Source organism: Brevibacterium aurantiacum (assembly GCF_900169065.1).
In the GTDB taxonomy this organism is placed as follows: domain Bacteria; phylum Actinomycetota; class Actinomycetes; order Actinomycetales; family Brevibacteriaceae; genus Brevibacterium; species Brevibacterium aurantiacum.
Genome location: NZ_FXZB01000024.1, coordinates 1 through 56209 on the forward strand (window position 1 = coordinate 1; position 56209 = coordinate 56209).

Here is a 56209-nt window from a genome sequence, read left to right on the forward strand (position 1 = left end):
GACACCAACAAAAAGTCTGACGACAAAGCAGACACATCCGCAGACACTTCAGGCTCCAAAGACACCAACAAAAAGTCTGACGACAAAGCAGACACATCCGCAGACACTTCAGGCTCCAAAGACACCAGCGATTCCGCGGGCACGACCGACGAGACTCCCGAGTCGAACACCCCGGAGGCAACCGCTCCGACCAACCCCGGCACCGATGAAGGTGAGAAGAAGGGCGCAGCCACCGCGACCCAGGCACTCATCATCGATCCGACCGAGATCAGCTCCGAGGACTTCCTCAACGAGGGCATCAAGCTCGGCATCACCGGCGCACAGCCGGGCGAGAAGATCACGATCACGGTCGAACACGCTCAGGGCAAGGTCGATCGCTACACCATGACGAAGGAAGCCGACTCCGAGGGCAAGGCGACCTTCGGCGTGCAGGCGAAGGTCAAGGCAGTGCTGGGCACGTACAACGTCACAGCTCAGGCTGACAGCTTCGACAAGCCACAGGGCGGCAGCTTCACCGTCGTCACTAACGGCACCTCCGTCGACGAAGGCGGAGAGAACAGCAGCGACAACGGCAGCGATCTGCCTCGCACAGGTGCAGAGATGACCGGGCTCGCGCTCGGCGTCGGCCTCCTCGTTGTAGGTGCCGCAGCCGTCGTCATCACCCGTCGGCGGATGACCGCCTCCGACGATCCTGCGGAGTTCTAAGATCCGTTGAACGATGAATTGTCCCTAGCGGGGCTGCACCTCGGCGGACACCAGATCGATCTCGGTCGTCTCCGAGCAGGGACAATACTCGGTCTCATGGGCAGCACGGACAGCACCACTGAGGTGGTGCTGTCCGTTGCTGCGCGCTCCGACGTCGCACCTCCACCGCAGTTCCCGACCGGAATCCGGTCGGGTCTCATGCGTGTGCGCAGGTGGGTCAAGTCATATCTTCGCGAAGCCAATGCCGGATCTGGGGAGGCGGCATTGGCACAAGCGTGTACGGAATTCGGGCTTCGACCCGATGTGCTGGCACGTCGGTTCGGCGAACTCGATGCCAACGAACAGGCAAAACTCCGCCTGGCGGCGGCGTGGTCGACCGGAGCGACGTGGTTGACCTTCATCGACCCCTTCGCATCCGTGCCGGGCCATGTGCGTGCAGGTCTGCGCGGTCGCCTGGCCGATCTGGCCGCCGCGCACGGCCGCGGGATCGTCTTCACCTCGAATACGCTGACCGACTTCACCGTCGCCGAGGCGGCCGTGGCCGATATCGAAAAAGGCGAGCTCGTCGCGTTCGGCACTTTGGAACAGGTCGTCACGGAGCCCAGGGGCTCCCTGCCCGCCGAGCTCAGCGGAGTCAACGTCTATTCCGGGCTGGCGCGCAAAGGGTGGCTGTCGATCGGCCACTCTGCAGTGAAGGCTCGGACCGAACTCGACGGGAAGGTCTTCGTCACCCTCGGGTGGCGCAGTGCCCTCCTGTCACTGGACGAGCACGACCCGGCGTTCACCTCGGCGACGGTGTTCGAGGCCATCGTCATCGGACTGCGCGATCGCGGATCCTGCCTGCAGGCGAAGCTGTCGCCGGTGGACACGGAGATGGGCCTCGCACTCGACGTGGACCTGGCCGACCTGGCCGGGGTTCGCCGCGCCGGAACCGCCGGCGCTGACACCGATGGCGATCAATCCGGAACGGTGGGCGGGTTCGGATTGCTTCACCCCAGCCTCGGTTCGTCGATCGCAGAGCTGCGTGCCAACGTCAAGGTCGGCACCCATGTCTTCGTCGAGGTCGACACCTCGGCGCTGCACGCCTACTCAGTGGAATGATGCCCGGCGGCGTACGTCTGGTCACTGCGACCCGCGTGTCCTCGCCGGTGATGGGGCTTCGCTGCGGCCGATTGGCATTAAACTGAAATTCCCTCATCCCCCACCGATTCAGGAGAGCAATGCGAACTTCGCGCAAGCTTCTGATTTCGGCGCTCCTGATCATCGTCCTCACCGTGGCCGCAGTTCCGCTCCTCAACCTCACCGTCTACACTCCTGCCCGAGCTGCAGAGGCCTATATTTCGGCGATCGAGGACGCCAATGCCGAGCAGGCGTTCTCCTACCTCTCCTCCCCCACTCCGTCCTCGACTCTGGCACTCAACCATGATGTGCTCTCAGCCGCACCCGACCTGCCGCGTGATCCCGAGGCGACGACGGTGTCGATGGACGGCGATCATGCGAAGGTCTCGCTGAGCTATGTCCTGTCCTCGCAGACACAGACCGTGGATCTGTCCATGGTCAAGCTTCCGGCGAGGGCCGGACTGTTCGATCGCTGGGCGATCGAGCAGAAGGAGTGGCCCACACTCGACCTGCAGGTCGAAGGTTCGTCAACGGCCACGGTCAACGGCTATGGAGTCTCCGCGGGAACTGTTCCCGTGCTGTTCCCGGCCACCTACCTCGTCGGCTTCGATGCGACCTACCTGAAGTCGAAGCCCGAACGCGCCGAGGTGATCGCTCCGACCGACACCGCCGAGATCGCGATGTCGCCCGAGCCCACTGCGAAGTTGGAGCAGGCTGTCGACGAGCAGATCACCGAGCATCTGCAGAAGTGTGTGAAGTCGAAGACCCTCTACCCTTCCGGATGCGTGTTCGGCTACGACACGGACAATGAGATCCTCGGCGACGTGAAATGGTCGCTGGCACGCGACCCCGAGGTCAGCCTGACCGCCTCGGGCAACGACCTCGAACTCACCCCGTCCACGGTCGAGGTGCGCATCCAGGGCCGCTACCGCGATATCGTCACGGCCGCCGAACACGACTTCGACGAGACGCTCTCCTTCGTCATGGGAGGATCCGTGGTCGTCAAGTCCTCAAAGGTCAGCTTCGATCCGCGCCGCCTCGGAGACATCTCCGTGAAGTAACGGCTTTGGGCGCGCCTGAGCGAGTCTTCAGGCGTGCTTGGCTGAGCCTTTGAGCGTGCTCGTTTGAGTCTTCAGGCGCCGCGGAGGTCGAGGGTGAGCTCGGCCGGGGCCGTGTCGACAAGGTCGACTGGGATGCCCCAGTCCTGCTGGTAGAGGTGGCACGCAGCGTGCAGCGGGATCTCCCCGCCGGGCTCTCCATCGCAGGCGGCCGCTCGCGCGGTCACGTGCAGGACCCCCGACTCGAGTTCGGGGTTGATGACGATGTCGCGCTTCAGCCCCTCTGCTCCCCCGCCGCCGGAGACGATGAGTTCCGGAGGCGTGGATGAGACCTGCAGGTATGTGGGGTCGCCCCACCGGTCGTCAAGCTTCTGACCTGCGGGGACCGTGAAGCTCACACTCACGCCCACGGGTCCCGAGGCAATCTCCGTCGACGGCCGCTTGCTGGTCAGCGCACCCTCGTCGACACGCTGGGCGTCCTTGGGCAGCTTCACTCTGGTCAGGGCGTGCGAGGCGGACTCGACGATGAGGAGTTCGGCATCGGCTGCCTCCGTGGCGGCGTCAGCGCTTCCGGCTGCTTCAAGGACGAAGATATCGGAGGGTTCGCGCAGCCCGCGAGCCAGCGTCGAGACCTCGTTCGTGGTGAAGTCATAGCGACGGATTGCGCCGTTGTAGGTGTCGGCGATTGCGATCGACCCATCGGGCAGGCTCCGCACGCCAAGGGGGTGCTGCAGCCTGGCCTCGGCGGCAGGTCCGTCACGGAAGCCGAAGTCGAAGAGCCCCTCGCCGATGAGAGTGGAGACTGCTCCGGTGCTCGGGTCGAGGCGACGGATCGCTGAAGTCTCCGAATCGGCGATGAACACATCGCCATCAGAGCTGAGATCGAGACCCGAAGTCTGTGCGAACCATGCGGCCTCGGCCTCACCGTCGGCCAGTCCTTCATTCATGGTGCCCGAGAGCAGGCGGATCGAGCCGGTTTCCGGGTCGAACGACCAGATGGTGTGGTTGCCTGCCATCGCCACAACCACCTCGGCGGTGGCGGGGATGTAGAGGACATCCCACGGTGAGGACAGCTTCACGTCGAGGGCGGGACCGTCGTAGCGGCCGAGCTCTCCGTGAGTCCCGACCACATTGTCGATCGCGCCGACCATGTGCTGTGATCCGGTGCCGGCGACCGTCGTCACGGTTTCGGTGTCGAGGTTGATGCCCCGCAGAGTGTGGTTGACGGTGTCGGCGACGACGAGGTGGTAGCCGGCCTTCGCGGCCACGTCATCGGGCAGGACGGTGATGCCGCCGGGTTCGCTGAAGCTCGCCGAGGTGAAGTCCCCGTCGTTCGCTCCGCGCTCTCCGGTGCCGATTCGTCGGATGATGTTCTGACCGGAAGCGTCGTATTCGACGAGGCTGTGGTGTCCTGAATCGGCGACGAGGAGGTTGCCCGAAGGCAGTTCGGTGACCTTGCCGGGGTAGAACAGTTCGGTCTCCGGTGCTGGTGGCGGCACGTAGGGGCCGTCTCCGGAGTGCAGCGTCCCCTTGGCTGAGTGCTCGTCGATGAGGCCTTCGATGATTTCGCCGAGGCCTGCTCCGTGGCCTTCGCCTGAGAGGGTGGCGACCAGGTAGCCCTCGGGGTCGATGACGGCCAGTGTGGGCCAGGCTCGGGCGGTGTATGCCTGCCAGGTGACGAGGTCTGGGTCGTCGAGGACGAGGTGCTCGACCTGGTAGCGTTCGACGGCCTGATCGACGGCCTCCACGGTGCGTTCGAACTCGAACTTCGGCGAGTGGACGCCGATGATGACGAGCTCCTTGTTGTACTTCTCCTCGAGCGGTCGCAGCTCATCGAGTACATGGAGGCAGTTGATGCAGCAGAAGGTCCAGAAGTCGAGCAGGATGACCTTGCCGCGCAGGTCGGCCAGGCTCAGGTCCTTGCCGCCGGAATTCATCCACCGGCGGCCGATGAGTTCAGGTGCACGCACCTTGACCTGGTGGGCGGATGCTGGGGATTCCTGCGGACTGGAGTTCATAGCTCCATCTTCACAGATTCACCGCCGCGACGGGAGACCCGGTGTCATCATGTGACCAACGCCCCAGCCCTCATCGTGCGGGCTGGCCCCGCGCCACGACTCCGGCGCAGTGCGGTGGGCGGTGGGAGGTTGGGCGGCGGCTCAGGAGTAGTCGCGAGCGCCGAATACGCTGGAGCCGACGCGGACCATGGTTGCGCCCTCGGCGATTGCGAGCTCGAAGTCGTTGCTCATCCCCATGGACAGCTCCGTGGCCTCCGCGGGCATGACACCGGATGCGATGAGCTTCTCCCTCAGTTCCCGCAGGTCGGAATAGCTGGGACGGATCTCTTCGGGTGTGCGTCCTGGCAGGCCGATCGTCATCAGCCCGCGCAGCTTCATGCGTGAGAGTCCGCGGAGCTCGGTGATGAGACCTTCGGCCTCTTCAGGGGCGATGCCGGACTTCGAATCCTCGCGTGAGGTGTTGACCTGCACGAAGATGTCCACCGTCGAATCGAGCACCTCGAGGCGGTTGTTGATCTTCGTTACCAGTTCGAGGTTGTCGACGGACTGGATGCAGTGCGCGTGGCGCAGAGTGTGGTTGACCTTGTTCTTCTGCAGCGGGCCGATGAGATGAGCCTCGTGATCGAGATCGGCCAGATCCTCGGCCTTGCCGACCAGCTCCTGGACCTTGTTCTCGCCGATAAGTGTGAACCCGTGCTCGAGTGCGACGCGGATCTTGTCGGCCGGCTGGGTTTTGGTCGCGAGCAGCACCTGTACGTCGGTGCTCGTCCGACCGCTGGCCTCGGCGGCGGCCGCTGCACGAGCAGCCACCTCGTCGAGGTTGTCCCTGATGGAGGCGATGGCCTCCGGGGACAGCGAATCGGGTGCGTTCTGTGGTTCGGGAGTGTCTGGGGAACTCATGCTTCCAGTCTTACACGTACCCGCTGAAGTTGCAGGTCGAGGGCACAGCGGCATGGGGCCCGGTTCTCTGCAAACGGTTGGTAAGTTCTCCTCGAAGCCCGTTCGGGGATCGAGGAGAACTTACCAACCGTTGGTGTTCGTCCTGCGGAACACAGACTGTCAGCGGCCGCATGCTTGGCGGCGGCGTTCGTCCCAGCCACTCGCCGTAACGGCGCTGCCCCTTGATCGGGCAGGCCCGCGCCTACTCGGGCAGCCCAGCCGCTATTCGGGCAGGCCCTTGGCCTTTGCATCGATGTTCTTGATCAGCGCCGAGGTGTCGAGGCCTTCGAGTCCGGCGTCGACGAGCTTCTGCAGCTGAGCGTGGACGAGCTGAGCCGCCGGCAGGTCGAGGCCCTGTGTCTCGGCGCCGGCGAGAGCCAGACCGACGTCCTTGCGCATGAGGGCTGTTGCGAACCCGGGCTTGAACGAGTTGTTCGACGCAGCTGTCTCTGTCACGCCGGGCACGGGGTACCAGGTGCGCAGCGGCCAGGAGTCTCCGGAGGAGACGGTGGCAATGTCGTAGAAGACCTTCGGGTCGAGTCCGAAGCGATCGGCGAGCACTGCACCTTCGACGACGCCTTGCAGGCTGATCGAGAGCATCATGTTGTTGACGATCTTGGCGGCCTGGCCAGCGGCCTCGCCACCGGCGTGGAACATGTTGCCGGCCATCGGTTCGATGAAGGTCTTCGCCTCGGCCACGTCCTCATCGCTGCCGCCGAGCATGAAGGTCAGCGTGCCTGCCTCGGCACCTGTGACGCCGCCGGAAACCGGTCCGTCGACGAAACGGAACCCAGCCTTGACCGCTTCGGAGTGGAGGGCGCGAGCCGAATCGAAGTCGATGGTCGAAGAGTCGACGAGCAGGGTCTTGGTGTCCGCATGAGCCAGGACGCCGTCGGCTTCGAGATAGACCGCTCGGGCGTGCTCACCCTTGGGCAGCATCGTGAAGACGATGTCGGCTCCGGCGACCGCCTCGGCGATGGACTTCACGGGGTTCACCCCGTGCTTGGCTGCCTCTTCGACGGCGATCTCCATGAGATCGAAGCCATTGACGGTGTGACCGGCTTTCACCAGGTTTGCAGTCATCGGACGACCCATGTTCCCCAGGCCGATCCATCCAATCGTCGACATAAAATGCCTCCTCGCATCATGTTCTTCTGCTGACTCAGTGTTGCCCCTCACATTACGCCAGTCGCTGCGGCAACACAGGTCGAGGAGAATCACATATTCCGCACCGGATATGTGCGCACACGCAGATAGGATGGGATGACTATGGCTTCATATGCACCTGGCGGTTCCGGTTCGCAGATCTCACCCGAAGATCTGCTGACGCTGCTTGCCGTGGCTCGGCTGGGCAAGTTCACGGCCGCCGCCCACAGCCTGGGGCTCAACCACACAACCGTGTCCCGACGCATCGCCGCCCTGGAGAAGGGATACGGCGAGCGGCTGCTCGTGGCCTCACCCGACGGGTGGGAGCTCAGTGCCGCCGGCCGTCATCTGCTGCCGGTGGCCGAGGACATCGAGGCCGCACTGGGACGCATCGACGCACACGCAAACTCGGCCCTGTCCGGCACGATTCGCCTGGCCTGCCCTCAGGCCTTCGCCCTCGAGTTCGCGGTACCGGCCCTGACCCGACTGCAGCACAGCCATCCCGGCCTGCAGTTCGAACTCATCGCGGCGACTCAACGGGCCCGACAGTACCGTTCGGGCGTGGACATCGAAGTTGTCGTCGGTCGACCGAACGCGCCGCGCAGCATCGCGCAGCACATTCGCGACTACCGGCTCCAGCTCTATGCCTCGCACGAATACCTGCGCAGCCACAGCACACCGACGACGATCGACGACCTCGCCGAGCATCGGCTCATCTACTACATTGAGAACTCGCTTCAGGTCGACGACCTCGACGAGGCCGGCAGCGCTCTTCCGCGAAGCAAGGGATTCTTCCGCTCCACCTCGGTGCATGCTCACGTGCTCGCGACCTCGAATGGGGTCGGCATCGGGATCCTGCCCGACTTCCTCGCCGCGAACAACAGCCGCCTGGTGCAGGTGCTGCCTGATGAGTTCTCGAAACCGGTCTCCTATTGGGCCTCGGTCCGCCACGAATCCCTGCGCAATGCAGGGGTCCGCAGCGTCCTCGAGGTCCTCTGAGCCGAGCTCACCCCGAGCAGGCAACACTCAGGCCGCGGACCAGCCGCCGTCGACGCTGTGTGCGCTGCCGTTGATGACCGCAGCCGCATCGCTGGCCAGGAACAGCGCGAGCGCAGCGATGTCACCGGGATCGGCCAGCTTCGGCACCGCCGAGTGGCCGAGGAATACCTGTTCGAGGACCTCGTCCTCGGTGATGCCGTTCGTCTTCGCCTGATCGGCGATCTGTCCCTTGACCATCGGTGTCATCACATAGCCGGGATTGATCGCATTGCAGGTCACACCCTGTGGTCCCGCCTCGAGCGCGGTCGTCTTCGTCAGTCCCATGAGCCCGTGCTTGGCCGCCACATACGCTGATTTGTTCGCCGAGGCGCGCAGCCCGTGGATCGAGGAGAGGTTGATGACCCGGCCCCATCCCTTCTCATACATCGACGGCAGCGCCGCCTTTGTGAGCACGAACGGTGCCTCGAGCATGAGCGTATTGATCAGCCGCCATTCCTCGAGGGGGAATTCGGTGATCGGGTGGATGCGTTGGATGCCGGCGTTGTTGACGAGGATGTCGACGTCGAGATCGACTCCATCCAGCGCCGAGGTGTCCGCGAGGTTGACTGTCCACGCTACTCCCCCGATGTCGCCGGCCACGGCTTCCGCCGATTCCGCATCGACGTCGGCGACGATGACGTGTGCTCCTGCTGCGGCGAAGGCTTCGCTCATTGCCTTGCCGAGGCCGGAGGCTCCCCCTGTGACGAGGGCGCGTTTGCTGCTGAGATCGATCATTTCGGTCCCTTCGATCGTAGTGTGCTTCGCCAGTGCAGTCAGCTGTGGTGGTGTCAGCTGTCGCGTTGTCGACTGCCATGGGTTCGGGCGGCACCGATGTTCATCGGCACCGCCCGAAGACCGAACTCACTGTCGTGTGTTCGAGTGTTGAGATATGCGAATCAGCGCTGTGCTGCGTGACGACGGTCTTTGTCCACCTGGTCCAGTGAACGCAGATCGATGCCCTTCGTCTCCTTCGTGTACAGGAGCGCGATCATCGAGATCGCGGCAGCCACCAGAACGTAGATCGCGATCGGCACTGAGGATTCGAATTTCTGCAGCAGCGCAACCGCGATGATCGGTGCGAACGACCCTGCCACGATCGCCGTGACCTGATAGCCGGTCGAGACACCCGAGTTGCGCATGCGGGTCGGGAACATCTCCGACATGATCGCCGGCTGGCCGGCATACATCAGTGCGTGGAAGATGAGCCCCAACAGCAGGGCGAGGAAGATCATCACGGCACTGGCTGTGTCATACATCGGGAAGGCGAAGAAGCCCCAGGTTGCTGTGAGAGCGATGCCGATTCCGTAGGGCAGCTTGCGCCCAACCTTGTCCGCCATGGCCCCGACGAAGGGCACGAGCACAGCGTGGATCGCATGGGCTCCGAGCAGGAGGCCCAGAATCTCACTTGACTCGATCTTCACCACCTGCGCCAGATAGGTGATCGAGAAGGTCACGACGATGTAGTAGTGGATATTCTCGACGAAGCGCAGGCCCATCGCGGCGAAGACCTCGCGGGGGTAGCGCTTGAAGACGGCCTTGATTCCGTAGTCCACACCTTCTTCGATCTCTTCAGACTGGACCTCGTCGAAGATCGGTGCGTCTGAGACACGGGTGCGGATGTAGTAGCCGATGAGCACGATGACGGCCGAGAGCCAGAAGGCCACACGCCAACCCCACGAGAGGAAGTGCTCTTCGGTCAGCGTTGCGGTGAGGACGAAGAGCACCCCGGTGGCGAGCAGGTTGCCCAATGGCACACCGGACTGCGGGAAGGATGACCAGAAGCCGCGTTCCTTGTTCGGTGCATGCTCGGCCACGAGAAGGACTGCTCCACCCCACTCGCCGCCCACGGCGAAGCCCTGCACGACGCGCAGCAGGACGAGGAGAATCGGGGCGAAGGGCCCGATCTGATCGAACGTCGGCAGACATCCCATGAGGAATGTGGCCACACCGACGAGGACGATCGACAGCTGCAAGAGCTTCTTGCGTCCGTACTTGTCACCGAAGTGCCCGAAGACGATACCACCGATGGGGCGGGCGATGAAGCCGACCGCGTAGGTGGCGAAGCCCGCCAGAATCGGTGTCAGAGGGTCATCCGACGGTGGGAACAGAATGTGGTTGAACACCAGGGTGGCGGCCGAACCGTAGAGGAAGAACTCGTACCACTCGACGACGGTTCCGGCCATCGAGGCGGCGACGACCTTGCGCAGCTGTGTGCGGACCGTCTTCCTCTCGGCATTGTTCGAAGAACTCATGACTCTCCTTGATTTCCACGATCCGCATCACCGTTGAATGCGCGGATCGACTCGCTGTGGCGTCTTGCCCGTGCGGAGGTGAACCCCGAAGCCCCTGCTATGCGGCTTCAGGTCCACGTCATCGGCGCGGATTGCGTGACGCTGTGGATAAATATGATCCATGCAACAGTCTGCGCCATCCGGCAGACGATTGGGTGCAGAAAGGGCTCGAATCCGGGAATTATCTCTGCACATTCCCGCAGACGAGGTGTGCAGTCATCTGCCTCGCGGGCCGGAGTTAGCGTCGCGCTGGGCCATGTTGGCGAGCATGTCGTTGTAGGCCCGAAGTTCCGCGTCGTCGGTGCGTGCCTCACGTCGGTCAAGGCGCTTGGCTTCGCGGTCTGAGGACTTCGACCATTGGAAGGCGACCATGATTGCGATGAAGAGGGTCGGGAACTCTCCGATGCCCCAGGCGATTCCGCCGCCCGTCTGTTGGTCTTCGATCGCCGAATAGCCCCAGTCGGCACCGATATTGCCGAACCAGTCACCCTCGATGAGGACTTCGGAGCTCATGATCGAGATGCCGAAGAACGCATGGAAGGCCATCGTGATGAGCAGCATGAGCAGACGCAGCGGGTAGGCGGGGCGCTCCACTCCGGGGTCGATGCCGATGAGTGCCTGCGCGAACAGGTAGCCGGCGCCGAGGAAGTGGATGATCATCAGCTCGTGGCCCAGGTGCCATTCGAGGGCGTACTTCATCACGCCCGAGTAGTAGAAGATGACGAGGGAACCGGCAAAGTTCACGCTCGCGAAGATCGGGTTCGCAAAGAACCTCATATACGGGGTGTGGACGAGCCAGAGCACCCATTCGCGGACACCACGCGAGCCGTCGGTGCGGGCCTTCGTACCGCGCATGAGCATCGTGATGGGTGCGCCGAGGACCATCGGCAGGGGCACCACCATGATCAGGAGCATGTGCTGGATCATGTGTCCGGAGAATTGGATCTCACCGTAGACTCGGGCACCGCCTGAGGTGACGTAGACGAGGAAGATCATGCCCAGCAGCCAGCAGATCAGGCGATGGATCGGCCAGGCATCACCTCGGCGCCGGAGATTGACGAATCCGGCGATATAGGCAGCGGCCAGGCCGACCGCCACGACGACCCACAACGGGTCGAGGGACCATTCGGTGAAGTAGCGGGCGAAACTCGGCGGCGGGGGAAGCGGCTCGCCGGTCAGGATCTCTGCCGGGGTCGGGTCGCCCACGGGTTCCTGTGACACCGGCGGCTGAGACCGCGACAGTGCGACTGCCAGGCCCATGGTGGCACCGAAGATGAGGAATTCCACGACGATGAGTCGCCAGAATTCCCTGGTCGCCGAGGCGGCGGAACCCAGACGTCGGATGACGAACTGCCGATGCCAGAAGCCGATGAGGCCGAGCAGAATCGTCGCGAACGCCTTCGCCACGATCACCTGCCCATACGGGGTCATGAGATCAGCGAAACTGTGGACGCGCAGCAGCGAGTTCACAACACCGGAGAAGGCGACGAGAGCAATGGCGATGAGAGCGATCGAGGAATAGCGTTCGATCGTCGAGCGAAGCAGGTTCGAGCGAGCCAGGTCTGAGCCGAGGAGGGCGATGACGAAGAGGCCGCCCAGCCAGATCGTCACACCCAGCAGATGCAGGCCGATGCTGTTGACGGCCTGGGTGTGCCCGGAGGCTTCGGCGGAGTGGCCCATGAGGGCCAGGGGGATCATCACACCGACGCCGAGGACACCCGCGACGGCAATGCCGAGGAAGCTGCGTGTGCCGAAGCACAGGGTCGAGGCGACGGCGATGAGGACGACGATGAGGGTCCAGAGCTGGCCGAAGGCGATCTGGGTCAAGAACACGCCGAGCTGATTGGAGAAGTCGAGGTAGGCCTGGGCACCGACGGTGTCGGCGAAGGTGAGGACGAGGACGGCCACGGCGGAGATCGTCCAGGCGATCGATGCCACCTCGGCGATCTTCAGGGTCTTCTCCCAGAGCGCGTTGAGCGGCTCCGCAACGGGGGTGGTCGACTTCGCGGTCGTGGGCTTCGCCTGTCTGCCTCTGCCCTTCGTCTGGGTGCGGGGCAGGATGAGGAGGGCGAACATCAGTGCGCCCAGTGTCAGTGACATCGCCACGTTGAAGACGAGTTTGGCGGCGGGAAGGCCGAAGCGCACGTAGGGGCCGGGGTCGTTGAGCAGTGTCGCTTCGGCTGCTCCGGTGAAGAGCATCGCGAGCGTGCCCACCGCGAGTCCGCCGATGACGACGAGGGGGACGGCGGCGCGAGACGTGAATCGAGTGATCGATTCGAAGACTTGAGTGCTCACTGGTGGCAGGCCGCCGCTTCATTCATGGTTCAAGGGTATCGCCGCAGTCTGAAACCGGGCGAACTGCGAGGCTCGGACGTGGCCGAGATCTCGGCCACGAGACAGGAAATGACCCGGACCAAATGGTCCGGGTCATTCCACGCTGATGCTCGAGGCTCAGTTAGGGCTGCCAGCGGCAGCTTTCAGCTTCGAACCAGCGGACAGCTTCACGGAGTAGCCGGCCTTGATCTGGATCTCTTCACCGGTCTGCGGGTTGCGGCCCTTGCGAGCGGCACGTTCGGTGCGCTCGACGGACAGCCATCCCGGGATGGTGAGCTTTTCGCCCTTGCCGACGACGTCGGAGAAGACATCGAAGACACCATCAAGAACGTCCGAGACCTGCTTCTGGGTCAGTCCGGAATTCTCTGCAACTTCTGCTACGAGCTCACTGCGGTTCTTAGCCATAAAAGTGTCCTCCTTAGGACAAGTCGGTCGGTTACCGGTCCGTTTTTCCGATAACGAACTTCCTCGAGATTACCAGCTTGACTTCGTGATGCCGGGCAACTCGCCGTTGTGTGCCATTTCGCGGAAGCGAACACGGGAGAGGCCGAACTTGCGGAGGTAGCCGCGCGGACGGCCATCAACCTGGTCACGATTGCGCACGCGCACTGGCGAGGCATCGCGAGGAAGCTTCTGCAGTCCGAGGCGTGCTTCTTCACGCTGCTCGTCGGTGCTGTCCGGGTGTGTCAGCTGACGCTTGAGCGTCGCACGACGCTCCGCGTAGCGCTCTACAATGACGCGACGCTGCTTGTCGCGTGCGATCTTTGACTTCTTAGCCATGTGCGCTCAGCGCTCCTCTCGGAAATCGACGTGCTTACGAACAACTGGATCGTACTTCTTGAGAACCATGCGATCCGGGTTGTTGCGGCGGTTCTTGCGGGTCACGTAGGTGTACCCGGAGCCAGCTGTCGACTTGAGCTTGACGATGGGACGAATGTCCTGTGCCTTAGCCATCAGAGCTTCACTCCCTTGGCAATGAGTTCGCCGACGACGGCGTCAATTCCGCGCACGTCAATCACCTTGATGCCCTTGGCGGACAGGTTAAGGGTGACGCTGCGACGCAGAGACGGAACGAAGTAGCGCTTTTTCTGAATATTCGGGTTGAAACGACGCTTGGTTGTTCGTTTCGAGTGGGACACGTTGTGTCCGAAACCAGGGACGGCCCCGGTTACTTGGCAGTTTGCTGCCATGACTCTCCTCCAGTTCACAAGTTACCGACTCTCGAAACAAGCTGATCTGCGTGGGTTCCACGCTCGCTTGCGCCGATGTCGGAAGACATCAACAAATTTTCGCGATTGCTGCTCGGCCGGACGGATGCCCGACCACTTGCCAAGCTGCTGCCCGGCATGCGGCGTTCGCAATGAAAATTGTGTACGCCAAAACAGGTTTGCCCGTTCGGGCGAGATGTCTCACCAGCGCTGAAGCCGTAGCCTGTGAGAGATTGGCCGAAGCTGGAGTGCAGCGGTGGGTGAGCACCATGTTGGCCTTAGCAGATCAATCGGTGATCGAACTGCTACGACACAACAGATAACAATCTTAGAGAGAAACAGGCCTTCAGAGCAAATTCACTGACTCGCTGTCTCCAGGCCCCCTCAGGTGTGTCGCAATTGAGGGTCGGAGAACACCCTGCGCCCGGATTCCAGGGGCGGACACCGGTCTCACCTCGCGCTCATCCGGCACGCAGGTTCGCACCCGCACTCCAGGACACAATGCGTCCTGCCCTCGTCCATGTTGAACACGTGCCGATGACGTGCCAAGGTAAGAAGATGATTGCCACCACATTTGGCACTCAGGAGGACCGATGAGCGACGTTCCACCGAGGCCGCGAATCCGTCCAGCGACCAGCGACGACTGGCAGAAAGACCAATCTGATCGTGCCAGTCTGACCTCGTCGCCGGGGCAGGAGTCCACCCAGAGTGCTGCTGATTTCGACAACTCGACCTATTACGAGTATCTCGAGAAGCACACCGGTGACGTACCCGTATCCAAAAACCGTTCTCGCAACGTCTTCGCCCCCGCGGGCGCTTCCCCGTTCCAGGGACAGGCTCCGAGCGCGTCAAGCGCACCGGCGGCCCGTCAGTGGCTGCCTGATGGTCATTCCACTCACTCACCCCAGGCGGAGCACGGCTCTGATGGCCCTGCATCCGGACAGATCCCACTCCAGCCCGCTCCCGCCCCGAAGAAGGGCAACGGGGCCAAGATCACCGTCGTCATCATTGCCATCGTCATGGTTCTCGCGCTGTTGGCATTCTTCGGTATCCGCTGGTTGGCCCCGTCGACGGGAACCGTGCCTGTCGACTTCGGCGCAGACGAGTCCGCATCGCCCTCCCCCTCACCGTCCGAGTCCAAGGTGGAGTCGACACCGAGCCCCCAGGAGGCCCTGTCGACCTACACGAAGGAAGGCACCGCAAAGGCGAATGACCTCGAAGGGCAGTGGGTGACTCAGGTGAGCGCGAAGGACGTCGGCCTGGAAGCCGACGGCAAGACATGGTCGGCACAGGACATCGTCAACGAGTTCGAGACCAACCGCGTCAAATACCCTGGCGCAATCCTCATCCACAGCGGTGACTGGGATTCCTATAAGGATGACAACTACTGGGTCACCGTCATCGACACTCCCTACAGCGATCCCGAGCCTGCACTCGATCAGTGCCGCTCCTGGGGGCTGGACCGCGACCACTGCCTGGCGAAGCGTCTGGTCAAGGACGGAAGCCCCACCGACAACAGCGCCTACCTCGACAAGTAGGGCTGCACCCCCTCGATCGCTTCCTGTGACAAGGGCCCGGCACTTGGTGTGCGACAGATACGCCGGCACTGCGCCGAAACATCTATGAAGCGCCTATACAGCCATGAGCATCAAACAGCGGTGGAGCGCCGAAGCACCTGTGTGTACACAGGCGTTTCGACGCTCCACCGCTGTATGGAGGATTGACCCGCTCCACCGGGCAGTAACGCTCAGAACTGCTACTGCTGCTTCAGGCTCTTAGGCCAGCAGCAATGTCGGGTCCTCGAGTCCACGACCGACATCGGCGAGGAACTTCGAGATGATCTCACCGTCGACGACGCGATGGTCAGCACTCACCGACAGTGTGGTGATGTCACGCGGGACGATCTCATCTCCCACGACCCACGGCTTCTTCCGGATCTGTCCGAAGGCCAGGATCGCGGCTTCCCCTGGGTTGATGATCGGGGTGCCCGCGTCGACGCCGAAGACGCCGACGTTGGTGATCGTGATGGTGCCGCCGGACTGATCGGCCGGAGGCGTCTTGCCCGAACGCGCCAGTGCAGTCAGATCCTGAATGCCCTGTGCCAAGTCGGTCAGGCCCATTGCGTGTGCGCCCTTGATGTTCGGAACGATCAGACCACGCGGCGTGGCTGCGGCGACGCCGAGGTTGACGTACTTCTTGACGACGATCTCATCGCCTTCGAGGCACGAGTTGATCCGCGGGTTGCGGGCGACGGCCCAGGCCACGGCCTTGGCAACGAGCAGCAGGGGTGAGACCTTGATGTCCTCGCCCAGGAACTTCGTGGACTTCAGCCTGCGCACGAAGGCCATCGTCTCGGTGACATCGACATCGAGGAACTCGGTGACGTGAGGCATCGTGAACGCGGATTCGACCATGGCCTTGGCCATCATCTTCGCCACGCCCTTGAACGGGATCCGTTCTTCGAGTTCGCCGGAGGAACCGGCCCCCGCCGAGGCGGCTGCTGATCCGGCACTCGGGACTGCGGCTGCGGTGGCTGCCGCTCCGGTGCCGCTGGCTGCGGCCTTGACGTCGTCGCGAGTGACCTCGCCACGCGAACCGGTCGGCGCGATGGCCGCCAGGTCGAGGCCGAGGTCCTTCGCGAGCTTGCGCACGGGAGGCTTGGCCAGAGGCTTGCCCGCCGAGGCTGTCGCTGGTGCCGTAGCTTCAGCCGGTGCCGCTGCAGCAGCGGCAGGGGCCGCGGCTGGTGCCGGAGCTTCCTGTGCGGCCGGAGCCTGGCTCGGGTTCGCCGGCGCCGCGACGCCTGCACCCTTGCGAGGTCGACGTTTCGACGAGGCGGCCTTGGCACCGTAGCCGACCAGGGTGGCACCGCCCTCGGCGTCGCCACCGCCTTCGGTCGCGGCCTGGGTTTCACCGGCTGCCGGCGCCGAGGCTCCAGCGTTGTCGGAGCCGCCATCTGAGTCGCCGAAGCGGATGATCGGTGTCCCGACCTCGATGGTCTGGCCCTCCTCGACGAGCAGGGCGCCGACCTCACCAGCCTGAGGACTGGGGAGTTCGACCAATGACTTGGCCGTTTCGATCTCGACGAGGATCTGGTTGACGGTGACGGTGTCACCGACGGCGACCTTCCATGACACGATGTCGGCCTCGGTCAGGCCCTCACCGACGTCAGGAAGAGGAAATTCAAAAGACATGTCAGCTCTCCTTGAGTCAGTAGGCCAGTGCCCGGTCGACACCGTCGAAGATGCGATCCAGGTCGGGCAGGTAGTGCTCTTCCATCCGCGAACCGGGGTACGGCGTGTGATAGCCGCCGACCCGGATGACCGGGGCTTCGAGGTTGAAGAAGCAGCGTTCTGACATTCGTGCCGCGATCTCGGAGCCGAGGCCCAGGAACGTCGGCGCCTCGTGGGCGACGACGAGACGACCGGTCTTCTTCACCGATTTCTCGATCGTCGCGAAGTCGATCGGGCTGAGGCTGCGCAGGTCGATGAGTTCGACGCTCTTGCCTTCATCAGCAGCAGCTGCGACAACGTCCTTGGCTGTCGGCACCAGTGGGCCATAGGCCACCAGGGTGACGTCGGTGCCTTCGGAGACGACGCTGGCGTCGTGCATTCCCAGCTCGCCGCGGTTCGCGGTGTCGACGTCGCCGCGCAGCCAGTAGCGGCGCTTGGGTTCGAAGAACATCACCGGGTCGTCGCTCTTGATCGCTTCCTGCACCATCCAGTAGGCGTCATGAGCATTCGACGGTGAGACCAGACGCAGTCCCGCGTGGTGGGCGAAGACGGTTTCCGGGCTCTCGGAGTGGTGTTCGGGTGATCCGATGCCGCCGCCGTAGGGCACGCGGATGACGAGCGGAACTCGTTCCTTGCCCAGGGTGCGGTTGTAGAGCTTGGACACCTGCGTCACGATCTGGTCGTAGGCAGGGAAGATGAAGGCGTCGAACTGGATCTCGATGACCGGGCGGTAGCCGCGGATGGCCATGCCGATCGAGGTGCCCACGATGCCGGATTCGGCCAGCGGCGCATCGATGACCCGCTGCGGACCGAAGTCCTTCTGCAGACCCTCGGTGACGCGGAAGACGCCGCCGAGCTTTCCGATGTCCTCACCGATGAGGACGACCTTCGGGTCGTCCTCCATGGCTTTGCGCATTCCGGCCGTGATGGCCTTTGACAGGGGAAGTTTCTCCATCAGGCCTCACCTGCATCGGCGAACGAGGCCTGGTATGCGAGGAATTCCGCACGTTCCTCGTCGACGAGGGGGTGAGGTTCGGAGGTGACATGGGCGAACATCTCGACGGGGTCGGGATCTTCCATGGTCATGCAGTTGTGGCGGATGCGGGCGGCGAGGGTATCGGCCTCGGCGTCGACCTCGGCGAAGAACTCCGCGCTGGTCTCGGTGTGGTTGTCGAGGTAGGCCTTGAGGCGCTTGAGCGGGTCGCGGTCCTCCCAGATCTCCTCTTCGGCTGCATCACGGTACTTCGTCGGATCATCTGCCGTGGTGTGAGCACCGCGACGGTAGGTGAAGGCCTCGATGAGCATCGGACCGTTGCCGGCGCGAACGGAATCCAGGCTGGCCCTGGCCACGGCGTACATGGCGATGATGTCGTTGCCGTCGACGCGCAGGCCGGGAACGCCGAAACCTTCGCCGCGCTTGCACAGTGGTGCTGCGGACTGGACGTGGGTGGGTTCAGAGATGGCCCACTGGTTGTTCTGGCAGAAGAACAGCACAGGTGCGTGGAAGGCTCCGGCGAAGGTCAGCGCCTCCGAGACATCGCCCTGCGAGGTGGCACCGTCGCCGAAGCAGGCGATGGCCGCAGTGTCGCGTTCCAGGTCACCGGTGCCGACGTCGCCGTCCATGGACACGCCCATCGCGTATCCGGTGGCGTGCAGGGTCTGCGAGCCGATGACGATCGTGTACGTGTGGAAACGGTGTTCCTGAGGGTCCCAACCGCCGTGGTCCTGGCCTCGGAACATGCCGAGGAGAGTTTCCGGTTCGACTCCGCGAGTGTAGGCGAGGCCGTGTTCGCGATAGGTGGGGAAGACGAAGTCCTGGGGGCGAGCCGCCCGTCCCATTCCGATCTGAGCTGCTTCTTGACCGAACATCGGCGCCCAGAGGCCGAGCTGTCCTTGGCGCTGCAGGGCCGCACCCTCAGCATCGATGCGACGCACCAGGACCATGTCCCGGTAGAAGCCGCGCAGATCCTCATCGGTGAGTTCTGCTGCGAAGGCGTCATATTCACCGGATTCGACGCGATTGCCGTCTTCGGTGAGCATCTGGATCATCCGAGGTTCCGAAGACTGACTGTGGGCAGTCCCGGTTCCCACTGAAATGTTGGAGGTCATTCCAGTTCTCCTTTGTTCAAGGTCCAAGCGCACCGGAGGTGACCAGTGGTGGACGGTGTCCTTCAGGCAAGGCCTCTGGTGTGAGATCTCGCCTTCGAGTGATGTGATTCACAGGTGATACCACGATACCGAATCCACCGACTGCATGCCACATCGGCAACGTGCGTCGAGCGCCAATTGTTATGGTCGGGTTCAGCCTAGGAGACGAACTCCGCGCGTGTGGTCCACATCCAAAGCCCTCCTTGCCGAATTGTCGATGGTCGCAGAGTTGCTCCAACGTCCGACAAACGCACGTCCGAGCACTTCAGAACCCTCCCTCGCCGAGGTTGTCTCGGCCCTTGGCAGTGTTCACGTTCGTCTGCGTTTGCCCTGGTAGTCCCGTGTCTCCTTGAGGTCACCGGAGAAGAATCCCGAATTCTTCGCGGTGAAACGGTTGAGACCGGCATGCCCGCCCGCGAGCATGAGCCCGATTGAGGCGCTGTAGGCGGCCGAGGAATGTGCGGCTCCGGCGGAGGAGAACAGCTCGTCGAGCTCGGCATCTGTCTTGCCTTTCAGGTTCGGGGCCTGGCGCAGCTGCTCGGGGTCGTAGTCGACGGTGATCGTCGACCAATGGTCGTCGGCCGGATTCTCATTGCCGTCGAGGTCGGGGACCAGATCCTGTTCGTGTTCGATCGAGAGGACATCGATGCCCTCATCGACCGGGAAGTCTGAGATCGGTGCGCCCACGGTGAAGAGCGCAGTGACGTTGACATCGTTAAGGAACGCCGGATCGGCGGCCAGCGAACCGGCGACGATCCCTCCCTGCGAATAGCCGACCAGCATCACCTCGCTGTCAGCTCCGATATTCGCATCGGCGATAGCCTGGCGGACCATCTCTGCCATGACGGTGTCGTTGCCGGCCATCGCCTGCACGTTCGTCGTCAGATCAGTGGTGTTCTCACCGGGCTCGGGCGACCAATCGCTCGTCGCCGGGATGTAGACGATATAGCGGGACGTGCCGTCAGCGTCGGTGATCTCCTCGATCCGGACCTGCCCGGAATCGACGCCGCGGTGACGGTCGGCCTCTCTGCGGTAGAGGTCTTCGATGTCGCGCGGCGGCTCGTCATCGGGCGCCGTGATCCCCTTTGCCTTCCAGACCTCAACGTCGGAGGGCAGCAACAGCCCGAACATGTTCGCACCTCCCAGGACCCAGGCCGTCATCGATGACGAGTCGTGCGGCCACAGCGCATGGTCGCCGTCGGTGGCCAGCACCGTCGGCGGCAACCCCATGAAGCCGACGACGATCCCCGGCAGCACATGCTCGATGACGGCCCCGGAGACATCCGAATTCTCGAACACGAGGGCCACGAAAGCCTCCTTAGCCGCGGCCTTCGTCTGCACCAGGTCGATGCCGAAGTGTTTGGCCACGACATCGTCGAGACCAGTGACGTCGAGGAGTTTCAGCCCCAGGTAGATCGGCGCTCCGACTGCAATGCCGATGGGAATGAGCGCGGGCAGGCTGATGGCGATGACTCGCCCGGTGACATATCCGAAGTAGTCGAGGAGCCCGCCGAAAGTGTCGCTGATTCCCTTCTCCGCCTGCCGGTAGGCGAGGGCAGCTGCTCTGACGGCGAGGACTGTGGCTTCGAGCTCGATGAGCACGAGCGCTGACTGGTAGTGATAGACGGTCCGGGCGGCATCGAGGTTGATCGCGGTGAGCGGTGAGGGAACCTGCGTCAGAAGCGTGGCCAGGTCGAAGTCGGCGCGCGTGCCTTCCACACTCAGGTCACCGATGTGGCCGCAGATTCGCTGCAGTTCGTCGCCGCTGGTGTCTGCTCGATCATCGATCTTCAGCTGCGGACCGCCGGTGGTGCGGGTGTCGATCATGGCTGGATCCCGGTCATCGGCGGTCGTGAGAACACCGCTGTCTGCAGTCGAGCCATGGTCGAGGCAAGGAGGAGCCGCACCGCGTTGCCGCCGAGCTTGTGTTCGGCTCCGACTGTGATCGCCTCGCCCTCACGCTCGAGCGTCGGGCGGGACCAGACTCCTTCCACTCGGTGGAGGAACTCCATGCCGGCGACCTTGGATTCGTCGAGGTAGGTCAGGGTGAGCACGCAGTCCTTCTCGATCAGCGAACACAGCTCCTCGGTGACCTGAGCGAGGTCCTGAGGCCGGAGGCGTCTGAGAAGTTGGAAGTCAGCGAACTCTTCGAAGCCTTCGCCGTGCAGCACCAGGATCGCCAGGCAGATGTCATCGCACAGGGACACCTCGAGGTGAGCGGTCTCAACCCCGGAGCTGATGACGATCGTGATCCGCGAGCGGGTGAGATTGAGCTCCGCGGTGAACCCGGCCAGCCACGCCGTGAGCACGTCGAGTCCGCGCCGCGATGATCCCTCGGCAGGCTCCCCCAGCATCACGGTCTCTCTGATCGCCGTCCCCCTGACCGCGGAGTCGCCCGACATCACACCCGAGGGGGCACTCGGGGCTGTCACGGCCGATCGGGTAATGCGGGCACCTGGCATCAGCTCGCGGGGCCAGAGCACCCTCAGGCGTTCGGGAAGCCTCATGATGCGTGCCGCATCGACGGCGAACCACTTGTCCCCCGGCCCGGCTCCCAGCTTCGTCCTGTCGCTCATATCTGGATCCGGCCTCCCACCGAGACGACCTGCAGATGCAGGTCATAGGCTTCGGCGAGCTTGTCGGCCCTCTCCGCCAGCGTGTTGATCGAGTCCGAACACGTCAGAAGACGGTCACTGAGCATCCGTCCCGCAGGAGAGTCCCACCCCTCGACCTGCCGACAGGTCTGCGCCAGACTCCGCAGCTCGTTCGCTCGTCGCCTCCATCCATCCCGGTTGAGTGCCAGCTCATCGGTGATCACTGTCATCCTCCTGTCCGATTCAGCCTTCACCGTACGAACCCGCGTCCGCCGCCGAAAGCACGCTCAAGCACCCTGTGGAAGCACCCTGACCATCCACAGGAATTCCACGCAGAAGTCAGGGCAGATCCCACCGCCGGACGATCACGAGTCCTCATCGGCGGCCAGCGCGGCCCTGACCACTTGGCGGGCGGTTCCACACCCGCGTGCGGCTCATGAGAAAATGAGGGCATGCCGACCGTTTCGCTTGCTGACATCACACCCGCCATCGCCCTCGGACCGCTTGATGGCCGTTATCGCAAAGACACCGCTGACCTCGTTGATCACCTCTCCGAAGCAGCCCTGAACCGCAACCGGATCACGGTGGAGGTCGAGTGGTTCATCCACCTGGCACAGAACTCCGTGATCGACGGAGTGCGTCGCCTCACCGACGATGAGGTCAGCGGACTGCGCGCCTTTGCCGAGAATTTCGATGCCGATACGATCGCTACGCTCGCCGCCCACGAGGCCGTCACGGTTCACGATGTCAAGGCCGTCGAGTACACAATCAAAGAAGCGCTAGTCGAACTCGGCGCCGACGATCTCAGTGAACTCGTCCACTTCTGCTGCACCTCCGAGGACATCAACAATCTGTCCTGGGCACTGGGCGTCAAGGGCGCCACCGTTGATGTGTGGCTGCCCCGCGCCAAGGCGCTCATCGACTCGCTGGCCGACACCGCCTCGGCGCTGGCAGAGGTCCCGATGCTCTCCCACACCCACGGTCAGCCGGCGACGCCGACGACGATGGGCAAGGAGCTCGCGGTGTTCATCCACCGACTGCGCCGCCAGTACGAACGTGTCGAGGCAAGCGAATTCCTCGGCAAGATCAACGGTGCCACCGGCACCTATTCGGCCCACCTGGCTGCCGTGCCCGGTGCCGACTGGCCCAAGTTGGCCAAGACCTTCGTCGAAGGCAGCCTGGGGCTGACATTCAACCCGCTGACGACGCAGATCGAATCCCACGACTGGGATGCTGAACTCTTCGCAGACATCGCCCGGTTCAACCGCATCGCCCACAACCTGGCGACGGACATGTGGACCTACATCTCGATGAACTACTTCAAGCAGATCCCCGTCGCCGGCGCGACCGGCTCCTCGACGATGCCGCACAAGGTCAATCCGATCCGCTTCGAGAACGCCGAGGCCAATCTCGAGCTCTCGTGCGCTCTGCTCGACTCGCTGGCCTCCACTCTGGTCACGTCCCGGATGCAGCGCGACCTCACCGACTCGACCTCACAGCGCAACATCGGCGTCGCCTACGGCCACTCCGTGCTGGCTCTGAACAACCTGGTCAAGGGACTCGAACGGCTCGCCATCAATGAAGAGGCCCTGAACGCCGACCTCAACTCCAACTGGGAGGTTCTCGGCGAAGCGATCCAGTCGGTCATGCGCGCCGCCGGGCTGCAGGGTGTACCCGGAATGGACAACCCCTACGAAACGCTCAAGGAGCTCACTCGCGGAAAACGCATCGATCAGGCCGATCTGCAGACCTTCGTCGCCGGACTCGGACTGCCCGAGGCCGAGACTCAGCTGCTGACCGCGCTGACTCCCGCCACCTACATCGGCGTTGCCGCACAGCTGGCCGAATCAGAGGTCGCCGACTGGAAGGCTCGCTCCCAGAGCTGAGCACGGCGCACGGAAGACACTGTTACTGAACAGTAGATAATTTGGTGGATCTTCATTAGCCTTGTGCTCATGACGAGCACAATGATGAGTTCCGTGCGCATTCCGGTCACCGGCGGCCCACACAGCGAAACCACCGGCAGCCGGGACCAGGCGGCAGGCGATACCGAGCGGCACAGTCACGTCGTCGGCACCGTGCTGATGCCGCCAGAAACCCCGACCGGATTCCTCACGGTCCATCCCGCCACGGCGACTCCGGCTCGCTTCTACACGAAGTTCGCCGAATACGCCGTCAATCAGGGGCTGGCGGTGCTCACCTACGATGTGCGCGGCGTTGCCGCTTCGGGACCGGCGAGCGAGCACGCCAGGCTGCGGATGCGTGACTGGATGCAAGAGGACGCGAATGCCGTCGCAGACTGGGCCAACCGGGAATACCCGGAGCTGCCGAAGCTGGCAATCGGGCACAGCCTCGGCGGCCATGCTCTGCTGTTGGGCAACGCCAACGCGGGCCTGCACGGCATCGTCACCGTGGGCACCGCACTGGCGGCACTGCAAGACATCAATCCCCGCAGCGAACGACTGCGCGTGGGCCTCATTCTCAGGGCGCTCGGCCCCCTGATCAGTCCGCTCGTCGGCTACGCTCCCGGCAAACGCCTCGGCCTCGGTGAGGACATCCCGACTGCCGCCATGCTCGAATGGGGTCGCTGGGTGCAGATGTCCGAGTACTTCTTCGACGATCCGAGCCTGGGCGCCACCGCGCGGATGGCCCGCTTGCGCACACCTGTGCTTGCGATCGGCGCCAGCGACGACAACTGGGCCTCAGCAACGCAGATCGACGCACTCGTCGATCATATTCGCCTCGCCGAGGTGCAGCGACGCACCATCACCCCTGAGGAACTCGAGGTTGACCGAATCGGGCATCATGGTCTGCTTCGGCGCTCGGTCGCCGAGAAGGCCTGGCCGGAGATCATCACCTGGCTACTGCGGCGACTCCCCCGACACTGACCTCAGGCCGGGACGAGATCCTTGTCGCGGTCCACTTCCGCCAGGGGCCTGCCCGCCATATTGCGAGCCAGGAACAGGGTCGGAACGCCGGCCACGACGACGATGACGGTCGCGTAGATCGCCGGGGCCAAGGTGAGGCCGGTCGAGCTCATCAGGGCTGTCGCAATCAGTGGTGAGAGTCCGCCGAAGAGGACCGTGGCCACGTTGTAGCCGATCGCCATTCCGGAGAAGCGGCTGGTGCCGGTGAACTGTTCGGGGACCATGGCCGCTGCCACAGCACTCCATCCCGCGGCCGGCACCGCGAGGAAGGCTACGCCGAAGATCGCGACTCCGGAGTTCCCATCGGCCAACAGCGCGTAGGCGGGAATGGTGGTGAGGATGAAGACGGCCATGAGCACCGCCAGCGTCTTCTTGCGGCCGAAACGATCGGAGGCGATGCCGAACAGCGGCGTGATGACGATCGCCACGACGGCTGCGATGGTGCCCAGCGCCAGTGACCCGGAGTTCTTCACCTGCGAGACCTCTTCGATATAGGTCGGCACATAGGTGATGTTGAGGAAGTAGCTGACCGATCCGATCGAAGAGATCAGGAACGCCACGAGGATCGCACGGGGCTGTTGGAGGAATGCGATGAGCAGCGGAGAGCGACCGCGTGAGACCACAGGCTTGTCGCTCTTGGCAGCCTGCGCCTCCTTCGTCTTCTCCGCGGCCTGCAACCGCTTGAAGGTGTCGGTCTCCTCCATCATGCGACGCAGCGGGATCATCAGCGCGGCAAGCACTGCACCGAGGATGAACAGGACGCGCCAGCCCCAAGTGCTCATCGCCTCGGCCGAGAGTGTGCTGGCCAAGAATGCCCCCGACCCGACTGCCAGGAGAGCTCCGACCTCACTGTTGGCCGCCGCCCAGCTGGCAGCGAGCCCCCGGCGCTTGCTGCCGGCCGATTCCATCAGGAAGACCATGATGCCGGTGTACTCGGCCCCGACGGAGAACCCGGAGAGGCAGCGGAAGAAGACCATGCCGACGCCGGCCCAGATGCCGATCGTGTCGTATCCGGGCATGATCGCGATTCCGAGCATCGCGACGGCCATGAGCACAGCGGAGACGACCAATGCGGACTTGCGTCCGACCCTGTCGCCGAGGTGGCCGAAGACCATGGCGCCCAGTGGCCGGAACAGGAACCCGGCGGCTCCGACGCCCAGGGTGAGCAGGAGCGAGTCGGGCCGATCGCCGAAGAATTCCTTGGTCAGGATGGTCGCGACGTAGAAGAAGATCGAGAAGTCATACCATTCGACGATGGTGCCGAAGGCCGCGACCATCATCGATCGACGGCGTCCCTTCTCCTTCTCCGGGCTGGTGGATGCTGCTGGGTCCGACTGGGCCTGCGGTTCGAAATCTGACATCGAGGAGTCCATTTCCTAGGGAATGCTGCGGCCATCTCTCCCAACGACCACGGACAAAGCTGCTCATCGCGACTTTCCTGACCACCTTACTGCTGGTGGGAACCTGTGCGCAGGTCAGCAGGGAACTCTCAGCCCGCACGCGAACCGAGTCCGAACTAACTGAGCCCCACCGACCTGAGCCCGAACAGGGAGTCGGTGAATCGGTTTCCGAACATCGCGTTCGGGTCCAGCTTCTGTCTCAGCGCACAGAAGTCCTCGAAGCGCGGATAGAGCTCGCGCAGATCGTCGGCGCCCAGAGTGTGGATCTTGCCCCAGTGCGGGCGGCCCCCGTGACGTCGGCAGATCTGTTCGACGACACGGAAGTACTCGGCGAAGTCGTCCTTCACGAACCGGTGCACGGCGATGTACATCGTCTCGCGGCCGAAGGCGGTCGAGAGCGGAACATCATCGGCGGCGGCAGATCTGACTTCGATCGGGAAGGAGATCGACCATCCTCTCGACTCGATCGTGCGCCGGATCTCACGGATCGCCTCGGCGCCGGCTTCGAAGGGAAGCGCGTACTCCATCTCGTTGAACCGCACCCGCCGCGGTGTCACGAAGACGTCGTGTCCCGGTGCTCGATAGGTTCTGTCCGAGACGGCGGATTGGGCGATCCGATTGATGCGCGGGACGAGGCTGGGCACCGCCGATCCGAGCTCGACGGCCAGGCGCAGGGCGCCGTTCTCGATGACTTCCTTGTCGAAGAGGTTGAGGAAACGGTTGCGCACCCCCGCCTCGGCGAGGTGGCCGGGGCCGATCTCACCGAGCCCGACACGGGTGTTCGTCTTGGTCAGCGCGGTGTCGGTGTGCGGGAACCAGTAGAACTCGAACTGGTCGGCCGCGCGCATCCGTGGTTCGAGGTCGGCCAGCAGCTCGTCGACATCACTGACGATCTCCTCGGCGATGAGGTCGAAGGCCGGCACGCACTGCAGCTCGATCTCCGTGACGATGCCCAGCACGCCGAGGCTGACGCGGGCCAGGTCGAAGATCTCCGGGTGGGTCGTGGGCGACAGGTCGGTCACGGTGCCGTCAGCAGCCATGAGCAAGAGACCGGTGACGGTTCCCGCGAACCCGGTGAACCCGAGCCCGGTCCCGTGGGTGCTCGTCGAGATCGCCCCGGCGAGCGCCTGCGGATTGACGTCGCCATGATTGGCCAGGGCCAGCCCGAAGGGCGCGAGCAGAGCCGGGATGTCGCGCAGCCGGGTGCCCGCGTGGAAGCGCACCCGCCCGGACTCCTCGTCGACGGCGATGATTCCGCTGAGGTGGTCGAGGCTGATCATGACGTCATCGCCCGCTGCCACGGGGGTGAACGAGTGCCCCGCACCAACGGGTCGGACCCGTTGGCCGGCGTCGGCCGCGGACCGTAGGATATCGCCCAGTTCCCCCGCCGAGGTGGGTCTGAGGAAGGTGTGCGGATGGGAGTGGACGTGGCCGGACCAGTTCCGGAAGAGCTGTCGCTGAGTCGGTCTGCCGCTGCGGGTCACAGCACCCACCCCTGTCCACGATAGGTCGACCACGAGTCGATGATCTGGGTTCCTGCGACGACGAGGAACTCATTGAAGTGCTCGGCGAGCTCACCGGCCTTGGCATGTCTGAACCAGACGAGGTCGCCGATGCGCAGGTCTTCGGTGCCGGGACCGGTCAGCGGGGTCTGGACTTCACCCGCGCCCTCGAGGCCCGCGTAGTCGAGTCCCGGGGGCCAGGCGATCGTCGGGACACGGTCGGCCCCGGGCACGCCGGAGGCGATGAAACCGCCTTTGAAGACCGTGACCCAGCCGGGCCCTGGTCGGCGCACCACGGGGGTGGCGAAGTAGGCGGCCGGCTCGTGTCGGAAGTGGGTGTAGCCGTCGAAGAGTCCCGGGGAGAAGAGTCCGGAGCCGGCGGCCAGTTCCGTCAGCGTGCCCTCGGCCACGCTGGATTCGAAGGATCCGGTGCCGCCGCCGTTGACGAATTCGAGGTCGGTGAGTTCACGCACCGCATCGACGACGCTTCTGCGCCGCACCTTCAGCTCGGCGATCGAACGCTTCTGCATGATACGCACCATGGCCTGTTTGGCCGTTGGACCGGCATCGGCCGTGCCGGCGACTTGGCCCTCATAGGACATCAGCCCGACGAGGTTGGTCTCCGGGCGGGCGATGACATGTTCGGCGAGGTCGACGGCGGAGGCCGAATCGCGGATCGGAGAGCGCCTGGCCCCGATGTGGATCCGACTGCTCAGCACCCCTGAGCCGAGGCGGTACGAGGCATCGATGTCTATGCACACGCGCACCGTCTGTGCCGTACCGCCGGCTGCCGCAGCATCGCGGCGGGCGCTGTCGATGATGTCGAGGTGGGTGGGGCAATCGATCATCAGGGTGATGTTCTCGGTGGCCCCCGCCTCGGCGAACATCTGGGTGAGACTGCCCCGGTCAACGGTGGGATAGCCGACGAGGATATCGCGGACCCCGCGGGCATGGAGGATCAGCGCCTCCGGCAGCGAGAAGGCGAAGACACCCGAGTAACCGGGGTGGGCGAGCGCACGCTCGATCGCAGCGGGAGTGCGCAGGGACTTCGTGGCGATGCGGATCGGCAGCCCTTGAGCGCGCTGGGCCAAGGCGGTGACGTTCGCGTCGAACGCCTCCAGATCGATCACCGCGACAGGAGCATCGACCCCACGCAGGGCGTGACGCAGTTCACGTGAGACCATGAAGATACTGTAGCGTAAGTTAGCGGTTCCATAGGCAGCAATCCACCCATTCACTGACGACACGGAGGCATGATGCACACGGACGTCACCAGCACCACCACCCCCTCGGACGAACTCACACATGTCACCGATCGGCTCCGCGAATTCCTCGACACCAACCCCTACGCCGAGGCTTCGGGCAGCGGTGATCGCATGGTCAGCCCCGACCCGTTCACCGGCCTCGAACTTCCCCGCTTCGCCAAGAACACCCCGGCCGACATCGAGAAGGCCTATGCCACCGCGCGCATCGCCGCCGACGCCTGGGCAGCCCGATCCCCCGAACACCGGGCTCGGGTGCTGCTGCGACTGCATTCTGCATTGCGCCGCCACGAAGATCTCCTCCTCGACATCATTCAGTACGAGACCGGCAAGGCCCGCATCCACGCCTATGACGAGATCCTCGACACCTACAACGTGTGCCGCCACTACGGCGTGACCGCTCCCGCCCGACTGCGCCCGGAACGCCGTCGCGGTGCCGTTCCCGTCCTGACTCGTACCGAGGTCACCCGCACACCGCTGGGCGTCGTCGGGTTCATCACCCCCTGGAACTATCCGCTGACCTTGGGCGCAACCGACCTGCTCGCGGCCCTGGTCGCCGGCAACGCCGTGGTGCACAAACCCGACAGCCAGACAACCCTGACCGCCATCATCATGCGCCGTCTGGCCATTGCCTGCGGCCTGCCCGCGGAAGTCTGGCAGCTGGTGCCCGGCCCCAGCAGCGAAGTCGGCCCGGCACTGATGTCCGGTGCCGATGGGATCTCCTTCACCGGCTCGACCGCTGCAGGTCGCTCCATTGCCGCCGAGGCTGCTTCGCGTCTGCTTCCCACCGCCCTTGAACTCGGCGGCAAGAACCCGATGCTCATCCTCTCCGATGCCGATCTTCCCTCGGCCGTGGACGGGGCCGTCCGCGGGTGCTTCTCCTCGGCCGGTCAGCTGTGCCTGTCCATCGAGCGCATCTATGTCCATGAGGATCTCTACCCCGAGTTCTGTGCCCATTTCGCCGAGGCGACCCGGAACCTCGAGCTCAGCCCCGACTACTCCTACGGCCCCGGAATGGGCTCCTTGGCCGGGCCGAAGCAGCTGGCCCGAGTCAGCGAACACGTCGAACAGGCCCGAGCCAGCGGAGCTCAGGTCATCGCGGGTGGCAGCCCGGTCCCGAAACTGGGCCCCTACTTCTACCTGCCGACCGTGCTCACCGATGTCACCGAGGAGGCCGAGCTGTTCGCCGAGGAGACCTTCGGCCCAGTCGTCGCCGTGTACCCGGTGGCCAGCGACGCCGAGGCGATCAAGCGGGCCAACGCCTCCGAATACGGTCTCAACGCCAGCGTCTACTCCCAGTCCCGCGGGCGCGAAACTGCCAGGCAGCTCGAGTCCGGGATGGTCAATGTCAATGAGGCCTACGTCGCCGCCTGGGGTTCGATCGACTCTCCGGCCGGCGGCGTCAAAGCCTCAGGCATGGGCCATCGGCATGGAGTTGAGGGTCTGTACCAGTTCATGCACACGCACAACATCGCCGAGCAGAATCTGGTTCCCATCGCTCCGTTCGGCCCGCTCGATCAGTCGCGGTTCGCCCGCACACTGACCACCGCGTTCGAGGTCATGCGCGCCCTGCGGATGAAGTGAGGTGCTCCCTCAGCACGGATGAGGTGAGGTTCTTCCTCAGTTGAGCGATTCGAAGAATTTCTTCGCCACCGGCACAGCCGCCTCGGCGCCGAATCCTCCGTCTTCGACGAGAACGGCCACGGCCACGTCGCCCTGATACCCGGCGAACCAGGAGTGGGTGCGCGGTGGGGTCTCGTCACCGTATTCGGCGGTGCCGGTCTTGCCGTGGACCGGTTCGCCGGGAACGTCCTGCAGCGCGCTGGCGGTGCCATCGGTCACGGCACGTCGCATCAGCTTCTGCATCGTCGTGACCGTGTCGGCGTCGATCGTGCTCTTGTCCTTACCCTTGTCGTCGTCCTTGCCCTTGTCCGAGGTCACGAGCAGGGGCTTGACCGTGTCGCCCTCGGCCACGGAGGCGGCCATCGCCGCGACCGCCAGCGGGCTGGAGACGACCTTGCCCTGACCGATCATCTGCGCCGCATGCGTCACCGCGTCATCATCACTGGGAACGGTCGCCATCTTCGCACCCAGCCCCAGATCGACGTCGTCCATGCCCAGGCTCGACGCCGCATCCGTGACCTCTGAGCCCGAAACCTTCTGCGCGGCATCGACGAAGGCGGTGTTGCAGGATTCGGCGAAGTTGTCTTCGAAGGCCACCTCGCCCAGGACGTGGTCTTCGGCGTTCTTGAAGCTCTTTCCATCGACCGTCGTGGTCTTCGGGCAGTCGAGAGTGGTCTTCGCAGTGACTCCGGCTTCCAGCAGAGCCAGGCCGGAGGCGACCTTGAACACCGATCCGGGTGCGTACTGGCCGGTCAACGCCCGGTCCCAGGCAGCACCCTCGGGGTCCTGGTTGGCCACCGCGAGGATGTGACCGTCGCGGGGCCGGATCGCCACCAGCGCTGTCGGCTTCTTGCCTGTTTCGGCCGCTTTGTCTGCGGCTTCCTGCACGTCGACGTTGAGTGTCGTGGTGATGTTCTTACCGTCATGGTCGGGGAATTCGTGGACGAGGACGGGATCGGCAGACTTGGCTTCGTCGCTGGCCTCAGCATCCTCGGCGTCGCTGATGTAGATCGCTTCGCTGCCTGGTCCGCTCAACTGCTTTTCATAGGCCTTCTGCAATCCGCTCTTTCCGACGACGGACTCGCCGGTGAGCTTTCCGTCAGAGGCTTCGACCTCCTCGGCGCTGGCGGCTCCGGCCGTTCCCAGGGTCGGACCGGCAAAGCCCTTCTTCCGACTCAGCGGCTGAGTGTGCCTGTTGAAGACGGTGCCCGGCAGGGAGTGGATCGAGTCCTTGACTTTTTTGTAGTCACTCTCACGCAGGGTGATGACGGGAACGAGCTGATCGGGCTCCGCTTTGTCGACACGCTCCTTCAACGATGTGAGATCGATGTCGAGTTCGTCCTTGAGCGTGCTCAGGGTGTCATCGCCGTCCCCTGCTTTCTCGAGTTTGGCCGGGTGGATGCCGATGTCGACGACGGGACCTTCGCCCATCAGTTCTTCGTCGTCCTCGCCGAGGATCGCACCTCTTTGCCCTGGGGTGGTCTGCGAGACGAGGACGCGACCGTCGTCCAATTTCGGATGCAGCACCGTGGGAGTCAGCTCGGCCGACCAGAGCAGACCTTTCTTGTGCAGGGGAAGCTCAGAGGTGTACTCCCAGGGTTCGCCTTCCTGGTTCGTCCAGGACCACTTCAGCGTCGCGACGACGTCATCACCGTGCTTCTCCGTGCCCTTGAGCTCCACCGAGCGATCCTTCATGCTCTGGTCGAGTGTCCCCAAAATCAGACCGTGCAGCTTCGTCGCCGTCGTCTGATCCGACCAGGCACTGGATTCGATGGTTCCGCTGTTCAGGTCGGCGGCGGCGTCTTCTGCAGCTGTCTCTGCCCTCAGCGGCAGTGTGAACAAGGCGAAGACACCGGCAGCGACCAGCAGCGCGACGACGAGGGCGATGGCCAACCACATTGTGGACTTCTTTGTCATAGAACAATTATCAATGGGCTCGGCCGGGAAGTCCACTTGCCGCATGCTTTTGGGCGGCTGGTTGAGCCCTGTGGGGATGCACCCGGTGCTGGTGGGGGCTGTCCAGTGCTGCCGGGCTCAGTGGGGATGGGGCCCGGGTATCGAGGGGGTGGTTCAGGCGTCGTCGGCGACGACGGTGTATTCGAGAACGGGCCTGCCTGCGGCTCCATATCGGGGTCGGCGGTTGAGCATGCCCGCATCGGCCATGGCTTCCAAGTACCGGCGTGCGGTCACTCGGGAGACACCGAGACCTTCGGCCACCTCGGCGGCGGACTGGCCGGGCTTGTCGCCGAGGACCGACTTCACCTCTGCCTGCACGGCGTCGGGGACGCCTTTAGCGGTCGCGGTCACTGTGTGGGTGCGCAGTGCGGCGATCGCTGTGTCGACGTCGGTCTGGGTGACCTCACCCTCGGTGCTGTCTCCGCCGAGGCTGTTGCGGTAGGAGGAGTAGGCCTCGAGCTTGGACTTGAAGACCGGGAAGGTGAACGGCTTGATGATGTACTGGGCGACGCCGTAGGACAGCGCCTCCTGGACGATCTGCATGTCGCGGGCGGCGGTGACGGCGATGATGTCGACATCGACGCGGTGGCCGCGGATGGCCCGGCAGACCTGCAGACCGTGTCCGTCGGGAAGGTTCATGTCGAGGAGGACGAGGTTGATGCAGTCCGCGTCGAGACCGTAGATCTTTCCGGTCAGAGCCGCCATCGCCTGAGTGGCGTTCTTCGCTACACCGGCAAGGTGATAGCCGTCGATGCGATCGATGTACTTCGCGTGGGCCCGGGCGGCGACCGCCTCGTCCTCAACCACGAGCACACCGATGCTCGACTCAGGCGTAGTTGTATCTGACATGCCGCCAGTCTAACCAACACCGTTGCGGGGTCGCGGTGGATCGTGTTACAGCCTGGGCACATCCGTGACACAGGACTGGAACGCGTCGTGAGCTGCCAGATGCACGATAGTCGGTGCCTCAGACACCGACTATCAGAGGTGCAGACCTCAGGCGCGTTCGAAGATCGCGGCGATGCCCTGGCCGCCGCCGATGCACATGGTCTCGAGTCCGTAGCGTGCGTCGCGGCGCTCCATCTCGCGCAGCATCGTCGCCAGGATCCGACCGCCGGTCGCGCCGACGGGGTGGCCCAGGGAGATTCCGGAGCCGTTGACGTTGAGACGGTCGAAGTCGTCCTTGCCGAAGCCCCATTCGCGGGTCACGGACAGTGCCTGGGCGGCGAAGGCCTCGTTGAGTTCGATGAGGTCGATGTCGGCCAAGCTCAGTCCGGCCTTCTCGAGGGCCTTTGCGGTGGCAGGCACGGGGCCGATGCCCATGGTCTTCGGTGGCACTCCGGCCACGGCCCAGCTGACCAGGCGGCCCAGCGGCTTGAGCCCCTGTGCCTCGGCGGCCGCACGGGTGGTGACGATGCTCGCGGCCGCTCCGTCGTTCTGTCCGGAGGCGTTTCCTGCGGTGACCGTCGCCTGGTCATCGTCCTTGCCCAGGATGGGGCGCAGCTTCGCGAGCTTCTCGATGCTGGTGTCTGGACGAATGTGCTCATCAGCGTCGATCTGATGTTCGGCGACCTTGCGGGTGGCGGGGATCGTCACGGGAACGATCTCCTCGGCGAAGCGTCCGTCCTTGGCCGCTGCGGCTGCCCGCTGATGTGAGTTGTAGGCGAGTTCGTCCTGCTCGTCGCGGCCGATCGAATATTCGCGGCGCAGGTTCTCTGCGGTCTCGAGCATGCCGCCGGGAACCGGGTAGTTCTTTCCGCCCGGAGTGGTGCGGCCACGGCCCAGGGAATCGGTGAATTCGGCATTGCCGCCGCGCACACCCCAGCGGATGGTGTCGTTGTAGAAGGGTGCGTGGGACATCGATTCGACGCCGCCGGCGATGACGAAGTCTCCGTTGCCGGAGCCGACGACCATGGAGGCGTCAATGACTGCCTGCAGTCCGGAACCGCAGCGGCGGTCGACCTGCTTGCCGGGCACGGTCACGGGCAGCCCCGCGTCGAGGGCGGTGACTCGGCCGATGCAGGGAGCTTCCGAGGTGGCGTAACCCTGACCCATGATCACGTCGGCGACGAGTTCTGGATTGAGCCCGGTCCTGGCGATGAGCTCGCGGACGACGGTGGCGGAGAGCTCGTGGGCGGGGATGTCGCGGAACTGTCCTCCGAATCCTCCGATCGCGGTGCGCAGCGGTTCACAAACGACGATGTCCTGGTCCATAGTTCCTCCACTCGATTTCGCGGCAGCCGATGGCACATGGCCATCGGCCCGGCATTCCTGCTCAGCCTAAGCCGAATCCATACGGTGACGCGGAAATGTTTCATTCATTGGGACCTCGCACAGCACAGGCGAGGCCCCGCTGAGCACCTCAGCTGCGGTCGTCGCGCACGATCTGGATCGGGCCCGTGGGCGGATTCCCGGACGGCGGCTGGCTCGATGACGAGGGCCCAGTCGAGGGATTCCCGGACGCCTGCCCGAGTTCCCCGGGGTCAACGTCGCTGGTGTCGGGCAGCCATACCGTGAGCACCGCGCCCTTGAACTCGTCGCAGTCCTCACCGCGGCCCTGGACGTCGACGGCCCCGCCGAGACGGCGGATGGCTTGGACGACCAAGGACAGCCCGACCCCGCGGGTGCCGGATTCCTGGCGGCCGAGTCCCTTGTCGATCTCGACGCCGTCATGCTTCGTCGACCAGCCGCGTTCGAAGATCGCGTCAACGTACTCTTCGTCGATGCCCGGACCATCGTCGCTGACCTCGATCGTGAACCCGCTGGCACCGCCTGCTCCGCTCAGGTGGACATGCACTCGCTTGTCCTCGGGCAGAACGTCCTGCCTGCGCAGAGCGTCGAAAGCGTTGTCGATGAGGTTGCCGAGGATGGTCGCGAGGTCACGGTCATCCCCGCCGAGGCGGCCCGAGAGTCCCGCTGTATCGACCGTCATATCGATGCCCACCTCGGCGGCCTGGGCGATCTTGGAGAGCAGGAGTGCAGAGAGCACAGGATGGTCGAAGCTCATCTGACCATCGCCGGTGACCCGGTTGAGATCGTCGAGGTCCTTGGCGGCGAATTCGATCGCCTCGTCGACGTGACCGGTCTCCAACAGGGAGACGACCATGTGGAGTCGGTTCGCATATTCGTGGGTCTGTGCACGCAGAGAATCGGAGAACGATCGCACAGAGACGAGTTCACCGGAGAGTTCGGCGAGTTCGGTGTGGTCGCGCATCGTCACAACCCAGGTGTCGCTGGCGGCGTCGGTGGGCTGCTGGTTGACGACGAGGACCCGATCGTCGGTGTAGTGGATCTCGTCGCGAGCCCACCGGCCAGATGAGAGGAGATCCCTGAGGGCATCGGGCAGGTTGAGGCTGCGCAGCGCGATGCCGCCGATCGGCGAGGTCGCCCGGACCGGATCGTCGGTGTCAGCGATCTTCTCACCCGCCTTCCCCTCGCCTGCTGCGGGCAGCCCCAGGAGCTCGCGGGCCTCGGCGTTGATGAGGACGATGCCCGTCGAACGGTCGAGGAGCAGCAGCCCCTCCGACACGGCTTTGAGCACCGAGGAGTAGAACTCGAGCATGCCGCGCAGCTCGTTGGCGCCGTAGTCGCCGGTGACGCGGCGCAGTCCACGGGAGGTCGCCCAGGAGGCGGCGATTCCCAGGATGAGAGTGGTGATGGCGATGCCGATGAGCCAATTGCTCTGAGCCAGGAAGCCTTCCCGCACGGAATCGGCCGAGTTGCCGACGACGACGGCCCCGACGACGGTGTTGGGTCCGGTGTCGTCGACGCCGAGGTGCTTTGCGAAGACTGGGCTGATGACATACATGGTGCCGCTGCCGGGCCCACCATCTTCGAGGAAGCGCACCACGGACTCCCCCTCGGAGACCTTCGAGCCGTCGACGGCCGCAGCGAGCTGATCGACGGAGTCATCGGGCACATCTCCCGATGCCGAGGACACGATGTTCGCCTCGATGCGCTCCTGTCGATTCGACGATCCCAACGACGGCGGGGTGACGAGGTAGTCGATGGGCACAACCGCGGCCACATCGAAATCGTACTGGCTCACCACATTCTCGAGCATCGTCTCGACGTCGTCCTGAGACCCCTCATCGATGAAGTCATCCGTGGTGGCCTCACCCGACCCGACCAGGCTCAGCGACATCGACATATTGTCGGCCGCAGAGCCCAGCAGATCCTGTTCGCGCTTCTGGTTCAGCTGGGAAAGCTGGATGTAGAGGAGGCTCGTCGTCAGCACCATGATGCCCACGAGCATGATCGAGTTCGCGAACATGATGCGCCCGGCAACGCCGAACTTCAGACGCCTGCTCACACGTGCCACTGGTCCAGTCAGTCCTCCTGACTTCACGGCACGCTGATCCTTGGGCATGGGTCCATTCTGCCACCCACTGCCCCAATCCCCGGGTCAGCCGGACTCGCGAGGATCAGGGTCGCGACGGTCACGTTCGCAACGACCAGAGCCCGGGGACTCAGATTCCGAGGCTGATGGGCCCGGAGGGCACGGCGGAGCACACGAGCACCTCATCGGCGGCGATCCGCGCCGCGGGTTCGACCGGGTAGATGACCGACCCGGCGGCCAAGGACACAGCACAGGTGCCGCAGGAACCGCCTCGGCAGGAGTTGTCTGCGCGCAGTCCGCGCGCCTCCAGTGCTTCGAGCAGTGTCCCCTGCTGGGGTTCCCAGAGGAAGCTGGTGCCCGAATTCTCCAGAGTCACCTCGGCGGGCGAGCATTGGGCGATGGCCTCGCTCATGCCGGTGTTCGGGGAGGCGAAGATCTCCTGGTGCACGGCCGGGACTCCGGCCTCGGCGCTGGCGTCGAGCACTGCACGGGTGAAGTCTGCGGGCCCGCAGACCATGACGTTGTCGCATCCGGCGAGCCAGTCGACGAGATCGGCATGACCGGGCCTGCCCTGGCTCGCGGTGTCGCGGTGGTGGGTCTCGACGGGAATCTGTCGCGAGTGGGCGCGCTTCTGCAGCCGATCCCAGAGGCAGGCCGTCCGGTGGTCGCGGTCGACGTGGAAGAGCTTGATCTTCTCGGTTCCCGACAGTTCGGCTCCGCGCATGAGGCCGAGGCTCGGGGTGATGCCGATGCCGGCGGTGACCAGCGCGGTCGTGCCTCCGAAGACACGGTTCGCGGTCATGGTGCCGTGCGGCCCGGAGGCGAGGACGGACTGCCCGGCCGCAAGCTCTGCGACCGCCCGGGAGCCCTTGCCCTGGGTGCGCACCGCGATCGACACGATGTCATCGGAGACATCCGTGATCGTATAGGTCCGCCAGAAGGGCTCGCCGAGGTCGAGGTGGACGCGCAGGTTGGTGCCGGGTTCGTCGAATTCGCGGATCCAGCCCTGGTCATCGCGCAGGGAGACTTCGACGATGTCGTTGCAGATCTGCTGGCTGCCCAGCACGGTCATGAAGCGCGGGGTCCGTGCGGTTTTGACGAGCTCTCGTGGGGCATCGCCTTCGATCTCGATCTCATCTCCGGTGCTGACCAGGCCGGATTCCAGGATCCGACCGTAGACGCCGCAGTGCAGGTGCCCACACGCCGAGGCCAGAACCCGGGGGACGTTGACGTCGACGGCTGTGGTGGTCGGGTTGACCGTGGTCGCTGGGCAGCGTTCGATCGCCTGGGTGATGGCCAGACGAACCCCGCCGAGGCGGACGATCTTGCCGATGAGTGCGAATTCCTCGAAGGGGGCGAGTCCGTCGACGAGGACGTTTCCGCGAAAGCGCAGCGGGTCGAGTTCGGTCTCGCCCGGCGCCAGTGCCGCCTGTCCGTCGGCGGTCTGGGAGATCGCGGCGACCGTGGCCGGGTTGATGATCGAGACACCTGCGGCCTGTGAGTCGAACATGCCCTGATCCGCGACGCTCAGTGCGCGCGGGAAGTCACCCTGAGGGGGTATGCGTGCAGAGAGGAAGTCCGCCGAGGTGGCCCGTGTGTCCCGGTCATCCGTGCGAAACGTCGTGGTCTCGTTCTGCGGAGACGTCAAGGTCACCGTCGCCGAGGGATCGGCCACGGCCGGCTGGGAGGAATCAGCCGCCTCGGCGAGGTCGAGTGCCACTTGCCACTTCTGCAGGTCGGTGTCGTTCTTGAGCACCGTGAACGCGGAGTATCGGTGCCAGCTGTCATCGGGGATGTCGAGACTGCCGTTGGTGAACGCGGCGACGCGGTCACCGCGGATGCCTCGGCCGGTGCGCACATCCGCCTCCGGGATCTCTTCGGCAGGGAACCCCTTGACGGGGAATCGGAACAGTCTGGCAACGCGCATGATTCGATTGTAGGAGCTTGACGACGCCCGGTACCCACGGTGAGACCAATTGCACAATTGACCTATACCCTAAGGGGGTATAGAGTATCGTCATGACTGAGCACCATGGATATACCCCGCAGAAGGACGCCCTTGCGAAGCGGATGAAACGGATCGAAGGTCAGGTCCGTGGGATCGGCAAGATGATCGATGACGACAAGTACTGCATCGACATCCTGACCCAGGTCTCCGCCGCAACGGCCGCGCTGCACGCGGTCTCCATCAACCTCTTAGAAGAGCACATCGCTCATTGCGTGGTCGACGCCGCATCCTCAGGGGATGACGACGCCGCCCGCAAGAAGATCGAAGAGGCTTCAGCCGCTATTGCCCGACTCATCAAGAGCTGAATGTCAGGAGACACATCATGACGACCACCACCATCAACGTCAACGGAATGACCTGCGGCCACTGCGAGGCAGCCGTCAAGGAAGAGCTCGGAGCACTGCCCGGAGTCACCGATGTCGCCGTTGAGCTCAATGCCGGCGGGGACTCCCCCGTGACCATCACCTCCGAGAAGGATCTCGACGAGGCCGCGATCAGCGCCGCCGTCGATGAGGCCGGCTACGAGGTGAAGTGATGTCGCGCGAGGTCGATCTCGACATCACGGGAATGACCTGCGCGTCCTGTTCGGCTCGTATCGAGAAGAAGCTCACCCGCCTCGACGGGGTCAGCGCCGAGGTCAACCTGCCGCTGAATTCCGCCCACGTCATCGTCGAATCCGAGCTGAGCGACGCCGACCTCACTGCCGCCGTCGAAAAGGCCGGCTATGGCGCCACCGTCAAGACCACCTCGGCGAGCGGACCGGAGATCGTCGACTACGATCCTCGCCATCTGCGGCCCCGCTTCATCGGTTCGCTGATTCTGGCGGTGCCGATCGTGGCCATCTCCATGGTCATGAGCTGGCACTTCCCCGGCTGGGAGTGGATCGTCGCGATTCTCGCCCTGCCGGTCGTGACCTGGGGCGCCTGGCCGTTCCACTCGGCCGCATTCAAGGCTGCCCGCGGACGGTCGACGACCATGGACACCCTGGTCAGCGTCGGGATCATCGTCGCCAGCGCCTATTCCTACATCACCTTGGGCCGGGCCGTCGCCGACGGCTACGGCTGGCAGATCCCCGCGACTTATCATGTCTGGTTCGAGGCCGCGGCCGCGATCACGGTGTTCCTGCTCATCGGCAAGCTCACCGAGGATCGGGCGAAGAGTCGGGCCACCGCAGCACTCAAGGCGCTGCTGGGCCTGGGTGCACGGTCGGCGAACGTGCTGCGTGAAGGCACGGGAGACACCCGAGCTGAGGTCCAGGTCCCGATCGACGAACTCGTCGTCGGCGATGTCTTCATCGTCCGTCCGGGCGAGAAGATTGCCACCGACGGCGAGGTGATCGCGGGGCATTCCGCGATCGACGAGGCCATGCTCACCGGCGAATCTGTGCCCGTGGAGGTCGACCTCGGCGACGCCGTCACCGGCGCCACCATCAACACCTCCGGCGTGCTCGAGGTCAGAGCCACCCGCGTCGGATCCGATACGACCCTGGCGGCCATGGCCGACCTGGTCAGCCGGGCACAGACGGGCAAACCCGCCGTGCAGCGCCTGGCCGATCGGATCTCTGCCGTGTTCGTGCCGATCGTCTTCGCGATCAGTGCTCTCACGCTTCTGGCCTGGGGGCTGATCACCGGCGACTGGGCGATGGGGCTGCACGCGGCCCTCACCGTCCTCATCATCGCCTGCCCCTGTGCACTGGGTCTGGCCACTCCGACGGCCCTGGCCGTCTCCTCCGGACGCGGTTCGCAGTTGGGCATCCTCGTCTCCGGGCCCGAGGCTCTCGAGTCGACGCGGTCGATCGACACCGTCGTGCTCGACAAGACCGGCACCCTGACCACCGGCGTCATGACCCTGTTGGACACGCAACTGAGCGACACCGACTTCGCGGTCCTGGCTCGCCTGGAATCACAGAGTGAGCACCCGGTGGCCCGCGCGATCGTCGAGGCCGCTGACACGAGGGCTGAGTCTCAGCCGGCTAAGCAGGCGAACGCCGGGCTGGGACGAACTGCCGCCTCGGCGGTGGAGGATTTCGAGAATATCCCCGGCGGCGGACTGCAGGCCACGATCGACGGTGCCGAGGTGCTCGCTGGTCGGCCCGATCTGCTCCGAGAGCGCGGAATCGACGTGACATACACCTCCGATTCTGTGCCCACCGGTGCCACGATCGTCGCTCTGGCCATCGACTCGCAGTTCCGCGGCCTGACCTTCGTCTCCGATGAGATCAAGACCGGAGCCGCCGAGGCGATCGCCGAACTGCACTCGCTTGGCATCGACACCGTCCTCCTGACCGGGGACAATGCCCAAGCCGCCGAGGTGGTCGCGGGCACGCTCGCCATCACCGAGATCCGCGCCGATGTCCGTCCCGAGGGCAAGATCGCCGTCATCAATGAGCTGCAGGCTCGCGGGCAGGCGGTGGCGATGGTCGGCGACGGCATCAACGATGCCGCAGCTCTGGCCGGTGCCGATCTGGGTATCGCGATGGGCTCGGGCACCGATGCGGCGATGGCCGCCTCGGACATCACCATGGTGCGCTCGGATCCCCGGCAGATCCCGCTGGCGATTCGCCTGTCGAGGAAGACGCTGGGCCTGATCAAAGGCAACTTGTTCTGGGCCTTCGCCTACAACACGGCTGCCGTTCCGATCGCCGCGTTCGGACTGCTCAGCCCGATGATCGCCGGAGCCGCGATGGCGTTCTCCTCGGTGTTCGTCGTCCTCAACAGCCTGCGATTGCTGCGGTTCAGGTAGGACGCGTCACCTGTCAGCCCTGGATGCGGGTCTGACGGTCGCCCCATTCCTGGTTGCGGAGTTCGAACTTCTGGATCTTGCCGGTCGAGGTCTTGGGCAGAGCCTCGACGATCTCGACCTCGCGTGGGGCCTTGTACTTCGCGATCTGCGTGCGCACATGGTCGATGACTTCGGCTTCGGTGACCGCTGAGCCTTCACGCACGATGATGAAGGCCTTCGGTCGTTCGCCCCATTTGTCGTCAGGGACACCGATGACGGCGACTTCGAGGACTGCCGGGTGTGAGGAGATCGCCTGTTCGATCTCGACGGTGGAGATGTTCTCGCCGCCGGAGACGATGATGTCCTTCGAGCGGTCGCGCAGTTCGATGTAGCCGTCCTCGTGCATCACGCCGAGATCACCGGAGTGGAACCAGCCGCCTTGGAAGGCCTTCGCGGTGGCGTCCTCGTCGCGGAAGTAGCCCTTCATCACGTTGTTGCCGCGCATGACGATCTCGCCGATCGTCTGTCCGTCGGCGGGCACGTCGATGAGTTCGTCACCCGATTCGAGAGCGACGATGCGGGCCTGATCGGCCTGGACCATGCCGACTCCCTGCCGCGCCCGCAGCCTGGCTCGGGACTTGTCATCAAGGGAATCCCACGAATCCTGCCACTCGCACACCGTGTAGGGACCGTAGGACTCGGTGAGTCCGTAGACGTGCACGATCTGGAAGTTCAGGGCCTCCATCTCCCAGATGAGGGTGGGACTGGGTGCGGCACCGGCCATCGTGGCGGTCACCGCCCGGTCGAGGGAATGCGCCTGCTCGGCGTTGATGACCGTGCTCATCACGGTCGGGGCACCGTTGAGGTGGGTGACTGCGTGTCGATCGATGAGGTCCCAGATCACGTCTCCGCGGACTTCGCGGAGGCACACCTGGGTGCCGCCGGCTGCGGCCAGGGCCCAGCCTGTGCACCACCCGTTGCAGTGGAACATGGGCAGGGTCCACAGGTACACGCTCTTCTCGTCGTGGTCGGAGTGGATGATCTCACCGAGTGCGTTGAGGTAGGCGCCTCGGTGTGAGTACATCACGCCCTTGGGTCGTCCTGTGGTGCCCGAGGTGTAGTTGATCGACAGCGTTGCCCGCTCGTCCTCGACGCTCCAGGTGAGCTCGTCGGTGTCAGCCTCGGCGCCGGCCAGGAACTCATCCAGGCTGGTCACAGACGGTGCTGCGAAATCCGGGCGGGCCACCTCGGCGGAGGCGGCGATCGTCGTATCCTCGACGTCGACGATGGCTTCGACCGTGTCGAGGCCATCGAGGACCGGGGCGACGCTGGGCCACAGCTGCGTGTCGATGACCAGCAGCTTCGCCTGGCTGTGGTTGCAGATGTAGCGGACCTCTTCGGGGGCGAGCCGGGTGTTGATCGGCACGAGGACGGCTCCGGCCAGCGGCACGGCGAATTGTGCCATGAGCGCCTCGGGGAGGTTGGGCATGAGGTAGGCGACCCGGTCACCGGGCTGGATGCCCGCCGCACGCAGAGCATGCGCCCGGGTCTCAACAGCGGCGGCGAATTCGCGGTAGCTCAGCTCCTGGTCGTTGTAGACCACGGCACGCTTGTCGGGAAAGACGTCGGCCGAGCGGCGCAGGAAGGACAACGGTGTCAGTTCTGTGTTCCAAGTCTCCATAGGAAGAGCCTACGACACCGCTCAACGGCCCCGCCGAGGTGGGTCTCAGCTTCCGGAGGACTCCGCCGTCGGGGCGGGGCTCAGCTTCCGGAGATCACGTGAGGGTCGATCAGCTCATTTGAGGATCGGGTAGGTCTGATCCTCATTCTGCGTGTCATTGCGCATCACCCAGTTGAGCAGGCAGGCCATGGCACTGACCAGGACGAATGCGGCACCGCCATAGATGAAGGCGAATCCGAATGCGGTCCCGTCCTGCCACGCACGGGTGACGATGATCGACAGGACCAGAACGACGACGCCGCAGACGAGCCCCACTTTGAGCGCATCCTTGTAGGACACGGTGCTGGTGGACTTCTTCTCAGACTTCGATGGTGCCATGCCCCCAGGATACCGGCCCCAGCTGAGAATCGGGCCACCGAGGTCCCCCCGGCACCGGATCGGCAGGAGACAGGGGCGTTCCTGAATCGCCGGAATCGTGGTGCGGGTGGACTACCTGGGCAGAACACGCAAAAATGTCTACGTGCCCATCCCCTTTCGCCGCCCCTCCGCTGAGGCCGCGCGCTCGTTGAACTTCACCCAGGTCACCCCTGGTCAGAAGTCGCGCCCGCGCACCGCAGTGAGGACAGTGATCGCAACAACCCTTGCAACGATCACGTTGGCTGGTGTGGCTGCATGCGGTCCGGACAAGGGTCTGCGGGTGGAACCCGAGGGTGAGACGTCTCCCACCCAGTTCGAACCGGGGAACTCGGATGCCGGCCCGCCCAACAAGCCGTTCTCCCTCACGGAGATCCGCAAGACCATCGTGGAGGCCTCGGGAATCGCAGTCACCGGAAGGGCGACGGAGTCCGCGCAGGTCATCGACGACTGCGAGGAATGCCTCACATTCGGGAAACCGTTCCTCAGCGGCGACAAGAAGTTCCAAGTCGTCACTGTGGCCAACCCGAAGCAGAAGAGCGAGGACATTGCTGGCGCCGTCATCAGTGAGAAGGACGGCAAACCACGCCTTGAACTCATCGCCACAGGTAACCAGATGAAACTCAACCCAGGTAAGAATGGGACACTGGTGGTGCAGGAGGCGATGTATGCCGACGGCGACGATGCCGGCTACCCTTCGGGTTGGTCGGTGCAGGTGTTCCGCCTGCATGAAGGTAGGTTTGAACCGGGTCAACGCTTCACGCGGCTTAATGGAGAAACGTAATGCATATTGTTCTGGTTGAGGATGACGAGGTCATCCGGGAAACGACCCAGATCGGCCTGGAACGGTTCGATTACACGGTGTCGGCATTTGCCGACGGACGTGAGGGATACGAGTTCGTCGCTGCACATGGTGCCGACGTTCTGCTTCTCGACCTCATGCTGCCCACCATGAACGGCGCATCGATCTGCCGGGCGGTGCGTGAGCGCTCCACCATTCCCATCATCATCATCTCCGCACGCTCGGATGCGATCGACATCGTCCAGGCGCTCGAGGCCGGAGCCGACGACTACCTCACCAAACCCTTCGACATGCAGGTGCTCAATGCCCGCATCCGCGCCGTCGTTCGCCGCTTCATCACCACCGGCACCGACAAACTCGGCTACTCCCCGACGACCGAGATGGGCGAGGAGCACGAAACCGTGATCGGCCCCGGCGGCATGATCACCGGAGACGGCATCCCCGAGGTGCTCGGAGCCAGCCCCGGCATGGACACTCGCGAACGACTCAAGGCTCAGCTCGAGTCCGACGACACGTACTTGGGTGCGGGCGGAAAATTCACCTCGGCGGATATGAACGCCGGTGGAGACGAGCAGATGATCGGCGGCGACGTCTCCGTTCCACCTCGCCCCGACGGCTCACCGGCCATGCAGTCCGGGTCGGGTCAGGGCGGCTACATGGGTGCGAGCCAGCCCCAATCCGGAGGCACCGACTCCGATGGTGAGCTCGGTCCGTTCCGCACTCGCCTGGGTTCGCTGGTCCTCGACACCGGTCGCCTGACCGTGGAGATCGACGGCGAAGAGGTTCACCTCACCCCCACCGAGCTGCGCGTCCTCCTGCTCCTGACCGAGCAGCCCGAACACGTCTATTCGCGTGAGAAGATCGCCTTCACCGTCTGGGGCTACGAATGGGCCGGCGACTCCCGTGTCGTCGACGTCCACATTCAGCGCCTGCGGAAGAAGATCGGCGCCAACATGATCGAGACCGTCCGCGGATTCGGATACCGCTTCGCGGGCTGATCGCATGTCACTGCGCTGGAAGATCTCCCTTCTCATCGTTGCCTCGGTCATCATCGCCGTGCTCTCCTGCTCGATCGTGCTGCGCCAATCCGCGGCCCGTGCCGAGGACGACCGGATGCGATCGACCGTGACCGAGCAGCTTGCGAACTCCGTCGCGATCTTCTCCGAGACCGGGGTGCTCACCCTCAACGCCCGCATCGATGACCCGGCACTGCCAAAGGATGCACGTGCCCAGGCGCTCAAGGGTCAGAGCGTGACGATGCGCTCCGAGGTCGATGGGGAGGAGATCGTGTGGGCGGCGGCTCCGATCGAGGTCGGCTCCTACACCGAGGTGATCTCCGTGCGTGCCTCGACCAAGGACAGTCAGGAGCTCATCGGCCGTATCGACCAGGCGCTGCTGGTGGGCATGATCGGCTCCGCGCTGGTCGTCGGCGGTGTCGGCTCCATTGTGGCCGGGCGCATCTCCCGCAGGCTGACTCTGGGTGCTCAGGCCGCACGGAAGATCGCGGCCGGGGACACGAGCATCAGAATCGCCGATGTCGTTGACGACACGGACCAGGAGGTCGCGGCCTTCGCCTCGGCGGTCGACACTGCTGTGACGCGCCTGACTGAACGCATCGACTCCGAACAGCGGTTCACCGCTGACCTGGCCCACGAGATGCGGACCCCGCTGACAGGGCTGGTCAACGCGGCCAACCTGCTCGAAGAGGATTCGCGTCCCGCCGAACTCGTCAAGGACCGAGTCAAGCGCATGCAGGTGCTCGTTGAGGACCTCCTCGAGGTCTCCCGCCTCGATGCGGGGCGGGCGAATCCCGAGTTCACCCGCGTCAACATCGACCAGGCGATCCGATCGCTGCTGGGCACGATGACGGCCTCCGGCGCCCTGGCCGGTCACGACATCGGCACACAGTTCGCGGCTCTGAACTCAACTCTGGTCACCGATGTCCGCCGCTTCGAACGCATCATCTCGAACCTGCTGGTCAACGCCATCAAACACGGTGCGGATCCGATCCGACTGGAGACGAGCACCCGCAGCATCACGATCACCGACTCCGGTTCCGGCTACCCGCCCGACATCGTCAACACCGGCCCGACCCGCTTCGTCTCCGCAGGTGGCGGCGGTATGGGTCTTGGCCTCGTGATCGCGCAGGGTCAGGCCCGTCTGCTGGGCATCCGACTCATCTTCAGCAACGACCCGATCACCGGCGGTGCTCGGACCGAGGCGATCTTCCCCGATCCCGAGGCTCAGGACCAGGCCCTCAAGCAGTACCTCGAAACCGCCTGAGCACCCAGCGGCAGTCGCAGTGCGCTGTCAGCTTCGCAGTGTGCCGTCAGCAGCGCTGTGTGCCGTCGTCAGCTGCGCAGTGCGCGAGCATATCGCCTGCGGTAGATGATCTGAGCGAGACGGACGAAGGGTTCGCCTAGGCGCCAGATCCCCATTCCCGCTCGTGAGACCGAACGCAGCACGAGGAACACGCGGTCATCGGGAGTGCGGATGAGGATGAAGGATTCCTCGCCCGTGATCGGATGCCCGGGCTTCGTCCCATAGGTGAAGCCACGACGAGTCTCGGACTCGAAGACGGTGATGACTCGAGCCGGCTCCGGCAGGCGAAACGGCCCCAGCCGCACGAAGATCGTCGGCTCCTGGCCGGCCTCGACCCGTGGGATGTCATGGCCAGTCTGTGCAAGCCCGATGTCGAAGCCGCTGCGGATCTTCACCTCCCAGTGCAGGAGCTCTTCGGCACAGCGGTCAAAGGTGTCACGCCCGTGGCCGATGAAGAAGGCCGACTCGAAGTCCCGGTAGCCTGCCGGCCGGTCGACCCAGCGAGGCGAGAGCGGCTGCGTCAGAGTGTCCATGCCACCAACCTAACCGAATCCCGGACACACCGGTGCCAAGTCTCCTGCGAACAAGTAAGGTGCCAAGTACCGACATCCGCTCAATCGAATGTCCGCTAAGAAAACGCTTGACACCCACCACGTACGACAGTCACGGATCAAAGGAGAACCAAGAATGCGCACACTCAATGGAATCGATGAGATCACTTCGCTCGTCGGCACCGAGCTGGGCTCGTCCGAGTGGACGACGATCGACCAGGACGCGATCAACACCTTCGCCGATGTCACCGACGATCACCAGTGGATCCACATCGACGAGGAGCGCGCGGCAGAAGGCCCCTACGGAGCGACGATCGTCCACGGCTTCTTCACCTTGTCTCTGATCCCGAAGTTCTCCAGCGAGATCTTCACCATCGAAGGTGTGTCCATCCGCGTCAACTACGGGCTGAACAAGGTCCGCTTCGCACAGCCCGTGCCGGTGGGTTCGCGCCTGCGCGGCACCGTCAGCGTCAACGAGGTCATCCCCGGGGACAAGGGCACCCAGGTCATCCTCAAACACGTCATCGAGATCGAAGGCCAGGAACGACCGGCATGCATCGCCGAGGTGGTCACCCTCCTCGTCGAGTGACCTGACCTCCACAGCACAATGGCGCCCACCGCCCCAGCTGACACTGACGCTCAGCTGGGGCGGAACTCGTCGAGCATCTGCGCGACGCGGATGTAGCCGAGGTGCGAATATGCCTGGGGATGGTTGCCCAGGTGCATCTCCGCGACCGGGTCGTACTCCTCGGCCAGCAGCCCGGTCGGCCCCAGCAGGTTGTCCACCTGCCGGAACAGGTCCCAGGCATCGTCGATGCGTCCGACCTTGATGAAGGCTTCGACGAGCCAGGTCGTGCAGATGTGGAATCCGCCCTCAAGGCCGGGCAACCCGTCGTCGTAGCGGTAGCGGAAGACCGTCGGTCCCACCCGCAGTTCACGTTCGATGGCGTCGACTGTCGAGATGAAGCGCGGATCATCGGCGGGCAGCAGACCCGAGAGTCCCACGAACAGGCACGCCGAGTCGAGATCGGTCTCGCCGTAGGCAACGGTGAAGGCCCCGACCTCCTCGTTGTACCCGTTCTCGAGCACATCGTGGGCGATCTCCTCGCGCAGCTGCCGCCAGGCCCCGGGGAGTTCACGACCGAAGCGTTCGGCGATCTGCAGCGCCCGATCGACCGTCACCCAGCACATCACACGCGTGTAGACGTTGTGCTTGGGCGGCCGCCTGGCCTCCCAGATGCCGTGATCGGCCTCGAACCACCGCTTGCTCACGGCCTCGACCATCTGGCAGGTCAGTCGCCAATAGGAATCCGGAAGATCGCCGAGGTGCTCGCTGAGCTCGTTGAGGAGCTCGGTGACCGGCCCGAAGACGTCGAGCTGAACCTGATGTTCGGCCGCGTTGCCCACTCGCACCGGCCGGGAACCCGCGTATCCAGGCAGATGGGCCAGCACCGCCTCGGTGGTCAGGGCGGAGCCGTCGACGGCGTAGAGCGGGTGGAGCTGTTCAGGAGACACAGTGCGGGCCAGGATTCCCGTGAGCCAGGACAGGAAACCTTCGGCCTCACCGGTCGATCCCAGCGCGAGCAGGGCGCGCACGGTCATCGAGCCGTCGCGCAGCCAGGTGTAGCGGTAGTCCCAGTTGCGCACGCCGCCGATGCCCTCCGGCAGGGAGGTCGTGGGTGCGGCGAGGACTCCCCCGGTCGGTTCGTGACAGAGGGCGCGCAGGGTGATGGCCGAGCGGATGACCTCTTCGCGGTGGTGGCCGGGGATGTTGAGCGTATCGACCCAGTTGGTCCAGAAGTTCAGGGCGCGTTCGCGCACATGGTGCTCTCCGCCGGTGGCCATGTACCTCGCGTCACCGGTTCCGGTGCCGCAGGCCAAGACCAGCACGACGGCTCCTCCGGGTTGCTGCGAAGGCACAACGACCGCCTCGGCGGTGTGAGACTGCCCGACATCGCTGATCTCGAAGTCGATGCCCGGTGCGATCAGGGAGATGGGCTCGGAGGTCCCCAGCACCTGCACTCCGTCGTCGGTGCGCACCATCTGCGTCGGCACGGTCGCATAGTCGAGGCGTGGGGCGAAGCGGATCCGGGCCGAGGTGTCGCCGGTGAGCACGCGCACGACGATGGTGTCATCACTGTTGGCATCGACCGGGGCGAGGTAGTCGAGGCAGCTGAGCCCCGGCCACCGGGTCTCCAGCAACGTCGAGTGGGTGATGTAGCGCTGCGTCAAGGGCGCGGTTCCGGCCTCTGTTTCGACAGCGAAGAACCCGGCCGCCTCAGCGCCGAGGATCTCGGAGAACATCGATGAGGAGTGCGGCAGCGGGTGCGGCATCCAGCAGATGCGGCCGCCCGGGTCCACGAGCGCCGTCGACTGCCCATTGCCCAGCAGGCTGTGCCGATGGATCGGGGTCGCGCGCCTGCCGAAGAGCCAGGATTTGCGCAGCTCGTAGATCGCAGCGAGGACGACAGAGACCTCGGCCGGTGAGCTGATCCGGTAGTCGGCGTGGGTATCGCCGGGTTCACGGCCGACCTTGAGCCCCAGATCCTGGTCCCCGAGTGTTTCGAGTGCGAATTCGTCTGCGGTGTCGTCGCCGATGAACACGACCACCTCGGCGCCGGTCTGCTGCCGCAGGCGCTGCAGAGCCTCGGCCTTGGACGAGGGGACGACCGAGAGGTCGATGACCTGCTTGCCCCGAGTCGGGAAGATCACGTGGGCCTCGACCAAGTCGTTGACCGCGTCTTCGACCTCCTGACGTTCGGACTCGTCGAGTCCGCGCAGGTGCACGGCGGCACCGGTGGTCTTGTGTTCGATGATCGTGGTCGGCAGGGTCTGGAAGACGTCTCGCCGGAGTCCGTCTAAGGCGGTGCGCTGCTCCTCGTCGAGGGTGTCGATGGCGACCGTGTCCGTCTCTCCACCATGGGAGCCGAAGAGGTGGACCTCCCGCGGCAGCCGTGACATGGCCGCGAGGTCGCGCAGGCTGCGCCCGGAGATCACCCCCGCCGAGGTGGTCGGAAGCAGAGCGAGCGCGCGCAGTGAGTCGACCGAGGAGTCCAGCGGGAACGCCTGACCTGGCAGGTCGACGATCGGTGCGATGGTGCCGTCGTAGTCTGTGGCGATGAGAAGCGAGGAGGAACGAGAGACCTCGAAGAGGCGGCGGAAGAGTTCCGGGGAGAGTTCGCGGCTGGCCTCGGCCAGGTCACCCAGGAGGCCGGATGAGCTGACGGAGGCGGCTATCGGAGTCAGCGGAGAAAGATTCTCGTAGTCATGCTCGACGGTACTCATCTCACCTCGGTCTTCTCGAGTTCGGCTGTGGTCCTCATGTGATGGACCGTGCTGGCAATGCAGGGCGTGGCGAGCATGCAGGCTGCTCCGAGTCCACGGCCCGGGTCAGTTCTTGGTCTCGGGCCGGTTCTGATCGTCTGGATCCTCGGGAGCTTTGAGATCCTCGGTCGTGTTCAGTTCATCGAAAGAGTCTGAGGTTACGTAGTCGGCGTCGGCTGCCCCTACCTGACCGGCCGCAACCTGCTTGGCCTTGCTGATGCGCGAGTAGCCGCCGATGATGAAGATGACTCCGGCGATGAGCGTGGCCACGCCGGTGAACCCGAGGATCCACAGTGCACCGAAGCCGTCGCCGAACATGAGGATCACGCCGAGCAGCACGTGGCAGGCCGCGGCGATGAGGAAGTCCGATGCCATGGGGTGAGACTTGAGCTGGCGGTAGTTCCACAGTTCGAGGAGACCGTGCAGCAGTGCCCAGATGCTCATGGCTGCGCGCAGTTCCGCCGGCTGCTCGGCGAGGAACAGGAACACGATCGCGGGGACCGTGATGATCGCCTGGCCGTAGACCGCGGTGCGCACGTTCAGCGGCGAACGCAGTCCCTGGTAGACGAGCACCAGCGCGAACAGCACCAGGTAGCTGATGGAGAGGATGTCGACGATGTCGACGCCCATCGACAGGTGCTTGGGGCTGGCGGCATCGCGTGGCCAGAAGACCGTCGCGAAGCCGAAGGCGACGCCGAGGATTCCGCGGACGACCATCGGAGCACCGAGTGCCTTCGACTCGGAGATGGCCTGAGGCAATGCCTCGGGTCGCGGTTGCGTGGACTCGGTGCGCGGTTCGTCGGTACTCATCACGACACCAGTTTAGGTCTCTCACCTGAGTCTGTCTGGTGTTGGCCTGGACACAACCTCCTCATGTATTTACGTAATTACGTACTTTGTGTATTCTGGGCTTATGAGTTCGTCGTCGAAGGGTCAATCCGCACGCACGGTCGAGGAGCGCGTGGCCGAGCTCGAGCGCAAGATCGCCGAGCTGGAGAATGCCGTTCCCACGACTGCACCGGCCGCCGAGGCTGAGTCCGATCGGGCGCCGAATGGCACGAAGAGCACGAACCCGACCGCTGATGACGACACCTTCTGGGCGCTGAACGGCCTCATCGATCGAGCGGGAGACGAGGGTGGAGTCGTCTACACCGGACATACCACTCCCCCGGGTGGGGAATCTCCGGTGTCCTGGCAGATGGGGCTGCCGTCGGCAGCGATCAATGACCTCAATTTCGCCGAGGCTGCCCCCGCCCTGGCAGCACTGGGCCACCCGGTCCGCCTCGAACTCCTGCAGGCCATCTATGAGGGGACGACTACCGTCGCCCAGCTCGGCGAGGACGAGCGATTCGGCACGACCGGCCAGATCTACCACCACATCCACGCCCTGGCCGGGGCAGGCTGGCTCGAGAACTCGCGCCGAGGCCACTGGCGCGTACCTGGCCAGAAGATCGTTCCCCTCCTCACCCTCATCCTCATCGGCACTCACTGACACTCACTGACACTCACTCAGGAGCCCCCATGAACACCGCTTCCGCCGCCGCGAACTCCAACAATCCTCGTCCACGCTCGGCCTCAGAAGAGCCGCGGGCTCAGCGGACATGGATCGCGGTGCTCGCTGCCGCGATCGCGGGTGTCCTGCTTCTGCTCATCACTCCGTTTCCACGTGGGTTCCAGGGCGAGACCACTGGCGATGCCGCACTGGTCAGTCAGGTCGAGAACGCCCTCGATAGCGGGCACTGGCACCATGTGGCAGCCGCGAAGATTCATGGCGATGACGTCACCTGGGGAGGAGTCGGTGCCGACGACGATTCGGAGTTCGAAATCGGATCGATCACGAAGACCATCACCGCGGCGCTCTTCGCCGATGCGATCGAACGCGGAAAGATCGACGAGGAGACCAACCTCGGCGAGGTCTGGCCCGAACTCGACGGTGAGGTCGCCGAGGTGACTCTGGCATCGATCGCCACGCAGCGCTCAGGACTGCCCGCTCAGGAACCGTCATTGAGTTTCGGTGATGGCCTGGCGACATTCCTATCGAGCTATATCCACACCGACCCTTATCGCGGGACTGCGACGGACCTCGTCGACTCGCTCAAGGACGTCGACGTGGGTGAGCAGGAGCCGGAGTACTCGAACTTCGCATTCGGGATCCTCGGACAAGCACTCGCGACGGTCACGGACTCCAGCTACGGCGATCTCGTCAGGGACCGGATTACGGAGCCCTTGGGAATGACGGACACCTACGTGCCCGGATCGGCGGAGGGACTCTCGCATGGCTACACGGCGTCCGGATTGCCTGCAGCGCCATTGACGCTGGGCGGGACTGCGCCCTCGGGTGCCATCAGATCAACTGCCCACGACATGAGCATCTGGCTGCGTGCGACGATGGACGGATCGGCCCCCGGCGCGACGTCAATCCAACCGCGTGAGGATTACAACGAATCGGATCGAATCGGCTGGGCGTGGCTCACCACGAAGGATCGCAGTCCCAATCTCACCTGGCATAACGGCGGTACCGGCGGGTACCGCTCGTTCCTTGGTTTCGATCCGAAGACTTCGCAGGGGATCATCGTCCTCGCCGAGTCGGCAATCTCCGTTGACGATGCCGCGGACGTGATCTCAACAAGTGAAGCCTCGGTGGCGACCCGGCACTCTGCGCAGGTGCACGGCGATCAGGCAGGAGCGCACTCATGAATCCAGTACTCTTCTCTCAGATCGCGTGTGCGATCGTCATCGCCTGGGGTGCCTTCTCTGCGATCAAAGCATCTCGAGCTCCCACCAGGACCGTGCTGCTGAGCAATCTCCTCGTTGCTCTCGCCATGCTTCTGCTTGTCCGATTGATTGCAGACTACGGTGGTTGGACATCTTGGTTCATCTACGTCTGGATGCTCTGCCTCGGCGGGTACGTCTTCGGCGTGTATCTGGCAGCGAGGGCTTGGTCGCAACTTCCCTGGGTCGCCGATGGTGCAGCGGCCAAACGGTCAGAGGTGACCAGCCTCGGAGTATCGAGCGTGATGACGGCGGCTGCTGCGGGTGCGCTGGTGATTCCCGGGTTCATGCTGGGTTAAGACTGCCGATGGCACGCGACGGTCGCATTTCACCTGAGCTTCATGTGTCGGCGACCTACGGGAGCTGGCATCGAACTAGTTTCGTTGTATGAGCCCATTGCCTAAAGAAGGTCGTCGTCTCCCGCGATTGTGGATATACGCCGCCATCGGCGCCGTCATCGGTGTTATCGCGGGACTGACCACAGAGCCTGGGTTGGTGATCCCGTTCGCCATCTTCGGCTTCGCCATGGGGATGGGGATCTATTGGATCCTGCGTGGCGACGGTCCGGCCGAGCCACGGACCACCGACACCACTCGCGGAAGCAACGGCGAGGGCGAGGGCGAGGGCGAGGGCGAGGACAACGCAAACCGAGACGGCAACGGCAACGGCAACGAATAGAACCTGAGTTGCTTCACTTTAGTGCCCCGGCCCGGGCCCGAAACTTTCGACGCTGCTAATTAGCTCGGCAACGTTTGGCGGGACTTCGGGTGGGAACACGAGCTCGTGCCCATCGATCTCACCCACGAACTCCCTCAACGGCCGCAACGTGGTGATGACCTTCTTCAACGACAACCCTGTGGCCTCTTGCATGAACCGCGCGAGAGCCAACGCCGTGAACACGACCGTCAAGTGCGCCTCAATCGCATCCCGTGTGCGATGAAAGATCGGACGGGCTCGAAGGTCGGTCTTCGACATCCGAAAAGACTGCTCGACATGCCATAGATCATGATAAGAACCCACGACCTCCCGCGCCGTCATGACCTTGGCCTCGATGTTCGTGACGTACCCCTTCCACCCGGCCAAACCCACCGCCTTGTCATAGCTGGACTCGTCGAAGACCTTCGTCGACCCCTTCGTCTTCACGAACCGTGCGGCCTTCGGCTTCGACTCCCCATCAATGATCCGCATCGCCCGATTACGCTGCAGATTCAGTGTTTCCCTGTCCCGCACAGCGCGTTTGCGCCGGTATTGCCACACTGCCCGCCACGCCTTCGGATGCTCAACCGGTGACCACACGGGCTCAGCACGAGTCAGCGTCCGGTTCTTATCCAACCCGACTGTGGCCCTTGGGGTCAGCGTATCGACGAGCTGCCCATCATCAGTGTTGGTGCCGTTCCAGGTGAAGAACGTCGCCAGATCATTCGGTGCTTTCGTCTGCCGCGAACCGACGATGAACCGTAGCCCGGCATCATCGAGTTCCTTGAGGTTCGCGGCTGAGAGCATCCCGGCATCAGCAACGATGACCATGTCCGTGACGCCGTGGCGGTTTTGGAAACCCTTGACGATCGGAATCATCGTGAACGTTTCTGCCTTGTTGCCTTCGAAGCACCCGATCTCTAACGGAAATCCGGTCCGATCGACGAGGAGGCCGACCACGATCTGTGGATCGACGCGGCGTTCCTTGGAGTACCCGACCTTGCGGAGCCTGTCTTCCTTCTCTGCTTCAAAATATAAGGTGGTCACGTCATAAAGGATCAGCGAGATCCCGGTCGTCGCGACAGAGTAGTCGAAGCACTTGCCTGCAATGGTCTCTCGATAGGCGTCAGAATTGATCCGTTGCAGACACCGGGTGAAAGTGCTGCGGTGTTTGGCATCAGCACCAAGTTCGTCGAGGACACGGATGCTGTCAGTCTTCGACGTGGGTTCGACAAGCCTTGCGAGGACGAGCTGGAAGAATGCTTCGTCATCGACCACGTCGAAGCCGAGTCTGTCGTAGGCGGTGCGGATCGTGTCAATGAGCAGCCGTGATGCTGATCCCTTCACTCGCCGACGCGACGTTGTCGAGACGTTGCCGCCGGTGTCGAGGTCGAGGGCTAGTTGTCCGGTGGACTCGTTGATCTTTTCCCGGCCGGCTTCTTCGAGTGCTGCGAGTTGGGCTGGGGTGTGAGCGGAGCCGAGGTGTTCGATGACGGTGAGTTTGCCGTGGCGTTTCGTCACGATCTGGACCGCGGTTGCCCCAGATGCGGTCGGGACTTTCCTCAGTCGCAGGCTCATGCCTTCATTCTACGGACCCGATTAGTGTCCCAAATTCCCTACATACAGTCCGGTCACCAGGAGGTATGCCGTCGAATCATTCACAATCGGCCAAAGTGAAGCAAGTCAGGCGAGGGCGAGGACAACGCAAACCGAGACGGCAACGGCAACGAATAGAACCGTCAATCGAGGGCATGCTCAAGTACAGCCTGCCGGTCGACTATTTTCCGGCTCTTCACTATAGATCTTGTGGACTAGTTAGTCTGACTTCTCGAAGGACGTGGCGGTCTCTACCAAACGGATCGATGATGGTCTTGTGGTCGGGTCTGACTCATGGCTCTTCTGACACCCCGCTGTCTGGGGTTGTCCTGTTTACGACGTGTCGACTGGCTCGGCTCACTGTAATAAGTGCAGCCCAGCAGGCCGTCATGTCCTGATAGGAGTCTGGCGTGTCCCCGATAGTGAACTGACTGACGCCGGCTGAGCTGCGCACCCGAGAACTCGAAAAGAAGGGGCGCAGTTCC

Annotated in this window: 49 protein-coding genes; 19 read left to right on the forward strand and 30 right to left on the reverse strand. The window is 64.1% G+C overall.

Going from position 1 to position 56209, the window contains the following annotated elements; genetic code table 11:
• The 3 genes from BAUR9175_RS15460 to BAUR9175_RS15470 all read left to right on the forward strand — a co-directional run.
• A partial coding sequence (locus tag BAUR9175_RS15460) for an LPXTG cell wall anchor domain-containing protein (protein ID WP_146000921.1) occupies positions 1 to 705 on the forward strand: 705 nt, incomplete at its 5' end.
• Positions 706 to 801: 96 nt separating this feature from the next.
• Positions 802 to 1806 carry an ATP-binding cassette domain-containing protein gene (locus BAUR9175_RS15465; protein ID WP_257944346.1) on the forward strand — a complete coding sequence of 335 codons (1005 nt, stop codon included), beginning with the start codon at positions 802 to 804 and terminating at the stop codon, positions 1804 to 1806.
• 119 nt (positions 1807 to 1925) lie between these two features.
• A complete protein-coding gene (locus BAUR9175_RS15470) occupies positions 1926 to 2885 on the forward strand; it encodes a hypothetical protein (RefSeq protein ID WP_009882252.1) in 960 nt (319 codons plus the stop codon).
• 71 nt (positions 2886 to 2956) lie between these two features.
• Here BAUR9175_RS15470 and BAUR9175_RS15475 read toward each other — a convergent pair whose 3' ends face one another.
• The 3 genes from BAUR9175_RS15475 to mmsB form a co-directional block, all read right to left on the reverse strand.
• Positions 2957 to 4900, reverse strand: a complete 1944-nt coding sequence (locus tag BAUR9175_RS15475; protein WP_009882251.1) for an NHL domain-containing thioredoxin family protein — start codon at positions 4898 to 4900, stop codon at positions 2957 to 2959.
• Positions 4901 to 5041: 141 nt separating this feature from the next.
• A complete protein-coding gene (locus BAUR9175_RS15480; RefSeq protein ID WP_083248887.1) occupies positions 5042 to 5800 on the reverse strand; it encodes a YggS family pyridoxal phosphate-dependent enzyme in 759 nt (252 codons plus the stop codon).
• 261 nt (positions 5801 to 6061) lie between these two features.
• Complete coding sequence (gene mmsB / locus BAUR9175_RS15485) at positions 6062 to 7018, reverse strand: 3-hydroxyisobutyrate dehydrogenase (RefSeq protein WP_257944347.1); 957 nt, start codon at positions 7016 to 7018, stop codon at positions 6062 to 6064.
• Between the two features lie 90 nt (positions 7019 to 7108).
• Between mmsB and BAUR9175_RS15490 the strand changes: the two genes are divergently transcribed.
• On the forward strand, positions 7109 to 7984 hold the full coding sequence (locus BAUR9175_RS15490; RefSeq protein ID WP_009882247.1) for a LysR family transcriptional regulator: 876 nt from the start codon (positions 7109 to 7111) through the stop codon (positions 7982 to 7984).
• Positions 7985 to 8011: 27 nt separating this feature from the next.
• Here the strand turns inward: BAUR9175_RS15490 and BAUR9175_RS15495 are convergent, their stop codons facing one another.
• The 7 genes from BAUR9175_RS15495 to rpmB all read right to left on the reverse strand — a co-directional run bounded on the left by BAUR9175_RS15495 (position 8012) and on the right by rpmB (position 13838).
• Positions 8012 to 8758 carry a 3-hydroxybutyrate dehydrogenase gene (locus BAUR9175_RS15495; protein WP_069601081.1) on the reverse strand — a complete coding sequence of 249 codons (747 nt, stop codon included), beginning with the start codon at positions 8756 to 8758 and terminating at the stop codon, positions 8012 to 8014.
• Positions 8759 to 8919: 161 nt separating this feature from the next.
• Complete coding sequence (locus BAUR9175_RS15500) at positions 8920 to 10275, reverse strand: MFS transporter (RefSeq protein ID WP_101584369.1); 1356 nt, start codon at positions 10273 to 10275, stop codon at positions 8920 to 8922.
• Positions 10276 to 10530: 255 nt separating this feature from the next.
• Positions 10531 to 12609 (reverse strand): bifunctional copper resistance protein CopD/cytochrome c oxidase assembly protein, encoded by a 2079-nt coding sequence (locus BAUR9175_RS15505; protein ID WP_009882244.1) that lies wholly within the window; start codon positions 12607 to 12609, stop codon positions 10531 to 10533.
• A gap of 156 nt (positions 12610 to 12765) precedes the next feature.
• Complete coding sequence (locus tag BAUR9175_RS15510) at positions 12766 to 13053, reverse strand: HU family DNA-binding protein (RefSeq protein ID WP_009882243.1); 288 nt, start codon at positions 13051 to 13053, stop codon at positions 12766 to 12768.
• A 69-nt stretch (positions 13054 to 13122) separates the two neighbouring features.
• Entirely contained in the window at positions 13123 to 13428 is a 306-nt protein-coding gene (rpsN, locus tag BAUR9175_RS15515; protein WP_009882241.1) for a 30S ribosomal protein S14, read from the reverse strand.
• Between the two features lie 6 nt (positions 13429 to 13434).
• Positions 13435 to 13602, reverse strand: a complete 168-nt coding sequence (rpmG, locus tag BAUR9175_RS15520) for a 50S ribosomal protein L33 (RefSeq protein ID WP_009882240.1) — start codon at positions 13600 to 13602, stop codon at positions 13435 to 13437.
• Positions 13602 to 13838, reverse strand: coding sequence for a 50S ribosomal protein L28 (rpmB, locus tag BAUR9175_RS15525; protein WP_009882238.1), 237 nt, complete (start codon positions 13836 to 13838; stop codon positions 13602 to 13604). The genes rpmG and rpmB overlap by 1 nt, the downstream gene beginning before the upstream one ends.
• A 611-nt stretch (positions 13839 to 14449) precedes the next feature.
• On the opposite strand from rpmB, the gene BAUR9175_RS15530 reads away from it, so the two are divergent.
• A complete protein-coding gene (locus BAUR9175_RS15530; RefSeq protein ID WP_009882237.1) occupies positions 14450 to 15394 on the forward strand; it encodes a hypothetical protein in 945 nt (314 codons plus the stop codon).
• A gap of 237 nt (positions 15395 to 15631) precedes the next feature.
• On the opposite strand, the gene BAUR9175_RS15535 is transcribed toward BAUR9175_RS15530, so the two are convergent.
• From BAUR9175_RS15535 to BAUR9175_RS15560, 6 genes are all read right to left on the reverse strand, one after another.
• Positions 15632 to 17047 carry a dihydrolipoamide acetyltransferase family protein gene (locus BAUR9175_RS15535; RefSeq protein WP_101584372.1) on the reverse strand — a complete coding sequence of 472 codons (1416 nt, stop codon included), beginning with the start codon at positions 17045 to 17047 and terminating at the stop codon, positions 15632 to 15634.
• Between the two features lie 16 nt (positions 17048 to 17063).
• A complete protein-coding gene (locus BAUR9175_RS15540; RefSeq protein ID WP_096157744.1) occupies positions 17064 to 18041 on the reverse strand; it encodes an alpha-ketoacid dehydrogenase subunit beta in 978 nt (325 codons plus the stop codon).
• Positions 18041 to 19195: a pyruvate dehydrogenase (acetyl-transferring) E1 component subunit alpha gene (gene pdhA, locus BAUR9175_RS15545; RefSeq protein ID WP_069601087.1), complete on the reverse strand. Its 1155-nt coding sequence runs from the start codon at positions 19193 to 19195 to the stop codon at positions 18041 to 18043. Before pdhA ends, BAUR9175_RS15540 begins: the two co-directional genes overlap by 1 nt.
• A gap of 348 nt (positions 19196 to 19543) precedes the next feature.
• A complete protein-coding gene (locus tag BAUR9175_RS15550) occupies positions 19544 to 21061 on the reverse strand; it encodes a hypothetical protein (protein WP_096146087.1) in 1518 nt (505 codons plus the stop codon).
• Positions 21058 to 21810, reverse strand: a complete 753-nt coding sequence (locus BAUR9175_RS15555) for a hypothetical protein (protein ID WP_101584374.1) — start codon at positions 21808 to 21810, stop codon at positions 21058 to 21060. Before BAUR9175_RS15555 ends, BAUR9175_RS15550 begins: the two co-directional genes overlap by 4 nt.
• Positions 21807 to 22052 carry a hypothetical protein gene (locus tag BAUR9175_RS15560; protein ID WP_069601474.1) on the reverse strand — a complete coding sequence of 82 codons (246 nt, stop codon included), beginning with the start codon at positions 22050 to 22052 and terminating at the stop codon, positions 21807 to 21809. The genes BAUR9175_RS15555 and BAUR9175_RS15560 overlap by 4 nt, the downstream gene beginning before the upstream one ends.
• Positions 22053 to 22280: 228 nt before the next feature.
• Between BAUR9175_RS15560 and purB the strand changes: the two genes are divergently transcribed.
• Together purB and BAUR9175_RS15570 are read left to right on the forward strand one after the other, a co-directional pair.
• A complete protein-coding gene (gene purB / locus BAUR9175_RS15565) occupies positions 22281 to 23714 on the forward strand; it encodes an adenylosuccinate lyase (protein ID WP_009882229.1) in 1434 nt (477 codons plus the stop codon).
• A 69-nt stretch (positions 23715 to 23783) separates the two neighbouring features.
• Complete coding sequence (locus tag BAUR9175_RS15570; RefSeq protein ID WP_241242588.1) at positions 23784 to 24716, forward strand: alpha/beta hydrolase family protein; 933 nt, start codon at positions 23784 to 23786, stop codon at positions 24714 to 24716.
• Positions 24717 to 24718: 2 nt separating this feature from the next.
• Here BAUR9175_RS15570 and BAUR9175_RS15575 read toward each other — a convergent pair whose 3' ends face one another.
• From BAUR9175_RS15575 to BAUR9175_RS15585, 3 genes are all read right to left on the reverse strand, one after another.
• Positions 24719 to 26116 carry an MFS transporter gene (locus BAUR9175_RS15575; RefSeq protein ID WP_069601476.1) on the reverse strand — a complete coding sequence of 466 codons (1398 nt, stop codon included), beginning with the start codon at positions 26114 to 26116 and terminating at the stop codon, positions 24719 to 24721.
• Positions 26117 to 26271: 155 nt separating this feature from the next.
• Positions 26272 to 27672, reverse strand: coding sequence for a D-arabinono-1,4-lactone oxidase (locus tag BAUR9175_RS15580; RefSeq protein ID WP_257944348.1), 1401 nt, complete (start codon positions 27670 to 27672; stop codon positions 26272 to 26274).
• Positions 27636 to 28841: an amino acid deaminase/aldolase gene (locus BAUR9175_RS15585; protein ID WP_101584378.1), complete on the reverse strand. Its 1206-nt coding sequence runs from the start codon at positions 28839 to 28841 to the stop codon at positions 27636 to 27638. Before BAUR9175_RS15585 ends, BAUR9175_RS15580 begins: the two co-directional genes overlap by 37 nt.
• A 69-nt stretch (positions 28842 to 28910) precedes the next feature.
• Between BAUR9175_RS15585 and BAUR9175_RS15590 the strand changes: the two genes are divergently transcribed.
• The gene (locus BAUR9175_RS15590; RefSeq protein ID WP_180957469.1) at positions 28911 to 30503 is read left to right on the forward strand and encodes a succinic semialdehyde dehydrogenase; all 1593 of its coding nucleotides are present in this window, start codon (positions 28911 to 28913) and stop codon (positions 30501 to 30503) included.
• Between the two features lie 36 nt (positions 30504 to 30539).
• On the opposite strand, the gene BAUR9175_RS15595 is transcribed toward BAUR9175_RS15590, so the two are convergent.
• The 5 genes from BAUR9175_RS15595 to BAUR9175_RS15615 form a co-directional block, all read right to left on the reverse strand.
• Positions 30540 to 32459 (reverse strand): penicillin-binding transpeptidase domain-containing protein, encoded by a 1920-nt coding sequence (locus BAUR9175_RS15595; RefSeq protein WP_257944349.1) that lies wholly within the window; start codon positions 32457 to 32459, stop codon positions 30540 to 30542.
• A 153-nt stretch (positions 32460 to 32612) separates the two neighbouring features.
• On the reverse strand, positions 32613 to 33347 hold the full coding sequence (locus BAUR9175_RS15600) for a response regulator (protein WP_029416719.1): 735 nt from the start codon (positions 33345 to 33347) through the stop codon (positions 32613 to 32615).
• A 147-nt stretch (positions 33348 to 33494) separates the two neighbouring features.
• Complete coding sequence (locus BAUR9175_RS15605) at positions 33495 to 34712, reverse strand: acetyl-CoA C-acetyltransferase (RefSeq protein ID WP_069601095.1); 1218 nt, start codon at positions 34710 to 34712, stop codon at positions 33495 to 33497.
• A gap of 148 nt (positions 34713 to 34860) precedes the next feature.
• A complete protein-coding gene (locus BAUR9175_RS15610) occupies positions 34861 to 36867 on the reverse strand; it encodes a sensor histidine kinase (protein WP_069601096.1) in 2007 nt (668 codons plus the stop codon).
• A gap of 100 nt (positions 36868 to 36967) precedes the next feature.
• On the reverse strand, positions 36968 to 38764 hold the full coding sequence (locus BAUR9175_RS15615) for an MOSC domain-containing protein (protein ID WP_096161884.1): 1797 nt from the start codon (positions 38762 to 38764) through the stop codon (positions 36968 to 36970).
• Between the two features lie 92 nt (positions 38765 to 38856).
• Here BAUR9175_RS15615 and BAUR9175_RS15620 point away from each other — a divergent pair, with 92 nt between their 5' ends.
• Genes BAUR9175_RS15620 through BAUR9175_RS15630 form a run of 3 tightly spaced genes read left to right on the forward strand, consistent with a single transcriptional unit; the run spans position 38857 to position 41587 of the window.
• Positions 38857 to 39150, forward strand: a complete 294-nt coding sequence (locus BAUR9175_RS15620) for a metal-sensitive transcriptional regulator (RefSeq protein ID WP_009882215.1) — start codon at positions 38857 to 38859, stop codon at positions 39148 to 39150.
• Between the two features lie 17 nt (positions 39151 to 39167).
• Entirely contained in the window at positions 39168 to 39380 is a 213-nt protein-coding gene (locus tag BAUR9175_RS15625) for a heavy-metal-associated domain-containing protein (protein ID WP_009882214.1), read from the forward strand.
• Positions 39380 to 41587, forward strand: coding sequence for a heavy metal translocating P-type ATPase (locus BAUR9175_RS15630; RefSeq protein WP_101584383.1), 2208 nt, complete (start codon positions 39380 to 39382; stop codon positions 41585 to 41587). The genes BAUR9175_RS15625 and BAUR9175_RS15630 overlap by 1 nt, the downstream gene beginning before the upstream one ends.
• Positions 41588 to 41600: 13 nt before the next feature.
• On the opposite strand, the gene BAUR9175_RS15635 is transcribed toward BAUR9175_RS15630, so the two are convergent.
• Both BAUR9175_RS15635 and BAUR9175_RS15640 read right to left on the reverse strand, forming a co-directional pair.
• Entirely contained in the window at positions 41601 to 43247 is a 1647-nt protein-coding gene (locus tag BAUR9175_RS15635; RefSeq protein ID WP_101584384.1) for a long-chain-fatty-acid--CoA ligase, read from the reverse strand.
• Positions 43248 to 43361: 114 nt separating this feature from the next.
• Positions 43362 to 43625 carry a hypothetical protein gene (locus tag BAUR9175_RS15640; protein WP_009882211.1) on the reverse strand — a complete coding sequence of 88 codons (264 nt, stop codon included), beginning with the start codon at positions 43623 to 43625 and terminating at the stop codon, positions 43362 to 43364.
• A 142-nt stretch (positions 43626 to 43767) separates the two neighbouring features.
• Here BAUR9175_RS15640 and BAUR9175_RS15645 point away from each other — a divergent pair, with 142 nt between their 5' ends.
• Genes BAUR9175_RS15645 through BAUR9175_RS15655 form a run of 3 tightly spaced genes read left to right on the forward strand, consistent with a single transcriptional unit; the run spans position 43768 to position 46746 of the window.
• Positions 43768 to 44445: a hypothetical protein gene (locus tag BAUR9175_RS15645; RefSeq protein ID WP_236850550.1), complete on the forward strand. Its 678-nt coding sequence runs from the start codon at positions 43768 to 43770 to the stop codon at positions 44443 to 44445.
• Entirely contained in the window at positions 44445 to 45461 is a 1017-nt protein-coding gene (locus tag BAUR9175_RS19880; RefSeq protein ID WP_009882209.1) for a response regulator transcription factor, read from the forward strand. Before BAUR9175_RS15645 ends, BAUR9175_RS19880 begins: the two co-directional genes overlap by 1 nt.
• 4 nt (positions 45462 to 45465) lie before the next feature.
• Positions 45466 to 46746 (forward strand): sensor histidine kinase, encoded by a 1281-nt coding sequence (locus BAUR9175_RS15655; protein WP_009882208.1) that lies wholly within the window; start codon positions 45466 to 45468, stop codon positions 46744 to 46746.
• Positions 46747 to 46814: 68 nt separating this feature from the next.
• Here the strand turns inward: BAUR9175_RS15655 and BAUR9175_RS15660 are convergent, their stop codons facing one another.
• Positions 46815 to 47318, reverse strand: a complete 504-nt coding sequence (locus tag BAUR9175_RS15660; RefSeq protein WP_009882207.1) for a DUF1990 domain-containing protein — start codon at positions 47316 to 47318, stop codon at positions 46815 to 46817.
• Positions 47319 to 47472: 154 nt separating this feature from the next.
• Here BAUR9175_RS15660 and BAUR9175_RS15665 point away from each other — a divergent pair, with 154 nt between their 5' ends.
• Positions 47473 to 47925: a MaoC family dehydratase gene (locus tag BAUR9175_RS15665; RefSeq protein ID WP_009882206.1), complete on the forward strand. Its 453-nt coding sequence runs from the start codon at positions 47473 to 47475 to the stop codon at positions 47923 to 47925.
• 50 nt (positions 47926 to 47975) lie between these two features.
• Here BAUR9175_RS15665 and otsB read toward each other — a convergent pair whose 3' ends face one another.
• Both otsB and BAUR9175_RS15675 read right to left on the reverse strand, forming a co-directional pair.
• Positions 47976 to 50621 (reverse strand): trehalose-phosphatase, encoded by a 2646-nt coding sequence (gene otsB, locus BAUR9175_RS15670; RefSeq protein ID WP_083248888.1) that lies wholly within the window; start codon positions 50619 to 50621, stop codon positions 47976 to 47978.
• A gap of 105 nt (positions 50622 to 50726) precedes the next feature.
• Positions 50727 to 51470, reverse strand: a complete 744-nt coding sequence (locus BAUR9175_RS15675; RefSeq protein WP_009882204.1) for an HdeD family acid-resistance protein — start codon at positions 51468 to 51470, stop codon at positions 50727 to 50729.
• Between the two features lie 103 nt (positions 51471 to 51573).
• Here BAUR9175_RS15675 and BAUR9175_RS15680 point away from each other — a divergent pair, with 103 nt between their 5' ends.
• The 4 genes from BAUR9175_RS15680 (at position 51574) to BAUR9175_RS15695 (ending at position 54110) form a co-directional block, all read left to right on the forward strand.
• Entirely contained in the window at positions 51574 to 52152 is a 579-nt protein-coding gene (locus BAUR9175_RS15680; RefSeq protein WP_164513855.1) for an ArsR/SmtB family transcription factor, read from the forward strand.
• 29 nt (positions 52153 to 52181) lie between these two features.
• Entirely contained in the window at positions 52182 to 53357 is a 1176-nt protein-coding gene (locus BAUR9175_RS15685; RefSeq protein ID WP_101584386.1) for a serine hydrolase domain-containing protein, read from the forward strand.
• A complete protein-coding gene (locus BAUR9175_RS15690; RefSeq protein ID WP_101584390.1) occupies positions 53354 to 53731 on the forward strand; it encodes a hypothetical protein in 378 nt (125 codons plus the stop codon). The genes BAUR9175_RS15685 and BAUR9175_RS15690 overlap by 4 nt, the downstream gene beginning before the upstream one ends.
• A gap of 88 nt (positions 53732 to 53819) precedes the next feature.
• Entirely contained in the window at positions 53820 to 54110 is a 291-nt protein-coding gene (locus BAUR9175_RS15695) for a hypothetical protein (protein ID WP_141322617.1), read from the forward strand.
• An 18-nt stretch (positions 54111 to 54128) separates the two neighbouring features.
• Here the strand turns inward: BAUR9175_RS15695 and BAUR9175_RS15700 are convergent, their stop codons facing one another.
• Positions 54129 to 55706, reverse strand: a complete 1578-nt coding sequence (locus BAUR9175_RS15700) for an IS1634 family transposase (RefSeq protein WP_069599383.1) — start codon at positions 55704 to 55706, stop codon at positions 54129 to 54131.
• Between the last annotated feature and the right edge of the window lie 503 nt (positions 55707 to 56209).

Excerpts from the sequence above, each read along its gene's own strand:
- BAUR9175_RS15465 (WP_257944346.1), top strand. The coding sequence starts at position 802 with ATGGGCAGCACGGACAGCACCACTGAGGTGGTGCTGTCCGTTGCTGCG.
- BAUR9175_RS15470 (WP_009882252.1), top strand. The coding sequence starts at position 1,926 with ATGCGAACTTCGCGCAAGCTTCTGATTTCGGCGCTCCTGATCATCGTC.
- BAUR9175_RS15475 (WP_009882251.1), bottom strand. The coding sequence starts at position 4,900 with ATGAACTCCAGTCCGCAGGAATCCCCAGCATCCGCCCACCAGGTCAAG.
- BAUR9175_RS15480 (WP_083248887.1), bottom strand. The coding sequence starts at position 5,800 with ATGAGTTCCCCAGACACTCCCGAACCACAGAACGCACCCGATTCGCTG.
- BAUR9175_RS15490 (WP_009882247.1), top strand. The coding sequence starts at position 7,109 with ATGGCTTCATATGCACCTGGCGGTTCCGGTTCGCAGATCTCACCCGAA.
- BAUR9175_RS15495 (WP_069601081.1), bottom strand. The coding sequence starts at position 8,758 with ATGATCGATCTCAGCAGCAAACGCGCCCTCGTCACAGGGGGAGCCTCC.
- BAUR9175_RS15500 (WP_101584369.1), bottom strand. The coding sequence starts at position 10,275 with ATGAGTTCTTCGAACAATGCCGAGAGGAAGACGGTCCGCACACAGCTG.
- BAUR9175_RS15510 (WP_009882243.1), bottom strand. The coding sequence starts at position 13,053 with ATGGCTAAGAACCGCAGTGAGCTCGTAGCAGAAGTTGCAGAGAATTCC.
- rpsN (WP_009882241.1), bottom strand. The coding sequence starts at position 13,428 with ATGGCTAAGAAGTCAAAGATCGCACGCGACAAGCAGCGTCGCGTCATT.
- rpmG (WP_009882240.1), bottom strand. The coding sequence starts at position 13,602 with ATGGCTAAGGCACAGGACATTCGTCCCATCGTCAAGCTCAAGTCGACA.
- rpmB (WP_009882238.1), bottom strand. The coding sequence starts at position 13,838 with ATGGCAGCAAACTGCCAAGTAACCGGGGCCGTCCCTGGTTTCGGACAC.
- BAUR9175_RS15530 (WP_009882237.1), top strand. The coding sequence starts at position 14,450 with ATGAGCGACGTTCCACCGAGGCCGCGAATCCGTCCAGCGACCAGCGAC.
- BAUR9175_RS15535 (WP_101584372.1), bottom strand. The coding sequence starts at position 17,047 with ATGTCTTTTGAATTTCCTCTTCCTGACGTCGGTGAGGGCCTGACCGAG.
- BAUR9175_RS15540 (WP_096157744.1), bottom strand. The coding sequence starts at position 18,041 with ATGGAGAAACTTCCCCTGTCAAAGGCCATCACGGCCGGAATGCGCAAA.
- pdhA (WP_069601087.1), bottom strand. The coding sequence starts at position 19,195 with ATGACCTCCAACATTTCAGTGGGAACCGGGACTGCCCACAGTCAGTCT.
- BAUR9175_RS15550 (WP_096146087.1), bottom strand. The coding sequence starts at position 21,061 with ATGATCGACACCCGCACCACCGGCGGTCCGCAGCTGAAGATCGATGAT.
- BAUR9175_RS15555 (WP_101584374.1), bottom strand. The coding sequence starts at position 21,810 with ATGAGCGACAGGACGAAGCTGGGAGCCGGGCCGGGGGACAAGTGGTTC.
- purB (WP_009882229.1), top strand. The coding sequence starts at position 22,281 with ATGCCGACCGTTTCGCTTGCTGACATCACACCCGCCATCGCCCTCGGA.
- BAUR9175_RS15570 (WP_241242588.1), top strand. The coding sequence starts at position 23,784 with ATGACGAGCACAATGATGAGTTCCGTGCGCATTCCGGTCACCGGCGGC.
- BAUR9175_RS15575 (WP_069601476.1), bottom strand. The coding sequence starts at position 26,116 with ATGTCAGATTTCGAACCGCAGGCCCAGTCGGACCCAGCAGCATCCACC.
- BAUR9175_RS15585 (WP_101584378.1), bottom strand. The coding sequence starts at position 28,841 with ATGGTCTCACGTGAACTGCGTCACGCCCTGCGTGGGGTCGATGCTCCT.
- BAUR9175_RS15590 (WP_180957469.1), top strand. The coding sequence starts at position 28,911 with ATGATGCACACGGACGTCACCAGCACCACCACCCCCTCGGACGAACTC.
- BAUR9175_RS15595 (WP_257944349.1), bottom strand. The coding sequence starts at position 32,459 with ATGACAAAGAAGTCCACAATGTGGTTGGCCATCGCCCTCGTCGTCGCG.
- BAUR9175_RS15600 (WP_029416719.1), bottom strand. The coding sequence starts at position 33,347 with ATGTCAGATACAACTACGCCTGAGTCGAGCATCGGTGTGCTCGTGGTT.
- BAUR9175_RS15605 (WP_069601095.1), bottom strand. The coding sequence starts at position 34,712 with ATGGACCAGGACATCGTCGTTTGTGAACCGCTGCGCACCGCGATCGGA.
- BAUR9175_RS15610 (WP_069601096.1), bottom strand. The coding sequence starts at position 36,867 with ATGCCCAAGGATCAGCGTGCCGTGAAGTCAGGAGGACTGACTGGACCA.
- BAUR9175_RS15615 (WP_096161884.1), bottom strand. The coding sequence starts at position 38,764 with ATGCGCGTTGCCAGACTGTTCCGATTCCCCGTCAAGGGGTTCCCTGCC.
- BAUR9175_RS15620 (WP_009882215.1), top strand. The coding sequence starts at position 38,857 with ATGACTGAGCACCATGGATATACCCCGCAGAAGGACGCCCTTGCGAAG.
- BAUR9175_RS15625 (WP_009882214.1), top strand. The coding sequence starts at position 39,168 with ATGACGACCACCACCATCAACGTCAACGGAATGACCTGCGGCCACTGC.
- BAUR9175_RS15630 (WP_101584383.1), top strand. The coding sequence starts at position 39,380 with ATGTCGCGCGAGGTCGATCTCGACATCACGGGAATGACCTGCGCGTCC.
- BAUR9175_RS15635 (WP_101584384.1), bottom strand. The coding sequence starts at position 43,247 with ATGGAGACTTGGAACACAGAACTGACACCGTTGTCCTTCCTGCGCCGC.
- BAUR9175_RS15640 (WP_009882211.1), bottom strand. The coding sequence starts at position 43,625 with ATGGCACCATCGAAGTCTGAGAAGAAGTCCACCAGCACCGTGTCCTAC.
- BAUR9175_RS19880 (WP_009882209.1), top strand. The coding sequence starts at position 44,445 with ATGCATATTGTTCTGGTTGAGGATGACGAGGTCATCCGGGAAACGACC.
- BAUR9175_RS15655 (WP_009882208.1), top strand. The coding sequence starts at position 45,466 with ATGTCACTGCGCTGGAAGATCTCCCTTCTCATCGTTGCCTCGGTCATC.
- BAUR9175_RS15660 (WP_009882207.1), bottom strand. The coding sequence starts at position 47,318 with ATGGACACTCTGACGCAGCCGCTCTCGCCTCGCTGGGTCGACCGGCCG.
- BAUR9175_RS15665 (WP_009882206.1), top strand. The coding sequence starts at position 47,473 with ATGCGCACACTCAATGGAATCGATGAGATCACTTCGCTCGTCGGCACC.
- otsB (WP_083248888.1), bottom strand. The coding sequence starts at position 50,621 with ATGAGTACCGTCGAGCATGACTACGAGAATCTTTCTCCGCTGACTCCG.
- BAUR9175_RS15675 (WP_009882204.1), bottom strand. The coding sequence starts at position 51,470 with ATGAGTACCGACGAACCGCGCACCGAGTCCACGCAACCGCGACCCGAG.
- BAUR9175_RS15680 (WP_164513855.1), top strand. The coding sequence starts at position 51,574 with ATGAGTTCGTCGTCGAAGGGTCAATCCGCACGCACGGTCGAGGAGCGC.
- BAUR9175_RS15685 (WP_101584386.1), top strand. The coding sequence starts at position 52,182 with ATGAACACCGCTTCCGCCGCCGCGAACTCCAACAATCCTCGTCCACGC.
- BAUR9175_RS15690 (WP_101584390.1), top strand. The coding sequence starts at position 53,354 with ATGAATCCAGTACTCTTCTCTCAGATCGCGTGTGCGATCGTCATCGCC.
- BAUR9175_RS15695 (WP_141322617.1), top strand. The coding sequence starts at position 53,820 with ATGAGCCCATTGCCTAAAGAAGGTCGTCGTCTCCCGCGATTGTGGATA.
- BAUR9175_RS15700 (WP_069599383.1), bottom strand. The coding sequence starts at position 55,706 with ATGAGCCTGCGACTGAGGAAAGTCCCGACCGCATCTGGGGCAACCGCG.